This is a genomic window from Haloarcula nitratireducens, assembly GCF_019599505.1.
In genome coordinates this window covers 113687-168589 of sequence record NZ_RKLT01000004.1, presented here as the reverse complement: position 1 = coordinate 168589, position 54903 = coordinate 113687, and the positions used below count along the sequence as shown (strand labels likewise).

Here is a 54903-nt window from a genome sequence, read left to right as displayed (position 1 = left end):
TCCGTCGAACCGCCGCGAGCGGTTCGGCGTCGGCGTCGGCACCCTCTGCTGTCTGGTCGGCATCGCCGTCTTCCAGTACGCCTATCCGGGCCGCTGGACGACCGGCGCGGAGACGCTGGCCTTCGAGACGGCGATGGCGTACTTCGTCGGCGCGTCGCTGTCCTTCTGGTTCGTCTTCACCGCGATGGCGAGTTTCCGCACCCGGAACAACCCGCAGGGAACGGTCCGACTGGAACTCACCCACGAGGGCGAGTCGAAGACGGTGCGGGTCTCACCGCAGGAGTACCGCCGCTACGCGGAGGCGGTGCGAAGCGACGGCGGCGAGACCGCGGAAGTCATTCGGGAGATCGAGGAGCGAGCGGAGGAGTAGCGAGGGACTGAGCGAAGCGAAGTCCCTCGACGAAACGAACGGTGACCGTAGGGAGCCGTGAGTAGCGAGGGATGCGTGTAGTCGTTCGAAAGACCGGCGGTCTTTCGTGACGAGCGTAGGACTCGCAGAGTCCCACGAACCTGTGAACGGACGGGAGAGACGCTAGAGAACAGATGACGAGAGAGCAACGCTCTCTCGAACCACGCGGCCCTCGAACGCGAACGGCGGAGCCGTGAGCGAAGCGACTCGTGAGTAACGGGGACTTTCCAGCTGTCTGTCACCGTGCCGTCCCGAACGATCACTTCCGCTAGCCGCGTGCCATTTTTAACCGCGACCGCTAAACGGACGCTAATGGCAAATTCGAACGCGAAGGGGGACCGCCGCGAGCGGGAACTCGTCAACGCCTTGGACGAGGCGGGATTCGCGGTGATGCGAGCGCCGGCCAGCGGCAGCGCGACCGAACGCGAACTGCCCGACGTGCTGACCGGCGACGGCGAGACGTTCTACGCGATCGAGGCGAAATCCAGCGCCGGCGACCCGATCTATCTGACCGGCGAGGAGATCGAGGCGCTGCTGTTCTTCGCGCGAAACTTCGGCGCGAAACCCCGCGTCGGCGTCCGCTTCGACCGCGAGGAGTGGTACTTCTTCCATCCGGGCGACCTCTACACGACCGACGGCGGCAACTACCGCGTCAAGAAGGAGACGGCCATCGCCGACGGGACGGACTTCGCGGAGTTCGTCGGCGACACGCGGAAGGTCACCTTAGACGAGGTGGCCGACGACGGGCCGGACCAGGCGGTGCTCGATATCCTCTCGGCGTTCGAGCGCGGCGATTTGGAGAAAGACGAAGCGGCCCACATGTTAGAGTAGCGAGGGGCGACGACCGAACGATAGTGGGGGAGCCGGCCCTCGAAGCGCGAGTGGAGAGGAACGACCTGCGAGCAGTAGCGAGAGTCTGAGCAGCGCGAAGTCTTTCGCCTACCCGACCAGCTCCGCCTCGGTGTGATTGAGTCGGGAGTACGGGAACGCGTAGCGGCGCGGGTTCTCGTTCCGCGCGGCGTCGCCGAGGTACGTCACCTCGACCACGACGTCGTCGGTGGGGTAGCCGTCGTTGGTGTCGTGTTCGGCGACGGTCTTTCCGGTGGCTTCGATGACGTACTCGTCCGCTCGCTCGGTCAGCACGTCGGCGACGACGAGGCTGTCGCCGGTCTCGCGGTCGACGACGATGTCGCCCGGCGCGACGCGACAGTTGCCACAGAGATGCGGCGGTTCGACCGCCTCGGGGACGAACGTCACCTCCTCGCAGACGTCACAGCGGGCGCGTTGGCGGCCCGGCGGCGCGAGTCTGCGGGCGGTAATCTCGATGGCGACCCGGCGGAGGTGTTTACACCGCTCGCCGCGAATCTCGTAGTCGGGACAGGTACAGGAGTGCTCGCGCAAGTCGACGACGTACGTGTGGCCGCTCTCGGTCGTGACCGCGTAGGTCCCGTCTCGTCGCTTCCGGACGGCCATCCGTTCGGTCCAGGCGCGGACGGCGCGCGAGGACAGCGTACTGGGGTCCGGTGCGAGTGCGGTCGGCTCCGAATCGGATGTTGGCTTGAGTAGCGTCATAGCTGTCGGACACGGCTGTTTTTCTCGGTGTGTCCAGTCGAAACGTAGGGCCTCTACGGACGTAAATCTCTCGCCCGGGCGAGCGGCAGAACGCCTCTCTCCGGGCCGCTTCGACACTCTTTTGGCCGGGCCGGAGGTAGCGCGCCACATGGAACTCGATCGGGAGGCAGTTATGCAGATCGTCATCTCCAGCGCCGCGCTGGTCGTCTTCGTCGCCGCCGCCGTCTTCGTCTCCACGAACTACGCGAGCAACGGGGGGCTGACCGACCAGGGTGGCGTCGCTATCGTCGGGGCTATCGGGCTGTTCATCGTCGTGATGCTCGCCGCCGGCGTCTGGATGGAACGACAGCGGTTCTAAGCGTCGGCCTCGTCCTCGCCGTTCTCCTCTCGCCAGTCCACCAGTTCGTCGTCGTCGGCGTCGTCCAGCTTCTTCTCGTAGTAGGCCATCGGGTGCGAGATGCGCTTACAGAGGTCGTCCATGTTGACGCAGTCGCCGTAGGACTTCATGGTCGAACAGGCCGGCGTCGAGTACTCCGTCGGGCTGGTGTCGCCGCGGATGTGGTCGACCTGATAGCGGGTCGCCTCCTCGCCGAATCCGGGGTTGACCTGAAAGAGGTCGACGATCTCGTCGGTCGTCATCCCGATGCTGGTGAGGAAGGCGGCGATGGCGAACCGTGAGTGGTGCTCGAGGTGCTCACCTTTCTGGACCTGATCGAGCAACGCTTGCATACAGGGCGGGAACATCTCGGGGACGACGGTGTCGATCTCGCGGGTCAGGTCGAGGTCGGCGAGCACCTCGCGGAGCCGTTCGACCTCCTCGTCGAGTTCGTCGGCGATGACGTCGGGCACGTCGAAGGGCAACCCGTCCTCGACGCGGTGGCGGATGGCCTGTTTCAACAGGACGTGGAGGTCGGCGGCGGCGACGCGAACCCGGCCGTCGGCGAGCGGCCGGTTGACCAGTCGCCACTCGTCGCCCCGCTGGTCGGCCGCCAAGTCGAGGTAGGTCCCCACGTCCACCCAGTAGCCGTCCTCTGCCTCGTAGACCGACGCCGCGAGGTCGAACTCCGCGAGGAGGTCGCGCAGCTCGACGCGCTCGCTCCGCGTGGACTTGAACTCCGTCGTCTGTTCGAACTCCTCGGCGAACCGCCCGTGGGCCGTCTCGGCCTCCGCGCGAGCGTACTTGCGGGTACAGACGTGCTGGTCGACCAGCGAGACGAGGACCCGCGCCACCGGATAGGACAGCAGTTCGACGCGGGTCCGGCGGTGCGGCTCGCCGACGGTGCCGTCCGTGATGGCACGTTCGACCCGCTCCAGCGCCCGCTGCGTGACGGTATCGTCGGTGGCGACGACCTCGCTCAGATCGACCGCAGCGGCCTCGACGGCCTCGCGTGCCCCTTCGAGGAACGGGTAGCGTGCGTGGAGCGGCTGCATGGACTGGCGTTTCGGACGTGGGCGAATAAATTTGCCGTCCCGGGTCGGACCAATCCAGATGAATTATCACTTCGCGTCTATGTAGGGTCGGACGTGCCAGAGACCGACCGCTCCGTGGATCTGACCGAGGGGGCGCTCCTGCGTCCGCTGTTGGCCCTCTCCCTGCCGCTCGTGGGCACGCAACTCCTCCAGGTCGCGTACAACCTCGTCGATACGTTCGTCGTCGGCCAGCTGGGCGGCGAGGCGGTCGCGGCGCTGACCTACTCGCTCCCCTTCATCTTCGTGACCATCTCGCTCGGGAGCGGGCTGACCATCGCCGGCACGGTTCTCGTCTCTCAGCACCGCGGCGCGGGCAACGAGGAGCGAGTGCGGACCGTCGCCGGACAGACCATAGCGGTCACGGCCGCCGTCTCGGGCTTTCTCTCTGCGGTCGGGTTTCTCGTCGCCCCGATTTTGCTGCCCTACGTCGGAACGACGCCGGGGTCGGCCATTCACGCGATGGCCGTCGACTACACCCGCATCGTCTTCGCCGGGACGGCGTTCATGTTCGGCGCGTTCGCGTTTCAGGCCATCCTGCGGGGCTGGGGCGACACGAAGACGCCGATGTACCTGATGCTCGGCAGCGTCCTCGCAAACGCCGTGCTCGACCCCTTCTTCGTGCTCGGGTTCGACGATAACGTCGTCTTTGAAATGGCCGGGCTGACGGGTCTCGAAGCGACGCTGTACGACCTGACGGGCTTCGCCGGCATGGGCGTCGAGGGGGCGGCCATCGCCACCGTCATCGCCCGCGGCGGGGCGGCGATCGCGGGCTTCTGGCTCCTCTTCTCGGGTCGGTTGGGCATCGCTCTCTCGCTTTCGGATCTTCGGCCGGACCGCGAGACGGTCCGGAAGATACTCGACGTGGGCGGTCCCGCCGGGCTCGAACGGTCGGCGGATTCGCTGGCCTACACCGGGATGACCGTCCTCGTGGCGATGGTCGGCACCAACGCCGTCGCGGCCTACGGCGTCGGCAACCGCATCAACACGCTGGTCTACCTCCCCGCGGTCGGTCTCGCACAGGGCGTCGAGACGGCGGTGGGACAGAACCTCGGCGCGGACCAGACGGCCCGCGCCCGGCGGTCCGTCCTCCTGGCGGCCGGTCTCGGCGGCGGTCTCTTCCTGCTCGCCAGCGCCGGGGCCTACGCCTTCGCCGCGGCCATCGTCGCCTCGTTCTTCGACGCGGGCCGGACCGACCCCGAGATCCTGTCGATGGGGGCCGACTACTTCCGCATCATCGGCCCGACGTACGTGTTCATGGGGCTGTTCCACCTCTTCAACGCCGCCTTCCGGGGGGCCGGCAGCACGCGCACCGCGCTGGCGTTCTCGATCACCTCTCAGTGGCTCTTTCGCATCCCACCCACGCTCGTCTTCATCACCGTCCTCGGTATGGGCGCTGCCGGCGTCTGGTGGGGAGTCGCCGTCTCCCACGTCGCCGCCGCCGCCATCGTCGCCGCGTGGTTCGTCTTCGGGAACTGGGACGACTCCGTCGTCGAGGACGACGCGGACGAGGCCGACGATCGCGAGTCGACCGTCTCCGCCGGCTAAAACGCTCGTGTGCGAGAGCGTACCGTACTCACGCAACGGCTATACTGACTGACCGACCAGTCAGTATCATGTTCGGTCTCTTCTCGCCCCGGCGGTGGTGCCGGTGACGGCGACGAGCGAGCAGGCGGAGCGGTTCACGCGGGGCAGTCTCCTCCGTCCCCTGTTGGCGCTTGCCGCGCCGCTAGTGGCGACGCAGCTCCTCCAGACGCTCTACAACCTCGCCGACACCTTCTGGGTCGGCCGCCTCGGTCGCGACGCCGTGAGCGCGCTCTCGTTCTCGTGGCCCATCGTCTTCCTGCTGGTGAGCGTCGGCGGCGGCATCGCCGCGGCCGGAACCATCCTCATCTCCCAGCACACCGGCGCGGAGAACGACGCGCAGGTGAGCCACGTCGCCGGGCAGACGTTCGTCTTCGTCACCGCGCTCTCCGTGGTCATCTCCGTCGTCGGCTACCTGGTGACGCCGCACCTGCTCGCGCTCATCGGCTCCCAGCCCGGCACGGCCATCCACGAGATGGCGGTCACGTACACCCGCTACGTCTTCCTGGGCCTGTACTTCCTCTTCGGTTTCTTCATCTTCCACGCCCTGCTCCGCGGCTGGGGCGACACCAAGACGCCGATGTACCTGATGGTCGGCAGCGTCGCGCTCAACGTCGTCTTAGACCCCATCCTCATCCTCGGCTTCGCGGACAACCCGCTACTGGTGTGGCTCGGTCTCGAAGAACTGGGTGCCAGCGCGCTCGCCGCGACGGGATTCACGGGCTTGGGCGTCGAGGGCGCGGCCATCGCGACGGTGTTCTCCAGGGGCCTCGCCGCCGGCGTCGGCTTCTGGCTCCTCTTCACCGGCCGCGTCGGCATCGAGCTGTCGCTCGCTGACCTCCGGCCCGACCCCGAGACGATGCGGAAACTCGTCAGCGTCGGCGGCCCGCTCAGTGTCGAACAGAGCACGCAGGCGCTGTCGGTCACCGTCATGACTGCACTGGTCGCCCTCGTGAGCGCCGACGCCGTCGCCGCCTACGGCATCGGCAGCCGCTTCACCTCGCTCGTCTGGCTCCCGATGATCGGCATGGGGATGGCCGTCGAGACGGTGGTCGGCCAGAACCTCGGAGCCGGGGAGCGAGAGCGCGCCCGACGGACGGTCCTGCTCGCCAGCGCCATTCTGGTGGTGACGTTCGTCGTCGCCGGGGCGCTCGCCGTCCACTTCGCCCCCGCCATCGTCGGCGTGTTCATCACCGGCGAGCGAGCGGGGAGCGTCGTCGACCACGGCGCGACGTTCGTCCGCATCGTCGCCCCGACGTGGGCCGTCATGGCGGTCTTCCACATGATCAACGGCGCGTTCCACGGTGCCGGCTCGACCCGCCTCTCGATGGCCCTCGGACTGGTGACGATGTGGGGCTTCCGCGCCGCCGCCGCGGCGTTCCTCGTCGTCGTCCTCGGCATGGGCGCGACGGGCGCGTGGTACGGCATCGCGGCCTCCAACGTCGCCGCTACCGTCGCCGCCGTCGCCTTCTTCCTCCACGGTGGCTGGCTCGGCGGCGTCGTCGAGGACGACGGCGACGCCGACGCGACCGAGGTCGCGACGCCGGCCGACTGAGGAGGATCTCGTGATACCGCAGGCCGGTTCTCTTACACTGTTGTCTACGAATCGCCCGATACGGAGAAAGCATTTACCAGTCGGTAGAAACGACGACGTATGCATCTCTCTCGACGGTCCGCTCTCCAACTAGCCGGTGTCGCACTCAGTGGCGGTTTCGCTGGGTGCACGTCACCGACTTCAGGCGTACCCGCGACGCGGTCACCGGAACCCACGGCCCAGCAACAGCCAGAATTGAAACTTACAGGCGAGGTTCTGCGCCAATCGTCGGCCGACGCACCGGCAAGGGTGGCGGCGACGCTTACGAATAGCGGGAATAGCACAATCAGTCTCGGATTCGGTCCAACACTCCTCTTCAGTGACACAGTCCCCGAAGAAAACGTAGTCCGAACGGACACGCTCGTTCTCGACCCGGAATCTCGCGGGGTATTACGCGGTGACCCTGTACGAACGTCAGCAGGGTGCTGGCGCTATCCTGAGGACGGGCGAGACGGGATTCAGAGTTCGCTGGAGTATCGGGAACTCACTCCCGGAGCCCAACTCTCCGGAAAGTATGACATTTACACGGCCGCCGAGGCCGAGTCGTGTCTACCTGCAGGGACGTATCGACATCAAGATATCGTCGAAACGCCCGAACCAGTCCGGTTGGCGACGCTGACGCTTCGGCTGGATATCGACGAACAACAACACGTCTCCGTGTCCGGAGAAGTATCGAATTTCAGAAACGAGGCGTCCACGTCGTAGACCACAGCCGACGGAAACCGCCGCTTCTCGACCGACGAAACTATCCGTTCGACTCATCGAAGTCACTCACTCCGTTCGGAGTGACTCTCCTGCTCGCGGCTCCCTGCGGTCGCCGCGTCGCTTTCGGAGGTTCTTCGCTCCGCTCAGAACCTCCCTACGTCCCGTGCTGCCACGAATCCATATACTCGGCCTGTTCGTCCGTCAGCCCGTCGAAATCGACGCCCTCGGCGGCCAACTTCACTTCGGCGACTTCCTTGTCCAACCTATCAGGTACGTCGTGGACGCCGGCGTCGTAGGCGTCGCCGTTCTCGACCAGTTCGCGGACGACGACGGCCTGAATCCCGAAGCTCTGGTCCATCACTTCGACCGGGTGGCCCAGCGCGATGGGCGTCGCCAGATTCACCAGTCGACCCTCGGCGAGCACGTTCAGGCGGCGACCGTCGGGCATCTCGTAGGCCTGCACGCCGTCGCGGGCCTCGTAGGTGTCGGCGGCCATCTCCGAGAGGGCCTCTAAGTTGATCTCCACGTCGAAGTGACCGGCGTTCGCCAGCAGAACGCCGTCCTGCATGTTCTCGAAGTGGTCTTCGACGATGACGTCCCGGTTCCCGGTGGTCGTGATGAACACGTCGCCCTCTTCGGCCGCTTCGGCCATCGGCATGACGTCGTACCCCTCCATGTGCGCTTCGAGCGCGCGGCGGGGTTCGACCTCGGTGACGACCACGTCGGCGTTCTGCCCGCTGGCCTTCTTCGCGACGCCCTTCCCGCAGTGGCCGTAGCCGGCGACGACGACGGTCTTGCCGGCCCACGAGAGGTTCGTCGTCATGGCGATGGAGGCCAGCGAGGACTCGCCGGTGCCGTGGACGTTGTCGAAGAGGCGCTTCATCGGCGTGTCGTTGACCGCGAACACCGGATAGTCGAGTTCGCCGTCCGCATCCATCGCGCGCAGGCGGTGGACGCCGGTGGTGGTCTCCTCGGCCCCGCCGGCGATGGTGTCGATGAGATCGGGGTAGTCCTCGTGAATCGCCGCGACGAGGTCCATCCCGTCGTCGACCGTAATCGTGGGTTCGTGGTCGATGACGGCCTCGATAGCGGCGTAGTACTCCTCGTCGTCGACGCCGCGTTCGGCGTAGGAGGTGACGCCATCCACCGCGTCCAGCGCCGCGCTCACGTCGTCGTGCGTCGAGAGCGGGTTACACCCGGTGATAGCGACTTCCGCGCCGCCCTGGGCCAGCAGTTCGGCGAGCACCGCCGTCTTCGCCTCGACGTGCATCGCCATACCGATCCGCTCGCCGGCGAAGGGCTGGTCGGTCTCGAACTCCTCGCGCAGCGACGCGCAGATGGGCATGTGCTGGGCCGCCCAGTCCATCTTCCGCCGGCCCGACTCGCGGGCCGCCTCCACGTCGTCGAGTCGCTCAGAAATAGGGGCTGTCATGCCCGGGAAGACGGCCAGTGTTCCTAAAACGATACCGAAGCGGGTTCAGCGACCGTCGCCGTTCCCGTTCGCGTGGGCCGGCGGGCCGCTGTCGTCGTCGTTCGAGCCGCCGTCAGCGTCCTCGCCGTCGGTCTCTTCCTCGGTCGCTTCTTCGTCAGCGTCCGCTTCCTCGCTCGCTTCCGCCTCGGTTTCCTCGGTCTCGTTCTCCTCGCCTTCGCTCGCGTTCGTCTGCTCACCGCGCTGTCCGCGCTCTTCGGGGGCGTTCGCGCGCTCCGACGGGCCACGCTCGCCTCTCCGTTCGGCGGCGGTCTCGTTCCCGTCGCTCGCGTTCTCGCCCTCAGCGCTCGCGCGTTCGGGACCCGCGTCTTCGGGCGGGCCGGCGTGGTCAGGAGCGTTGCCGGGGTTGTTCTGGGTCACGAACTCGGCGACCTCCGGGCCGATGTTGGTCGAACCGTGCTGGAGCAGGTACCGGACGAACGACGAGACGCGAGCGCCGAAGCTCCCGGTCGTCTCCTCGGCGTCGGCGGTCAGCTCGGCCGTCGTCGTCGCCGTCTCGTTGCCGACGGTCGCGGTCACTTCGACGGTGACGTTCTCCTCGGGGGCGGACAGCTCGACCGTGCCGTTCTCGCCGGTCGCGTAGTCGCCGGTGCCCGCGTACGTGCCGTTGTCGAGCGCCTCGACGCTCACCGACGCGTTCTCGACGGCGGTGTCGTCGTCCGTGACGGTCACCGTCGCTTCTTGGTTCCCTGCCTGACTGACCCCGACGGCCAGCGTTCCATCGTCCGTCGTCCCGGCGGCCGCGGTGGCGACGCCGGGTCCGACGGCGAACAGGACCATGCCGATCGCAGCGGTCAGTGCGAGTAGTTTGGTGCGCATCTCGTCAGTAGCGAGACGGTATCTGGCAATAAACCCGTACTCTCGTTCACTCCGTTCAGCCGGGTTTCCATCGGTGATATCGACGGCGCTAACCGGCCGAGAGAGTTTAAAATCTATTCTGGACGTTTATCTTTCAATTCGACGCGCGGTCGACGACCGCGTCCGCGTGCGCCTGTGCCCGCTCCCGAACCGCCTCTTCGTCGAAGACCGTCACGTCTCGGTCGCGCATCAGTACCTCGCCGTCACAGACGGTGTGGCGAACGTCGCTCCCGGTGGCGGCGTAGGCCAGATGCGAGACGAGGTCGTGGGCCGGCGTCAGATGGGGCGAATCCAGCGAGAGCACCGCGAGGTCGGCGTTCGCACCGGGTTCGATGCGGCCGCTGTCGATGCCGAGCAGCTCGGCCCCGTTCTCGGTCGCCATCTCCACGACCGTCTCGGCGGCGACGGCGCTGGCGTCGTCGGCGGCGAGTTTCCCGATCATCGCGGCGTCGCGCATCTCGTCGAACATGTCGAGATCGTTGTTCGAGGCCGCGCCGTCGGTCCCGATGCCGACGGTGACGCCCGCGTCGAGGAGCCGCTGGACCGGAGCCATCCCGCTGGCGAGTTTCATGTTCGAGGCCGGGCAGTGAGCGACGCCGGTCCCCGTTTCGGCCAACAGGTCGATCTCAGTCTCGTCGACGTGCACGCAGTGGGCGAGGAACGAGTCTTCTGCGAGCAGGCCCACGTCGTCGGCGTATTCGAGCGGTCGCAGCCCGTGTTCATCGACGATGGGCGTGACCTCGTCGGTGGTCTCGTTGGCGTGGAGGTGGACGGGCAACTCCGCGGCGTTCGCCTCGGGGACGTACTCGCGGAGGTACCGCTCGCCGACGGTGGTCAGGCTGTGGGGCTGGAACGTCGTGCTGATGCGGCCGTCGGCCGCGCCGTCGAGGTCACGGGCGGTCTCCAGGCTCTGTCGAACGTCGTCGCGTGCGCCCTCCTCGTCCTTGCCGACGGTGACGGCGGTGTGGCCCAGAGCGGCCCGAACGCCCGCCTGTTCGACGGCCGCCGCTATCTCCTCGACGTGGAAGTACATGTCCGACAGCGCCGTCGTCCCCGACTTCACCATCTCGACGAGGCCGAGTTCCGCGCCGACCCGCACGTCCTCGGGAGTCAGTTCGCCCTCGACGGGCCAGATGTCCTCCTGTAACCACGCATCAAGTGGTTTGTCGTCGGCGTAGCCTCGAAGCAGGGTCATCGCGACGTGCGTGTGGGCGTTGACCAGGCCGGGCACCACGAGGCCGTCGCCCGCGTCGAGCTCGTCGTCGCCAGCGAGTTCGCCGGGGGATTCGACGGCCAGTATCTCGCCGTCGTCCTGATCGACGAGGACGTCGGCGCGTTCGACTGTCATATCGGGGCGGAGGACCTGCCCGCCGGTGACGAGGAGTTCGGTCATGGCGCGGGGTTAGACGCCCCCGCTCTTAGTTCGCCGGGTCCCGAACCGCGAGGGGAAAGACAGTTGACCCGCGCCGTCGCAGGGGGCGTATGCGCATCGCCGTCCCCAACAAGGGCCGCCTGCACGACCCGGCGGAGGACTTACTCGAACGGGCCGGTCTCCACATCGTCGACGGAGCCGACCGACAGCTGTACGCCGACACCGTCGACCCGGAGGTGACCGTCCTCTACGCCCGCGCGGCGGACATCCCCGAATACGTCTCCGACGGGGCCGCCGACGTCGGTATCACCGGTCTCGACCAGGTTCGAGAGGCCGACCCCGGAAACTTGGAGGAACTGCTCGACCTCGAATTCGGGAGCTGTCGCCTCGTCCTCGCCGCGCCCGAAGACGGCGACATCGAGACCGTCTACGACTTGGACGGCGGGACCGTCGCCACGGAGTTCCCCAACATCGCCCGGAACTACTTCGCCGAACTCGACGTCGAAGTGGACATCGCGGAGGTCTCGGGCGCGACCGAACTCACGCCGCACGTCGACATCGCCGACGGCATCATCGACATCACCTCGACGGGGACCACCCTGCGGATGAACCGACTGGCTATCGTCGACGAGGTACTGAAATCCTCCGTGCGCCTGTTCGCCCGCGAGGACGTGGCCGACGACGAGAAGGTCCAGCAGGTCAAGATGGCCCTTCACTCCGTCCTCTCGGCGGAGGGGAAGCGGTATCTCATGATGAACGTTCCCGACGAAGCCTTAGACGACGTGAAAGACGTGCTGCCGGGGATGGGTGGCCCGACGGTGATGGACATCGCCGGCTCGGACGACGTGGCGGTCCACGCCGTCGTCGACGACAGCGACGTCTTCGAGACCATCAACGACCTCAAGGGGGTCGGCGCGAGCGACGTGCTCGTGACCGAGATCGAGCGGTTGGTCGAGTGACGTAGCGGTTTTCCCGCCTTCTCCGCTCAGTACACGTCCACGGTCCCGTCCTTCCGCGGCTCGGTCGCACCCGAGAGGACGCCGTCGTTCCACCGCGCGATCTGCGCGCCGCCGAACTGGAGCGGCACGTCCACGCGCACGTCGTGACCGCGGCGGACGAGTTTCGACTGCGCGTCGCCGTCGAAGCGGGCCTCGACGGCCAGCGTCCCGTCCTCGCGGTAGCGCCAGCGCGGTTCGTCCAGCGCCGCCTGCAGGGGCATCTCGCGGTCCAGCAGGTTCGAGAGCACCTGCACGTGGCCCTGCGGTTGCATGTACCCGCCCATGACGCCGAAGGCCGCCCAGTCGTCCTCGCCGAACCGCGCGAGGCCGGGAATCAGCGTGTGGAACGGCCGCTTGCCGGGTTCGATGCGGTTCGGATGGTCGGCGTCCAGCGAGAACGACGCGCCGCGGTTCTGGAGGGTGAGACCGGTATCGTCGGCGACCAGCCCGCTCCCGAAGCCCATGAACAGGGAGTTGATGAAGGAGACGACGTTGCCCTCGCCGTCGGCGACGGTCAACAGGACGGTGTCGGCGTCCTCCGCCGGCGAGTCGAGCATCCCCACGTCGGGGCTCTCGATGGCCGCCTCGTCCACGGCTCCGGCGCGCTCTTCGGCCCACCGTTTCGACTGGAGCGGCGGGATCTCCTCGTAGTCGGGGTCAGTGATGTATCGGTGGCCGTCGGTGAACGCGAGTTTCATCGACTCGGCGAGCAGGTGGGTGCGCTCGACTGAACTCTCCGCTTCGGGGACGCCCACCGCGTCGGCGATATTCAGGGCTTCCAGCGCGATGAGGCCCTGGTTGTTCGGCGGAAGTTCGTACACCGACGTACCGCCGTAGGTCGTCGAGACCGGGTCGGGGAACTCCACCTCGAAGGCTTCGAGGTCCGACCGTTCCAGCAGGCCGCCGGCGTCCTGCACCGTCTCGACGATCTGCTCGGCGATCTCGCCCTCGTAGAACGGGTCCGCGCCCTCGGCGGCCAGCGTCTCGAGGGTCTCGCCGAACTCCGGCAGCCGCATCCGCTCGCCGACCTCGGGCGCTCGCTCGCCGTCGACGAGGTACTGCTCGCGGGCGGCGTCGTTGCGTAGCTCCGGCTCACAGAGCGCCCACGCCGACGCGATGACCTCGCTCACCGGGAACCCCTCGGTGGCGTGGTGGATCGCGTCCTCGAGCGCGTCGGCGAGCGAGAGCCGGCCGAAGCGCTCGACGGTGGCCTCCCATCCGCGCGGCGCGCCGGGCACCGTCACCGCCAGCGGCCCGCGCTCGGGCATCTCGGCGTCCGCCGGATTTCCGCCCTCTTGCTCGGTGACGGCCTCCCGCGTCCGCTCTAGCGTCGCCGCCTCGGGCGCGCCGCCGCAGGCCCGCATCGCGCCCACGTCGCCCTCGGCGGTGCGGTAGAGCGCGAAGGCGTCCCCGCCCAGGCCCGTGCTCATCGGCTCGACGACGTTGAGCGTCGCCGCCGTCGCCACCGCCGCGTCGAAGGCGTTGCCGCCCGCTCGAAGCGCGTCGATGCCCGCCTCGGCGGCGAGCGGTTGGCTCGTGGCGACGACGCCGCGCGTCCCGTAGGCCGTCGACCGACGGGACGCGAACCGGTCCAGATTCGGCTGGCTGTCCATGCGCGGATACGGGGGGCTGGCGCGGAAAACTGTTTGGCCGATACGCTTCGTTCCAGCGAGAAATGCAGCCGCTACTCACACTCCAGCAACCCGCCGTTTTGCGGGTTCGTCTCCTCGGTCGGTCGATCAGTCCGACGGACGACCATGCCGTCGACGTAGTAGAGCGCCGACGACCGGCCGTCGGCGCATACCATCGTCGGATCGGGCCGCGGTGTCTCGGCGGTCGGTTGGTCACTCGCCACGCAGTACCCGAAGTCCATCGTAATTCGGACCGCGTAGCCGCCCGCGTGCCGTGTCACGTCGACCTCCCCGGGCGACGTTATCGTATCCTTCGCACCCGCTGGAAACGTCATGTCCCGGATATACGCCCGCTCGTACCGCTCCACGAACGACTTCGCGGTCGTAGCCGTCAGATTCTCGGGCCGTTCGATGTCGTATCCCCGTGACGTCGGACAGCCGTCCGGTTTCGAGGCGGTGCCGCGACAGCCGGCCACCCCGCTGGCGGTTGCTGCGGTGATCGAGGCGAGGAAAGGGCGGCGCTTCACGATTTTATCGTCAGAATGACTATATAAATGTCTTCTCCCCGCGATTCTGCCCTCGTTTCGGGGGTTCTCCTACTCGTCCAGCCACCAGAGCGTCGCCGCGAAGACGAGCCCGAGCGCGGGGAAGACGGCCAGTCCGAGGAAGGTGCCGTCCGCGCCGACCGTCGACAGGAGGTAGCCGGCGATCGCCGCGCCGGCGGCCCCGACGCCGAAGTTCGTCAGGTAGGTGTAGCCATACGAGAGCCCTCGGTCGCCCGGCGGGCTGTACTCGGCGATGGACGCCTGATACACCGGTTGGAGGGTGAACAGGACGAAACCGAGGGCGGCGCTGACGGCCAGCAGCGGCCCCAGTCCGGCCTCCGCGGCGGGGACGAACACGACGGCGATGGCGGCGAGACCGGCGAATATCGCGGTCAGGCCGACCGGGATGGAGATGCGGTCGGTGAGCTTCCCGCCGACGTACTGGCCGGCGATGCCGACCGACAGCAGGCCGACGTAGAAGTAGTACGCCAGGTCGAACTCCGCGGCCAGCGCGCTATCGGGTTCGAACACGCCGAGTAGTTCGCCGACCGGCGGGAGGAACTCCCCGAGCACCTCGGGGAGGAAGGTCAGCGTCCCTCGATAGAACAGGCCGTTCATCATCACGACGAGCATGACGATGGTGAACCCGACGGTGAACAGCGCCCGCGTGTCCGCGAAGAACCCGCCGAGCGAGGACGGCGGTTCGCTCGATTCACCCCCATCGGCGCTGACGGCGGCCATCTCGTCGAACTCAGCCGTTCGGGCGTACGCGACGGCGACGACCGCGGGCAGGACGAGCAGGCCGGCGACGATTCGCCAGTCGAAGGCCAGCAGGAGGAGCGCGGTCAGGAGCGGGCCGGCGGCGATGCCGGCGTTGCCGGCCATCCCGTGGTAGGCGAAGCCGGTGCCCCGCTCCTCGACGCCGGTGGAGATGAGCGCCAGCCCCGCGGGGTGGTAGACGCTGGCCGAGAGACCCCACAGGCCGAGAGCGACCGCGATGGTGAGGACGCCCGGCGCGACGCTCAACAGGAGGAAGGACGCCCCCATCCCGACCAGCCCCGCGGTGACGAGGCTGTTCGCGCCGTAGCGGTCGGCGAGGACCCCGCCGGGGAGCGCCCCCGCGCCGAACAGGCCGTAGCCGATAGCGGTGATAGTGCCCAACAGCGCCGTCGTCACCGGCAGCGTCTCCAGCCAGACGACGACGAAGATGGGGATCGAGAGTTCGTACGTGTGGACGAGGGCGTGCGAGACGCCGGTGAACGTGACGATGGAGCGGTCGTTTCCCTGCATCTTAGATCAGTCCGAAGATGTTGTTGAGCGCGAACCCGAGCACCGCCGCGAAGGCGAAGTGTAAGACGACCAGCGGGGCCGTCGACCGGGTCGAGAGCCGATAGACGAAACTGATGGCGATGCCGTCGGCCAGCATCGTGGCGACTATCACCACGAGGACGCCCAGGCTCGGCGAGACGATGCCCGTCTCGACGCCGTAGGACTGGAGCAACAGCGAGACGATAGCGGGGACGATCGCCGCCTTCGCGGCCAACTGAGACGGCGTCTCGCCGATGAAGAAGGTCGCCGCCAGGTGGAGCGTGACGGCGTAGAACGCCCACGTCAGCAACAGGGTGACGACGATGGCGAGGAGTCCGCCACCGGTCAGACTCGGCGTGCCGGCCTGAAGCATACCTGCGGTTCGGAACCGTGGCGCTTGTGCGTTGTGTTCTGCTGGCTGGACGGCGCGGACCGGCCGACCGCAGTTCAGTCGAGCAGGCCGAGCTCCTCGAGCCGGGAGACGATCTTGTCGACGGCCTCCTCGGCGTCCTCGGGCTTCTTCCCGCCGGTGATGACGAGTTTCCCGGAGCCGAACAGCAGGGCGACGACGTCGGGTTCGTCGAGGCGGTAGACGAGGCCGGGGAACTGCTCGGGCTCGTACTCGATGTTCTCCAGCCCGAGGCCGATCGCGATCGCGTTGAGGTTGAGGTTCCGCCCGAGGTCCGCGCTCGTGACGATGTTCTGGACGACGATCTCGGGGTCGTCGTCCACCTGGATGTTCAGGTCGCGGAGCTTATCGAAGACGATGCGCAGACTCTGGTGGACGTCGTCGGTGGACTTCGCGCCGGTACAGACGATCTTCCCGGAACGGAAGATGAGCGCCGCGGACTTCGGTTCCTGCGTGCGGTAGACGAGTCCGGGGAACTGCTCGGGGTCGTAGTCGGCACCCTCGAGGTCCATCGCCACGCTCTGAAGGTCGAGCTCCTGGCCGATTCCGGTCGAGGCGACGACGTTTTCGATGTTGATGGTTTCCTTGGGGTCAACCATGTCTCGACTTAAAGCACGTATTTAAGGTTTATAAAGGTTCATGGCATCGGCTGCCAGTCAGCGCGCCGAAACGATTGGCTGCCTATCAGATTCGTCCTAAAACGGGGGGCGTGGGCGTCGGCGACCGGCACGCTCATACCCGCGCGCCCACACCGCTCGGGCGTGTACGTCCTCGAACTCGGCGGACAGGACGACGATTTCGCGGCGTGCGAGGCCGCGAGCGCGGCCAGCGACGTGTCGGTGCTCGCGCCCGGCCTCGCCACCGCCCGCGGCGTCACGGAGCGGGCGCGCTATCTCGCCTACACTCGCCGGGCCTGCGAACTGGTGGGGACCGCGGACCCGACGGTCGAGAGCGCCCGCGCGCTGTTGGACGCCGCGACTATCGACCGCGAGGGGACGGTCGCGGTGCGGGCCGTCGACGTGCGGGCGAGTACCGGGGTCGACACCCAACAGGCAGAGCGAACGCTCGGCGGCGTCCTCACCGACCGCGGCTTCGCCGTCGACCTCGACGCGCCCGAGCACGCGCTGTACGCCTACTTCGCGGACCCGACGGGCGACGACGAAGATGGTTCCGGCGAGGCCTGCTGTGCGCTCGGCTGGCTCGAAACCGAGTCGGTGCGGGACTTCGGCGACCGCCAGCCCACGGACCGGCCGTTCTTCCAGCCCGGGAGCATGGACCCGCTGGAGGCCCGCGCGCTGGTCAACGTCGCCGGGGCGCGACCCGGTGCGACCGTCGTCGACCCGATGTGCGGGACCGGCGGGCTCCTCTTGGAGGCCGGGCTGGTCGGCGCGCGCGCGGTCGGCGGCGACGCACAGGAAAAGATGGTTCGCGGGACGCGGGAGAACCTCGAGTACGCCCTCGACGGCGACGGTCATCCCGATCGGACAGCGTATCCCGAGAGCGGCCGCTGGGACCTCTTCCGGTCGGACGCGGCCCGCCTACCACTCGCCGACGGCCGTGCGGACGCCGTCGTCTTCGACGCGCCCTACGGCAGGCAGTCGCGCATCGAGGGCGAACTCCGCCCCCTCGTTTCCGGTGCGCTAGGCGAGGCTCGACGCGTCGCGCCGCGCTGCGTGCTCGTCGCCGACCGGACGTGGAGCGACGCCGCCCGCGGGGCGGGCTGGACCGTCGCCGAGCGGTTCGAACGCCGCGTCCATCGCTCGCTCGTCCGACACGTCCACGTCTTAAAGTGACCGAACGTCCAGATAATTTGGACGCGTGTGCGCATATTTTGCGCCAGTAGCAATCTATATGGTCACGAGTGTGCTAAACACTCTCAAATATGCCTCGATGGTCAGACCCGGCGCCACGGAGCGAGGAACAGCTCTTCGAATGTCTCGGCTGCGGGACCCGCGTCTCGCGTGCTCGCTCGCCGCCGCGATGCGAGGACTGCGGCGGGGAGATGAAGAACCTGAGCGTCCCCCGGCCGGAGTAACTACCGAACCGCCGCGAGCGCCGCGTCCGCGTCGCCGTCCATCCGCGAGAGCAGCGACCGGACCCGCTCGCGCGTCGCGTCGTCGGGCGCGACGAGTACCATCCCCTCGTCCGGTTGGCCGTAGACGACGGCCCCGCTCTCGGGGACGGCGAGCACCGCCGGGAGCGCCGCGAGGTCCTCTTCGCCCTCGACGTCGAGTAGCGTCGTCGCCTCGCCGTCGAGGGCCTCGCGCATGGCCTCGAGCAGCGCGCGGGTGAGCGTCCCCGCCGGGTTCTCGACGGTGACTCGCCGGTCGAACCCGGAGATAGCGGCCGTCACCTCGCTGTCGACGGCCGACCGCTTGGTGCGTTCGTCGACCAGCGCGAGCCGCGGGACCGTCCCCGCCTCCAGTAAGTGATACGTGACGATGTCGCCGACGGCGACCAGTGGCGTCCCCGCGTCGGCCAGCAGGGCGTCGGCGTCCGTGTAGAGGCGGCCCATCGGCTCTTTGAGCTCGCTCCGCAGCGACGGCGGCAGTTCGAGGAGAACGTCGGACACGTTATCTGACTTTCAGCGCGTACGTGCCGGCCTCGGTCACTTCCATCTCGCGGGCGATCTCGGACTTCTCCGGATGGGCGATGACGACGTAGCCCGCCCAGTCCTCGGTGAGGGCGGTCCCGCCGCAGGCCTCGCACTGGCTCTCGATGCCGGCGCTCTGGACGCGGTGACAGTCGCGGCAGACGAGTCGGTCAGCCATCAGCTCTCACCGGCTTCCGCCGTGCTCTGGCGCTTCTCGCGCTCCTCTTGGAGCCACCCGTGCTTGCCGAGCCCGACCTGTTTGGCCGTGAGACCGATCTTCGAGTCCCGCGGGTTGCGCTCGTCGATGCTCTTGGTGACGATGCGGGCGCGGACGGCGTCGCCGACGCCGAGCGTGCGGTTGGATTCCCGGGAGGCGAGCTGCTGGTTCTCCTCGTCGTAGGCCAGATACTCGTCGGAGATCTGCGAGACGTGGAGCAGGCCGTCGACCGGGCCGATGCCGACGAAGGCACCGAAGTTGACCACCTCGACGACCTCGCCGTCGACGACCTCCTGCATCTGCGGATCGAAGGTCAGGGCGTCGAACTCCACCTCGTAGTAGACGCCGGGCTTGTTCGGCAGGACGGCCCCGTCGCCGATGTCGTGGATCTCGACGACGCTCACGACGCTCCCGACGTCCTCGTCCATGCGGCCCTCTAGCTTCTCCTGCAGGAGTGTTTTGACCATCTTCGACCCGACGTCTGCCAGATGGCGCGGCGGCACCTCGACCGTATCGCGTAGGCGTACCCGTTTGTACATGTTATGGTTGAGTGATACCCAGTTTGTTCCGGCCCCTTAAACTAATTACTGGAACGCCCGCGTCGAGCAGGCGGCGTTTGAGGGGCTTGTCGTTCGTTACAGCGTGCGTCGCGTCGTTGCCGGTCGCCAGTTCGAGGACGGCGTCGTCCGCGTAGTCGGCGTCGGTTTCCCGGACCGAACAGCGGTCGAGCAGGTCCCGTCCGACCGACGCGGCCGTCGCCTCCGTCCCGGCCCCGTCTGCCAGTTTCGCCAGTTCCTCGCGGACGGCTTCGGGGACGACGTAGTCGCCGGCGTCGACCGCGAGGACTCTGTCCAGTTCCTCGAACAGTCGGACGTCGCATTCGACAGGCATCATGAGCGCGTTCGTGTCCAAGACGATCATCCGCGCAGCGTGCCGACGCCGATGAGCCGCCATCGAGCGCCGACGCGGCGGTTGATCGCGATCTTCGCGCCGTCCTCGGCGCAGACCGGCCGCTTGAGCGCGAGTTCGCACTCGCCGTCGCGGGCGCTGGTGACCGAGCCGACGGTGGTGGCGGTGCCGATGGTCAACATCAGCGGTTCGCCGGTCGAGATCTCCTCGACCTCGCCGCCGTCGTCGCCGACGATCCGTTCCAGCAGGTCGACGTCCATCGTGAACTGCTCGCGGGTCGGCGGGAGGCTGCCGGGCGGGCCGGCGACCTGTCCGGCCAGCGCGTCGCCCTTCGTGATCGAGGGGTCGAGCCCGGTCCCGACGCCGAGTAGGCCGCCGGGAGTGACTTCGTCCACGAAGTCGCCGCCGGCCTGTAGCGAGCGGACGTCGGTGGTGACGGGCCGCCACTCGGTCTTACCGCCCTCTTCGATCTCCCGGCCCGGTCGGAGCTCGATCTCGTCCTCGACTTCGAGTTTCCCCTCGACGAGCGACCCGCCCAGCACGCCGCCGAGTAAGTCCTCCCACGTGGTGCCGGGGCGGTTGATGTCGAACGAGCGCGCGACCATCATGCGGGCGTCGGCGTCCGGGTCCCGCTCGGGCGTGGGAATCTCGCGCTCGATGGCGTCGATGAGCAGGTCGATGTTGGCCTCCTGCTGGGCGCTGATGGGGACGACGGGGGCGTCCTCGGCGACGGTGCCGGAAACGAACTCCTGGATCTGCTCGTAGTTCTGCTTCGCCCGCTCCTCGTCGACGAGGTCGACCTTGTTCTGGGCGATGACGATGTTGTCGATGCCGATGATGTCGAGCGCGCTGAGGTGCTCCTCGGTCTGGGCCTGCGGGACGGGTTCGGTGGCCGAGACGACCAGCACCGCGCCGTCCATGATGGCCGCGCCCGAGAGCATCGTCGCCATCAGCGTCTCGTGGCCGGGGGCGTCGACGAACGACACCGTTCGGAGATGGTCGGTGTCCACGTCGTGTTCCTCGCAGCGTTCGGAGACGGTGAACGCCTCCGGCTCCTCCTCTTCCGGACAGCGGCGGAAGGTGGCGTCGGCGTAGCCGAGACGGATAGAGATACCGCGCTTCATCTCCTCGGAGTGTTGGTCGGTCCATTCGCCGGACAACGCCTGGACGAGCGTGGTCTTGCCGTGGTCGACGTGACCGACGAGTCCGATGTTCACCTCCGGTTGTTTGTTCGATGTCATTTCGAAAGTAATCTTGGTGGAGATTCGCCGCGTGCGACTGATAAACCTACTGTTTCGGCCCGTCGGCGCTCCGCGGCCGCGCCGCGTTTCCGGCGCTATGGCCCGGTCCGTCGCCGCGTACGACCGAATACGCGTCGCTCTGGCCGACGGCGGCTACTAGAGGGCCTGCGCCCTGATGAGCGCGGCGAGCGCCGCGTACTGATCGGTGTCGGTTCGCTTGCGCATGTACGCCGCCCCGACCTCGTCGGCAGACACGGCGACCTCGTGGTCTCTCACGGCGGTGTAGAGCACGAACCCGGCGTCGCCGTCGGCCCGTTCGACGAGGGTGATCCCGTCCAGTCTCGGCAGCTGGTAGTCGGTCACCACGCAGTCGAACTCGTCGACTCTGTCGAGCGCTTCCGTCGGGGCCGTCGTGTACGTCACCTCCAGCCCCTCGTCTACGTGTTCGAGGTACTCCGAGACGAGCGCCGCCACCGTCGGCTCGTCGTCGACGAGGAGCACGCGGCACCGCCCCTCCCTCTCTATCGTCCCGTCCCGCTCCCCGTTGGTGTCCGAATGCACCATCCCCATACAGTGGAAGCAACATCGTTCGGCAGTATAAATCGTGCGCAGTTCTCTCGCTCGCTGAAAAGACCGCAAACAAGTACGGTTCGCAGACAGGTCTACGGGCCGGTGAAGGCTTTCCTACGAATCGCGGCCCGCGAGCAGAACTCAACCGCGCAGGAGGTTCATCACCTCGTCTGTGACGGCCTCTTCCACTGCGACGAGGAACCGCTCGCCGGGTTCGAGTACTGTCTCCGGGCCGCCGATTCGGTCTCCGTCGGCGTCGACGATGATGAGGCTGCCCTGTGGCAGTCTGATCTCGGCGAGGGACTTCCCGGCGGCGGGGGCGTCTTCGGCGATCTCGACCTCCAGAATCTCGACTCTCCCGCCGACCTCTTCGATGCTTCGGACGCCCCCGCCGACGACTTCGTTGACCGTGGCTCGCGCGGTGAGACTCGCCGTCGAGACGACGCCGTCGACGTACTGCGGATAGAGTTCGTCGGGGTCGCCGTCGATTCTCATGACCGTGTGAAGGTCGGCCATCCGCTGGGCGGCCATGCAGACGGCGAAGTTGGTCGCCTCGTCGTCGGTCACGGCGGCGATGGCGTCACAGCGGTCGGGTTGGGCCTGTCGCAACACGGCCGGTCGGGCGGCGTCGCCTTCGATGATGCTGGCGACGTACTCGGCGGCGACCCGTTCGCTCCGGTCGGGGTCGCGTTCGATGAGGACCACGTCGTGGCCCCGGTCGTCCAACAGTTCGGCAGTTCTGAGGCCGACGGTGCCGCCGCCGGCGACGATGACGCGCAGTGATTCTGTCATGTGTCAGTCCTCCGTGGTGACAGTGACTTCCGGCTCGCTGATCTCTGTCTCGGGTTCGCCGGTCGGAACGGCGGGTTCGCCGCGCCGCCGGGAGAGCAGCAGGTAGACGACCGCGCCGACGATTAACCACCCGATTGCGAGCGCCCAAGTCGTCAGGTCGATGAACGCCCCCAGCAGGAGGTTGAGGACGATGCCGAGTATCGGCGTCGCAGGGTAGAACGGGACCTCGAACGGCCGGCGCAGGTCGGGTTGCTGCCGGCGCAGTCGAATCACGCTCAGGTTCACGATGACAAACCCCAGAAGCGAGAAGAGACTGGCGAGGTTGCCCACGACGCGAATCGGGACGACGGCCACCGCGACGAGCATGACAACGGCCGATGCGGCGATGGCGATCAGTGGCGTGCCAAACCGGTGGTGGAGGCGACCGAGCGCGACCGGCAGTTGCGCCTCCCGGCCCATGGCGAAGGCCACTCGGCTGGAGCCGATGACGACGGCATTGAGCGCACTGATAGTCGAGAACACCGCGCCGAAGGCGATGAGCGCCGCGCCGCTGCCCAGCGGTTCGAACCGCGGCATGAACCCCTCTGCGGCCTGTGCGATGGCCGTCTCGCCCGCGCCGGCCAGTCCCTCCGCCCCTAGCGTTCCCAGCGCGACGAACACCACCAGCAGATAGACGACGACGGTGGTCGCCACCGACAGCAAGATGGCCCGCGGGATGTTCTTCTCGGGGTCTTCGACCTCTTCGGTGACGGTGGCGATGAGGTCGTACCCCTGGAAGGCGATGAAGGTTAAGCCCATCGCCGGCAGTATCGTGAGCGGGTTCCCGCGCTTGAAGAACGGGTCGAACTCCCCCAGGTCGACGAACTGCAGGCCGAAGGCGACGAACACCAGTAGGATGAGGATCTTCACGAGCGTGATAATCGTCTCTGCACTCCCGCTCGCGGCCGTCGAGACGGCGTTCAGCGTCACGAAGACGACGACCACGGAGCCCGCCCAGAACAGCACGCCGCCGGGGAGCGAGACGCCGAAGATGTGGCCGAACTCCAGAAAGTTCGATGCGAACCCCAGGGCGTAGAGCGCCCCGGCGATCATGTACGTGAACCAGCGCGTCCACCCCATGACGAAGGCGACGGGCGCGGAGAACACCTCGCGGACGTAGGCGTAGCCGCCGCCGTTGCGCGGAATCGCGGACGCGAGTTCCGCGTACGACAGTGCCGTGAAGGTGGTGACGCCGCCGTTGAGCGCGAAGACGAGGATGGCCGCCGCTCCCGCCGTCTCGACGGCCAGTCCCGTCAGCACGAAGATTCCCGCGCCGATCATCGCTCCGATGCCGACCATCGTCGCGTCCAGCAGCGTGAGCGTCGCGGCGGGCGAGCGTTCGCCAGCGTGACTCATCTCGGCCCCTCCCGCCGGCGTGTGAGCGCGTCGAGGCGTGTCATACGAAGACACTTATCACGCTATTCACAGGCCGGCGATTTATACTTTCGACGGGAGCGCGCCCCTTTTGTCCGCGCCGCCCCTGCCTGTGGCCGTGCGAGAGTTCGGCTTCGAACTGGCGCTGTGCGCCGCCCTCGAACGCGAGGGCCACCTCGTGAGCCGACAGCTCGGCGGCGGCGTCCGCGGCCGCCGGGTCCTCGATACCGTTCTCGTCCACCCGAGCGACGAGTTCGAGCGCCGCGCGGCCATCACGCCCGAGCGCATTCCCGCGGCGGCCATCGAGGCCGACGTGGGACCGGGGCGAGCCCGCTACTGGAAAGACGCCTTCGACAGTCACGCGGAGTGGACCGAGGAGGCCGTCGAACTCGCGGTCGAGCGGGGCTTCTTCGAGCGCGAGCGCCGCGGCGGCCGCACGTACGTCCGCCAGACTGCGCGCTACCCCGACTGGGTCGCGGGCGTCACGGCCATCGAGAACAAACCGGATCTGGACCGGCCCGGCGACCTCCGGACGCAGTTGCGTACCGACGTCTCGCTGGCGCTCGTCGACCGGGTCGTGTTGGCGACGGCCGACTACGTCACCCGCGCCCACCTCAACCGCATTCCCGAGGAAGTCGGCGTCTGGCGGTTCGACCCCGAGACGGGCGACCGCGAAGTCGTCCGAGAGGCGACCGATCTCCCGGTCGACGAGGCGGGCGTCGAACTCGTAGAACGAAAGCCGCTGCGAGCGGACGTGCGCGTCGTTTCGGCCGCGGAGAAGGCCCGCGCTCGCCGCCGGCTCGCCGAACGCGCCTACGGCAAGGGCTGGCGGAGCTTCGACTATCCGCCGTGTGCCAACTGCTCGCCCGACGCCGACGGTCTCCCGCACTGTACGTGGAAGGGCCGCCCGGTTCGGGCGAGCGAGGAGTGCGGTCCCGACTGCGAGGGCCACGCGGAAGCCGACGCGCCGACCGTCGACGGCGAGGCGCTCCGGGCCGAGCGCACGCCGTGGGATCCCGACCCGGACGGCAGACGGCGACGGCAGTCCGGACTCGACCGGTTCGGCTGATCAAATCCGACCGCGGTTCACGCGGATCTGGTGGTTGACGGCCAGCGCGATGGCGAAGGCGACGACGGCGTTCGACCGCCAGGCGACCGTCCCCATCGCGACGAGGTCGCCGCTGGCCGAGACGAGGAAGGCGGCCAGCCCGCCTATCACCGGATACGCCCACGGACGGTCCACGGTCGGTACTCTCCCCGCGGCCACTTACCGAGCGCGGTCGGCGTCGGTTCCCGTCTCGTCGCCGTTCGAACCGTTCTCCCGGTCGCCGCCGTTATCGCCGGCCGCGCGCTCCGCGTACGATTCGCAGTCGTCGTCGGTCACCTCGGGGACCTCGGCGGCGACGCGCTCGGCGTGGCCGGTTCGGCCGCGGTAGTTGGCCGCCGCCGCGATGGCGACGCCGACCGTGAGGCCGACGACGAGCACCCAGTCGACGGAGTCGGCGAAGAGCCACGGCCCCGCGACGGCGAGCCCGCCGCCGACCAGCGCCGACCCGATCACCTCCGCGATACCGCGCCCGTCCATACCAGTCAGTGGGCGTTTCTGACACATAGGTGTACGGAGGGTTTCACCGGCCGTGTTCGGCTCTACGTCGAACGCGTGGTAGCGGTTCCTCGCTGCTGACGGAGAGAACGCGACGGAACCCACCGCTGACGCGGCGGGGGCTCACGTCTCCGGGGGCACGACGAACAGCGAGACGAACATGAGAGCACAACCCAGGAGACTGCCGGTGATGACTCCCAGCGTGATGGGGATGAGGCCGATCCAGCCGGCTATCGCGCCGCCGACGAGCGGTAGCGGTATCGAAGCGAGGAGTCTGTCGTACGTGAGCATAGTCGAAAGCGGATACGGATGTGCCGGGGTGGGAGTGGGGATGTGGCTACGTCACGACGCGTCGTCGTCGGTCTCCGAGGGACCGTCGATCGGCGTCCCGCCGTCCGCGATCCCCTTCGCGGCCGCTCGATCCATCGCGCTCTCTCTGGCCTCTCGGGCGAGCCGCTCCTGGAACCCGTGGTACTTGGCGACGCCGGTCGCGTCGGCCTGCGAGATGTCGCCGACGGACTCGGTGTCGAACGAGGCGGCGTCGGCGGAGTAGACGGCGTACTCGCTCTCGCGGCCCACCGGTCGGGCCTGTCCGCCTTCGAATCGCATCGTGACGGTGCCGGTCACGCGCTGGTTCGTCCGGTCGATGAACCCCTCCAGCGCCTCCATCAGCGGCGCGTCGACGAGCCCCTCGTAGGCGTACTCGGCCCACTGGTCGTCGACCTGCCGCTTGAACGACCGCTCGGCCTTCGTCAGGACGAGGTCTTCGAGGGCCTCGTGCGCGTTCAGCAGCACCGTCGCCGCGGGGTGCTCGTAGTTCTCGCGGACTTTGAGCCCGAGCATCCGGTCTTCCATCACGTCCGTCCGACCGACGCCGTACGGGCCGGCGAGGTCGTTGAGTCGCTCGACGAGTTCGACCGGGTCGAGCGACTCGCCGTTCAAGGCGGTCGGGTAGCCGTCCTCGAACGTCACTTCGACGCGCTCGGTCTCCTCACCGGGGGCACTGGTCCACTCGTAGATCTCTTCGCCGGGAACGTGGTCCGGCTCCTCGAGTTCGCTGCCCTCGACCGAGCGGGTCCAGAGGTTCGTGTCGATGCTGTAGCGGCCCTCGTCGCCGCCCTCGACGGGGAGCCCGCGCTCCTCGGCGTACTCCTGTTCCCAGTCGCGGGTGAGCCCGAGTTCGCGGACCGGGGCGACGACGTCGAGGTCGGACTTGCGCCAGACCGCCTCGAACCGGAGCTGGTCGTTGCCCTTCCCAGTCGAGCCGTGAGCGAGGGCGCTACAGCCCTGCTCCTTGGCGGTTTCGAGTATCTGTGCGGCGATGACCGGCCGCGCCAGCGCCGTGCCGAGCGGGTAGCCCTGGTAGGTCGCGTTCGCGCGGACGGCGTCGAAGCAGAGGTCCGCGAAGGCGTCCTCGGCGCTGACGACGTGCTGTTCGAGACCGAGGGCCTCGGCCGTCTCCTCGGCCTCCTCGAACTCCTCGTCGGGCTGGCCGACGTCGACGGTGATGCCGACGACCTCCTCGAAGTCGTACTCCTCTTTCAACAGCGGGACACAGACCGTCGTATCGAGCCCGCCGGAGAAGGCGAGCGCGACGCGGTCCCCGGTGGTGCTTGACATGACGGTTCAGTCCCCGAAGTGCTGACCGGCGAGGAGTTCGCTCTTCTCGTACTCCGCCCGAGTGTCCGTCCCGCTGATCTGTGCGACTTCCTCGGGGACCGAGACGACCGTGTACCCGACGTCGCGCCCGATGGCGACGGTGTCGACGTCCGGGATGATGGTCGACTCGACGTTGGGGTGGTCCCCGTACACCTCGTCGATCAGCTCCTTTCGCTCCTTGGCCGTGAGCGGGTTCTTCTCGCTCAGTTCGGTGTCGCGGATGCCGATGACGACGTCCTTGCCGTTGTCCGCGGCCGAGTCGATGATGGTCCGGTGGCCGTCGTGCAGCGGCTGCCAGCGACCGACGAAGAGGTGGCTCGGGTCGAACTTGATGTCCAGTTCCGTGTTGATCTTCTTCAGCGTCTCCTCCTCGGAGTGGGTCGCCGTCCGGACTTCGAGGTCGGCCTCGCCGGGCTCGGGGTCCTCGAAGGGGTCGTCGACGCCGGTGAACCCTTCTATCTCGCCGTCGCGGGCCTGCTGGTACATCCCTTTCACGTCCCGCTCCTCACAGACCTCGACCGGGGCCTGGACGTGGACGAACGAGACGTCGTCGACCTTCTCGTAGATGAGCTCTCGCTGGGACCGATACGGCGTGATGAACGACGCGATGACGTCGAAGCCCTGTTCGTTCAGGGCCTGTGCGACGCCCGCGGCGCGCCGGAGGTTCTCCGTCCGGTCCTCTTTCGAGAAGCCGAGGTCCGTGTTCAGCGTCTCGCGGAGGTAGTCGCCGTCCAGGTGGACCGTGTCCGGGCCGACGAGTCCCTCGGCGAGGGTGGACTTCCCGGAACAGGGGAGACCGAAGAGCCAGGTGGTCTCGGCGGACATCAGTTGACCCTCCCGGTGAGGCAGGCGAGGCCGCCCGCTCCTTTCCGGATCTCGTCGACGGCAGTCGTTTCGACGTCGTACTGTTCGGCTAGCTTCGACTCGGTAGTCGATGTGTCGTTAGGCATGAGTATGGTCTCGTCTGCTGCGATCGTGAAGTTCATCGCTTGTTTCCGGGTGACCTCCTCGGTCTCGTCGAACCGGAGGACACCGTCGTAACACTCTGCGACCGTCTCCGGGTCGTCGAGATGCGCGGGGCGGATCGCCGCCCGGCCGTCGGGCAGCGGGCGGAGCGCGCCCATCAGGTGCTGCACGTCGTCGCTCATCCCGACGATGGTCGTCTCCGCGTCGACGAACGACGCGAGTCGTTCCGCCGCCGTCTCCGTGCTGCGTTGGCCGACGCCGACGACAAGCCCCGACGGCGAGGGAATCGCGCTGCTGATCTCGAAGTGCTCGCCGGACGGGAACGGCACGACCGGGTCGTAGCCGCGGTCGTGGGCGACGGCGAAGCGCTCGGGTTCCTCGGGCTTGCGGACCTCCGAGGCCATCCGCGAGAGGAGGAGGTCGCCGTCGAACCCGAGGTAGGCGTCCGCGCTGTAGACGGCGTTGGGATGCTGCGACTCCTCGACGACCGTCTCCACGCCGTGGTCGGCGAGGCGGTCCGCGTAGGCGCGGACCTGTTCGTTGAACGCCTCGGCGTCGGGCGATTCGAGGAACTGGTAGTCGTCCGGGTCGTCGCCGGGCTCCTCGGCGAGCGTACAGAGGAACGCCGTCTCGAGCCGTCCGCGGTAGTCGCCGCTCGCCGGCGCGTCGCGGCCGTCGTACGCCGAGCCGTGGTACGCGGCGGCCTCGGTCAGATCCACTCTGACTCCTCCGTGTAGCCGAGGCGCTCGACGACGTCGTCGAACGGCTCGTCCGCACGGTCGAGCGCGCCGCGGACCAGTTCCTCCCGATTCCGCCAGCGAGCGCGTTCGGGCTCCTTGGTCGTCATCACCTGATTGAGGTCCTCGGCGTTCTCCCGGAGTAACTCGGACTCGCCGAGGCCGGCGAAGTCGACGATCTCCTCGACCGTGGACTCGGTGTCGGTGATGAGGTCCTCGAACCTGACCCGGTGGACGTCGTCGAAGGCGTCGCGGCCCTCGAGGATGTGGCCCTGCGCCTGCGTCCACTGCCGCAGACAGGTGTCGATGAGCCGGCCGTCGCCGGACCAGCCCGGCGGCAGGTCGTAGTTCCAGAGCTCCCCGTCGTAGTCCTCGAGGTCGAGGTCGCCGACGTCGTAGGTCTGGAACCCTCTGTTCAGCCGCCAGCCGTCGTAGAGGCCGTTTATCGACGCCGCGGGGTTCCGCGTCAGGTGGACCACGTCGACGTCGGTGTCGGGGAACAACTGCTCGCGGATCCACGGGAGCCGGTAGGCGTCGACGCTGGTCTTCAGCACCAGCGTCCGGCCGAAGTCCTCCTCTGTCAACCCGCGCTTGTGGTCGTGGGAGGTGATGAAGGGGCGCTCCTCGATGGCCTCGTCGTTGAGCCGCTCGTCCGTGTCTTCCTCGGCGAACTCGTCGAAGTTCTTCGGCGAGACGCCGTGGGCTTCGAGCACTTCGTCGAGCGATGCCCCGTCCAGCATCGACTCCCGCATCTCACCGTAGGGGAGGTCCCGCTCGGGGAACTGCAGCGGCAGCCGGACGAGCGCGTCGTCTATCCGGTGGGTCCGGTCGCCATCGGCCGTCGTCGCGCCCACGTCGGCGAGGAGGTCGGTCAGCAGAGCCTCCCGATCGAAGTCGTCGAAGTCGGTGGGAACGCGGTCGGAGTCGAACTCGGGATAACAGACGCCGTTGAAGGTGTACCACTTCCCGTGCTCGCCGTCCGGACTACACGTCCCCTCGTGGTGACGGAGGGTGTCGAACAGGAGGCTGCTCCCGCCCCTCGACGCGGAGGCGATGAGCAGGACGCTGTCGAAGTCGTCGGCGCGGTGCTCCGACAGTATCGCCCGTTTCTCCGCCGCTACGACCTCTTCTCGAACCGTCTCGCTCTTCTCGTGGGCCTGCCGTCGGGCGCTGCTCAGCGGCTTTTCCAGACTCATCTGTTACGCTCCACTACTGTCCCTCTCTCGTCTGTCCGCCCGTGACGCCAGCGGTCGCGTCGACGCAGTTGTAGCAGCGTTCATGGTGATCCGTTCGCCGACTGTCCGCCCCGGACGACCGCACCGCGCAAACTCCGGCCGCCGTCGGGGGGTTGCCGACAGAAATGTACACGGTCCCTAACGGGAAGGGCGCATAGCTTTCGAGCGCTGGCAAAGCAGCGGGGCTCTCGCCGGGAGACTGCGGGGACTCTTCGGCCGCCGCCGGCTCAGTCCCACCAGTCGAGTCCGGCGTATATCGTCGGTGGATATATAGCGTTCATATTTCGACGAACTATGCGGGAAATAAGTTGCTAAATATCGAATCGAACGCTGAGTAATCTACCTTTGTGACACCGCTGAGATACGTTCAGAAATAGGCAGTTACAGCGCGGGTTGTGAGCGCGCGATTCGCGTGCTGAACCGTGAAACGGATGATACCAGACTGCTGATTGATTTCCGCACCGAAACTAGGGGTGTGTGATGATTCGGGTGATTAAAAGTAAGCCCACCTTGCAAAGACAACCGCAGTTACCGCGAGTCCAACTCAGCCTGCTATCGGCTGACCGGTGATGCATCTCGACGATAGCGGTCGCGACCGAGAACTGTCGACCCGACGTCGCTACAGCGAGAACCGCTCGCCGTCGACGGCGATGTCGTCGGCGAAGGCCCGCTCGGGCGGGACGTAGTGGGCCGTGTGCAGGATGCGGTAGTCGTCGGCGGCGACGTCGTCGGCGAAGTCGCGGGCACCGGGCAGGGTCATGTGTTTCGTCCCGAACGTCCGGGGGACGCCCTCGGCGTCGTGGTGCGCGCCGCCCTTCGGATGGAACTCGCAAGCGCCGGGATGGACGATGCCCTCGACGAGCGCGAGGTCCGCGCCGGTCAGCACCTCGCGCGAGCGGTCGGGAATCTCGTAGCAGGTGTCGCCCGAGATCGAGAGGACAGCGCCGGTCGCCGGTTCCTCGACGCGGAGGCCGTAACAGACCAGCGGCGGGTGCTCGACCGGGACGAGCGTCACCTCGAACCCGGCAACGGAGAAGGGCTCGTACGGCGATTTGGGGTGGACCGAGACAGTGTCGAGGTAGTCGTACTGGTCCCGGACGGTCTCGGCGACGCTCTCGCCGGTCTGGGAGTCGGTCTCGTCGGCGGCGTGGACCGGCAGGTGGTCGAGCAGGCGGTAGGCGTTGCCCAGTCCGTCTAGGTGGTCGAAGTGGACGTGCGTGATTACGGCGGCGTCCGGCAGAGCGACGTCCTCGCGGCGGAACTGGGTACGGAAGTCGGGGCTCGCGTCTATCAGAAGCGCCTCGCCGGTCTCGTCGTTGCGAAGGTGGACCGAGAAGCGCGAGCGTTCGACGCCGTCGCTCGGGTCGACGCCTCGCTCGCGCAACTGCTCGCGCAGTTCCGCGTCGGGGTCCCGTGCGCGCTCGCAGGTGTCACAGTCACAGCCGACCGTCGGCGTCCCCGTCGTGTCACCGGTCCCCAGCAGCGTGACCTCCATGCTGTCCGGGTGTCCGCGCCCGACGGGCTAAAGCCCGTGGGTTGCGTTTTCACCGCCGGTTCTCACCGCTCGCAGGCTCGCTGTCCCGCCCGGTCACTCCTCGGCGAGGTCGTCGAGGTCGATACCGTTTCTGGCGGCCGTCTCCCGGAGGACCTCGTGGGCGCGCTCCTCCGCGACGTCCTCGACCAGACAGTCGATGAACCCCGAGAGCAGCGACGGCTGGATGCGCAAGTCGACGTACTCGACGCGGCCGTCGGCGACGACCACGTCGATGTCCCATTCGCCGGCGTCGGGGTCGGTCATACGGACGTCTACCCACTCGCTTCCGTCGTCGGGGTCTGTGAACGCGTCGGTCGTCATACGATTGAGAGACGACGGCAGGGAGCATAAGCGTCCGCCCCGGTAGAAACCCGCGGTCAGTGGTCGTGTTCGTGGTCGTGTGCGTGATCGTGTCCGCCGTCGGAGGCGGCGTCAGCGCCGTCGCCGTCGCCCGAGAAGTCGCCGCCGGCGACGAGCGCGTCGTGGTCCCCGTCTATCATGTCCATGTTCTTCAGGTTGTCACGCTCCTCGAACTCGGCGATAGCGTCCTCTAAGTCCTGCTGGGTGAGCGTCGTCCGCTCCTCGGTCAGCGCTTCGAGCACCGCCTCCCGGAGCACCATCCGGAGGTCGCTGCCGGTCAGCCCTTCGGTGAGGTCGGCCAGCGTCGCCGGGTCGAAGTCGACGATGTCCATCTCGCGGGTGACGATGCGGAGGATGTCCGCTCGCATGCCGTGGTCCGGTTTCGGGAAGTTGACGATCTCGTCGAAGCGCCGCCACGCCGCCGCGTCGAGCTGGTCGGGGTGGTTGGTTGCGCCGATGAGCAACACTTCGTGCTGGATGAGCGAGATCTCGTCGATGCTCTTGAGCAGGGTGTTGACGGCGCGCTTGATGGCGGCGTGTTCGTCCGACGACCGGGTCTTCGCGACGAAGTCGAACTCGTCCATGAAGAGGATACACGGCGAGAGCCGTTTGGCGACCTCGAAGACCTTCTCGACGTTCTTCGCCGTCTCGCCGAGGTACTGGCTCGTGATCATCGACAGCTTCACCTCGACGAACGGGAGGTCGAGGTCGTGGGCGAGCGCCCGCGCGACGCTGGTCTTGCCGGTCCCCGGCGGGCCGACGAACAGCAGTTTCCCGATCTCGCGCAGGCCGATCTGGGCGAGGTAGTCGCGGTGTTCGATGGCCTTGACGATCTTCTGGATCTCGCCCTCCTGGTCGGGGGTCAGCACGAGGTCGTCGAGGGTGGTCTCCACCTCGGCGGGCGCGCGCACGTCCACGAGGTCCAGCATCTCCTCGTCGTCCTCGTCGTCACTGTCGAAGGCCTCCTCGAGCCTCGCGTCGATGAACGCGCGGTCGGCCCGCGAGGGGCGATTGTGAGCGCGGGCGGTCTCGTAGTCCACGCCGTCGTAGCGGTCCTCGTAGGCCGCCGCCAGCACGGGATTCGCCCGTATCTGCTCGGCGTCGGCCCGCTCGAGGAACCACTCCTCGGCCAGTTCTCGGTCGGTAAAGGAGATGGTGCCCGAGAAGTCGTCGCGGTCGGTGAACATCAGGCCGGAGACGGCGGCCCACGGCCGCTCGACGCCGGTGGCTTCGCGGGCGGTCGTGTTGGTCGCGGACAGCGGTCGCTCGATGTCGCCCTCGCTCCAGAAGACCGTTCGATAGGTCGGCGGCAGGTCGTCCGGGTCGAGGTCCCGTCGCTCGCTGTATACGTCGGTCGTCAACAGGAACTCGACGACGTCCAGTTCCGGGTTGCTCATTCCCACTCACGTTGCCACGCGACGGGGATAAGTGACTCGAACCTCCGCCGCCCCGGTGAACGCTTATGTATCTCTGCCGAGAATTTTTAACCATATGACAGTTGAGTCGATGCGAGAGTACGGACTGGAACACATGGCGGACGACGAGATGCGGAACTTCCTCTCGAATCAGCGCATGGGCGTCATCGGCCTCCCGGCGACCGACGCTCCGTACCTAGTGCCGATATCCTTCGGCTACGACGGCGAGTCGTCGCTGTACTTCACGTTCGTCGGCGGGCCGGACAGCAGGAAGCGGACGCTGATGGACGCGGCCGAGACGGTCCGGTTTCTCACGTACTCCGCTCAGTCGGTGTTCAACTGGCAGAGTCTCATGCTCACCGGGGCCGTCTCTCGCGTCCCCGAAGCCGAGTGGGACAGGCTCGCGGACGTCCTCCAGGGCGTGTGGCGGCCCGAGGTGTTCGAGGCGGCGATAGCGGCAGAGGAAGTGGTCGTCTACCGACTCGACGTAGACGAGTGGGCGGGCATCAAGCACACGGGACTGCCGCCGGGATTCGGCGTGGGCGGAACGGGCGAGTGACAACGGTGGTGTCGACCGGGTCGGCCGCCGCGATCCGAGACAACTCCCGCCCCGCGGTCCGGAGTTTGTGAGCTTTTAACACGACCCCTCTCCTTGTGCCGTCCATGGCAACACCGGTTATCGTGGACGCGGTCCGCACACCGCAGGGGAAAGAAGACGGCGCGCTCGCAGGGGTCCGCAGCGAGGACCTCTCGATTCCGCTCGTCAACCAACTGCTCGCCAGCACGGGTATCGAGAGCGACGACGTGGACGACCTGCTGTGGGGCTGCGCCCAGCAACGCGGCGAACAGGGCAACAACGTCGCGCGAGTCATCTCTCTCCTGTCGGACCTCGGCGAGAGCGTCCCGGCCTCGACGATCAACCGCTGGTGTGCCTCCTCGGCGGAGGCGCTGATGCGGGCTGCGGACGCCGTCGCGGCGGGCCAGCGCGACGTGCTCATCGCGGGCGGCGTCGAGTCGATGTCCCGCGTCGCCATGGGCGAGAACACCCACAACGTCCACCCGCGTCTCGCGGAGGAGTACAACATCGGCGAGCTCCAGATGGGAATGACCGCCGAGAAGGTGGCCGAGGAACACGACATCTCGCGCGAAGCGCAGGACGAGTACGCTCTGCGGAGCCACCAGCGGGCCGCCGACGCCACCGACTCGGGCCGCTTCGACGACGAACTCGTCTCCATCGAGACGGAGGAGGGCCGCGTCGAGGAAGACGAGGGCATCCGCCGCGACACCGACATGGAGACGCTATCGGGCCTGCCGACGGTGTTCAAGTCCGACGGGTCGGTCACGCCGGGCAACGCCTCGCAGGTGTCGGACGGCGCGGCCGGCCTCATGGTTACCTCCCGTGAGTTCGCCGACGAACGCGATCTCGATATCCTCGCCGAGATCGGCGCACACGAAGTCGCCGGCGTCGACCCAACGGTGATGGGTATCGGCCCAGTCCCCGCCGTCCGCCGGCTCGCCGAGCGGACCGGCCGCGACACCGACGACTACGACCTCGTCGAGCTGAACGAGGCCTTCGCCTCCCAGTGTCTGTACTGCCGAGACGAACTCGGCTTCGACGACGACATCTACAACGTCAACGGCGGCGCGATCGCCATCGGTCACCCGCTGGGCGCCTCCGGCGCGCGCCTCCCGGTGACGCTCGTCCACGAGATGAACCGCCGGGACGCCGAACTCGGCCTGGCGACGGAGTGCGTCGGATTCGGCCAGGGTGCGGCGATAGAGTTCCACCGGCCGTAGCGATACCGCCGCTGTACTGGCCACGAGTGAAACGAGTGGCCAGCCTTTTTCGCCCACGTTTTTGCGCGGGGGTTGAGCCGAGCGCGACGCGCTCGGCGAACCCCCGTGAAAAAAGGTGGTGGTGGACCGCCGGGACGCCGAACTCGGCCTGGCGACGGAGTGCGTCGGATTCGGCCAGAGTGCGGCGATAGAGTTCCACCGGCCCGAGTGAGGGCGTAACAGCTGTTTACTGGCCGCGAACGTCGCGGTAATGCATCGCGTACCGGTCGGACTCGCCGCTGAGAACCGGAGTAGGACTCACCGACTTCTCACGCCCCATGCGGTTATGTAGCGTATAACAAGGCGTATCCACTGATTAGCGAGGAGTATGAGCAGCGAACGGCGACTGGACGAGGGCGGGGCGTCACCACCGCTACCACAGGACGAGTTCGCGGAGACGTCGCTGGTCGCCGAGTTGGAACCGTCCGCGGACGGTGGGAAACGGGCGCTGTTGTACCCGGCGGAGGAAACCGGTCCCGAAGTCGCCACGCGGTGGCTGTCGGTGCCGGCCGATTCGCTCGTCGATCTGGAGTCGGTTCGGTAACCCCTTCTTTCGATAACGGACCCGTAACAATACCGTCGCTGGGTTATCTCCCCGGCATGGGAACGGACCACTGGTCGCCGACCGGCGGCACGCCGTCGCCCGACCCCGACGAGGGGGTGTTGCCGGCGGTGGTGCGGACGCGCTCCGACGGGGCCGAACGGTACATCTGTTACGCCGACGACGTGGACCCGGCGGAGGTCGACAGCCAGTGGTTCTCCGTCGACGCCGACGTTCCGGTCTCGCTGACGCTGTGGCGCTAGGCGTTCCGACCGGTGAGTGCGACGACCACGTCGTCGTCGGGAGCGAGGACGCCGCGGTCGCGGTACGCAGAGAGCCCCGCCGTCGCGGTCGCACAGGTCGGTTCGACGTGGAACCCGCTCGCCGAGAGCCGGTCGTGGGCCGCCCGCGTCGCCGCTTCGCCCACGGCGATCGCGTCCCCGTCGGTCGCGTCGATGGCCGCCCGTATCTGGTCGCCGCGCGCGGGATTTCGAATCTGGATGCCGTCGGCGAGGTCGTTCACTTCGTCCGCCGCTCCTTCTCCTCCTGTTTCCGCGCCTTCCCCGCCGTGTCGAGCGTCGGCGATGGGACTCGCGCCGGCGGCCTGCGCGCCCAGTAGCCTCGGCGGGTCGTCTATCCAGCCCGCCGCTTCGAGCGCGCGGAATCCCCGGTACGCGCCCAGAAACAGCGTGCCGTGGCCCAGCGGCGTGACGAGGGCGTCCGGCGCGGTCCAGCCCCGCTGGGCGGCGAGTTCGTAGGCCACCGTCGCCGTCCCCGCGAAGAATGCCGGGTTCCACGCGTGGCTGGCGTACCAGCCCTCGCCCGCCTCGACGGCGTCGATACAGGCGTCGGTCACCGCCTGCCGGTCGCCCTCGACGGCCACCACGTCCGCACCGGTCCGCTCGATGCGTCGGCGCTTCTCGGCCTTGGCGTCGGCGGGGACGTAGATCTCGGCGTCGACGCCCGCCCGCGCGGCGTAACTCGCCACCGCTAACCCGGCGTTGCCCGAAGAGTCCTCGAGTATCCGGCCGGCTCCCACGGACAGCGCCTCCGCGACCACCGTCGCCGCGCCGCGGTCCTTGAAACTCCCCGTCGGATGCAGGAACTCCAGTTTGAAGGTCGCGTCCCGCTCGGGCGCGTCGACCAGCGGCGTCCACCCCTCACCCAACGTGATCTGCGTCTCCATCGGCAGAAACGCCTCGAACGCCCACAGGCCGTCGTCGCGGTCGAAGTCGGGCGGTTCGCCGTTGGGAAGCGGTCGCTCGGCGTAGTCCAGCGCGTGCCCGCACTCGCATCGCCACGGCCGGTCGCGGGGATACTCCCGACCGCAGGCCTCGCATTCTCGCATACGTCGAGTGTGAGCGGCCGACTACCAGAAGGTGGTGGCTGCGGGCGGGCAGGGGCGGAGTTCGGGTCGGGAGTCGCCTCCGGGCGACGACCCACCGCCAGAGCTCCGCTCTGACGAGCTTTCGTTCGTTCCGCTCACGAAAACGGGGACGGGCAGGCTTGCCGGAGGAGCACCCGGCGGCGGAGTCGCCGGTTCACGCGAATCGCGCCGCGGAGTCGCGCCTTTTTCGCCACCGAAAGACTTGCTTCGTGGTGCCAGGACTGGGAGTTGAGCAGATGGGAGACGTTCCGGGCGTGCGGCCTCACTTCGTTCGGCCGTTCCGGGGCTGCGACTACCGTGCTCAACTCCCAGTCATCAGCGTTTCACGACCGCTGGCTCGTTCGTCGCTGTCGCTCCTCACTCGAAGTCAGTCGCAGAAAGCGTTCACGGGTCGTACCTCCCCGTTCAGGCGTTCGACGGCCCTCACTTCGTTCGCGCCGTCCACGCCAGGACTGGGATTTGAACCCAGAATCCCGAAAGGGAACACGCTTTCCAGGCGTGCGCCTTACCGTTCGGCCATCCTGGCTCGCAAGCGATTGTGCGGGGTCGGTCGGTTAAGGGCTTTCGTTTCCGGGCAGGCTACCGCCGGCTCCGTACGTGAGCGCGGCCGCGCCCGCGGCGACGACGAGGGCGACGCCGAACTTCACGGGCGTCGAGATGGGGACGCTGGCGAACAGCTGATAGCCCTGAACGAGGACGAGGTAGGCGAGGCCGCCGACGACGCCCCACAGCAGGCTCGATTTGAGTTTCGGATCCATTAGACTGTGGCGACCGCCTCGATCTCGACGGCCGCGCCCTTCGGGAGCGCGTCGACGCCGACCGCGGAGCGAGCGGGCGGGTCCTCGTCGAAGAACGTCCGATAGGTGTCGTTCATCTCGTCGAAGTCGTCGATGTCGTCGAGGTAGACGGTCACCTTCAGCACGTCGGCCATCTCGGCACCGGCTTCCGCCAGGACGGCTTCGAGGTTCTCGAGCGCCTGCTGGGTCTGTTCGGCGACCGGCGCGTCGGCGAGCAGTTCGCCGTCTGGCGTGAGCGGGATCTGGCCGGCGGTGAAGACGAGGTCCTCTGTCGCCGTCGCCTGACTGTACGCGCCGACGGCGGCGGGCGCGTCGTCGGTGTGGACAGTGCGCTTCATACCCGAACGCCGCTCGCCTCCCGTATAAACCCGGCTCTATACGAGCACCTCGACCTCGTAACCGCGCTCCCGGAGCGCCGCGAGGAGTTCCTCGACGTGATCGGGGCCGCGCGTCTCTAAGTCCAGTTCCACCTCGGCGTCGTTCATCGCCACGTCGCGGTTGGTCCGATCGTGTTCGATGCCGTAGATGTTGGTCTGCTGCGCCGAGAGCACCCCCACGAGCTCCTCCAGCGCGCCGGGGCGGTCCTTCAGCACCGTCCGCAGTTTGACGTAGCGGCCCGTCTCGACGAGGCCGCGCATGACGACGTTCGTGAGCGTGTTCAGGTCGATGTTCCCGCCGCACAGCGCCGGGACGATCGTCTCCTCGTCGGCGTAGTCGAACTTCTCCTCGGTGACCGCCGCCAGCGCGACGGCCCCGGCCCCCTCCGCGAGCGTCTTCGAACGTTCGAGCAGGGTCGTCAGTGCGACCGCGATTTCCGGGTCCGAGACGGTCACGACCTCGTCGACGCGTTCTTCGATGACCTCGAAGGTCCGCTCGCCGACGGTTCGCGTGGCGATGCCGTCGGCGATGGTCTCGACGCCCTCGCGCTCGATGCGGTGTCCTTTTTCGAGGGACTCGGCGACGCTCGACGCGCCTTCGGCCTGGACGCCGACGACGCGGATTCCCTCGTCTTTGCCCTTCAGCGCCGTGGCGATGCCGCTGATGAGGCCGCCGCCGCCGATGGGGACGACGACGGTCTCGACGCTGGGCAGGTCCTCGTAGATTTCGAGGCCGATGGTCCCCTGCCCGGCCATCACGTAGTCGTCGTCGAAGGCGTGGACGTACGTTCGGCCCTCCTCGCGTTCGATCTCGTGGGCCTTCTCGGCGGCCTCGTCGTAGTCCTCGCCGTGGAGGACGACCCGCCCCCCGTAGCTTCGCGTGGCTTTCACCTTCGAGATGGGCGCGTGTTCGGGCATCACGATGGTGGAGTCGACGCCGATGCGCGTCGCGGCGAGGGCGACGCCCTGCGCGTGGTTGCCCGCGCTGGCCGTGACGACGCCGTTCTCGCGCTCCTCGGGCGAGAGCGTGGCGATGCGGTTGGTCGCCCCGCGAATCTTGAACGAGCCGGTGCGCTGGAACAGTTCGAGCTTCAGGTGGATGTCCGCCCCGGTCATCGCCGAGAAGGTGTGCGAGTAGTCGAGCGGCGTGTGCCGGGCCGTCTCGGCGACCCGGTCGCGGGCCGCGAGTACGTCCTCGAACGAGAGCATGGCCCGGCCTACTCGCCGCGGCGTGTTATAGCCGGGGGCGGCGACGCCGCTGGTCGGTGACGGCCGAAAACTCGGGGGAGAGCGTGTGACTGCAGACGAACGGAGCGACCGGAAGGACTTAAAGCTCGCCGAACCGGGGCGGAAGTGTAATCGCAGGACGAGAGCGCCGCGAAATCGCCGTCAGCCGCGCGGCAGACGCGCGTCGTCTCGCCTACCGATACCGTGGTAGCGAGTATCAGCCTTCGTCCCCGACAGAACTGTTTTACAGGCCCTCCGTGAGGTATCGGATAGATGGACACCTGGCAGCGGCGCACGCTGTTGTACGTCATCGGCCTCGCCGGGGTTATTCTCGCGTTCACGTTCGGCTACGACTACGGCATGGGGGCGTTCGAGAACGAACCGCGGGAGTTCCTCCACGCGCTACAGGTCGTCGTCGAGACGTTCACTACGACCGGCTACGGGTCGGACGCCCCGTGGGATAGCAACGCGATGCGGCTGTTCGTCATCGTGATGGACGTCACCGGCGTCGTCCTCATCTTCCTCGCGCTTCCCGTCCTGATGTTCCCGCTGTTCGAGGAGGCGATGAAGACGAAAGCGCCGACCACCGTCGAGCGCGACCTCTCCGATCACGTCGTCATCTGTCACTTCACGCCGCGCGGCGAGACGCTCGTCGCCGAACTGGAGTCGTGGGACGTCGACTACGTCGTCGTCGAACCCGACCGCGACCGGGCCAACGACCTGTACGAGGAGGGGTACCACGCGATCCACGCCGACCCCCAGTCCGTCGAGGGATTAGAGAAGGCGAAACTCGCCGATGCGCGGGCGCTCGTCGCCGACGCCTCCGACCAGGTCAACACCAGCATCGTCCTCACCGCCCGCGAGGTGGACGAACGCGTCCGCACCGTCAGCGTCGTCGAGGAGCCCGACCGCGCGAAGTACCACGACCTCGCGGGGGCCGACGCCGTCCTCTCGCCGCGGGGCCTGCTGGGCGAGAGCCTCGCCAGCAAGGTCACGACCGGCGTCTCGGCGACGCTGGGCGAGGACTTCGAACTCGGCGAGGACTTCGACATCGCGGAACTTCCCATCCACCGCGGGAGCGACCTCGTCGGCCTGACGCTGGCCGAGAGCGGCATCCGCGAGGAGACCGGCGTCAACGTCATCGGCGCGTGGTTCCACGGCGAGTTCGTCAGCCCGCCCTCGCCCGACGCCGAACTCACCGGCAGTACGGTCCTGCTGGCGTCGGGGACCGCCGCACAGCTCGAAGCGCTCAAGTCGAAGACCCTCTCCAGCGTCCGGGGCTTCCGCCGCGGCGAGACCGTCGTCGTCGGCTACGGCGAGGTCGGCGAGACCATCGCCGGCGGCCTCGACGAAGCGAACGTTCCGTACACGGTCATCGACAGGGCCGAGAAGTCCGGCGTCGACGTGATCGGCGACGCCACCGAGCCCGAGGACCTCGAAGCGGCCGGCGTCGCCGACGCTCGAACGGTCATCCTCGCGCTCTCGGACGACACCGACACGGAGTTCGCCACGCTGGTCATCCGCGACCTGAACCCCGACGTGGAGATCATCGCCCGCGCCGAGGAGACCGAGAACGTCCAGAAGATGTACCGCGCCGGCGCGGACTACGTCCTCTCGCTGGCGACGGTCAGCGGTCGGATGCTCGCCTCCACGATTCTGGAAGACGAGGACGTCATCTCGATGGACCAGCAGGTCGAGATCGTCCGCACCGACGCCGGCAGCCTCGCCGGCCGGACGCTCGGCGAGGCCGACGTGCGTTCGAAGACGGGCTGTACGGTCGTCGCCGTCGAACGGGATGGAACGGTCTTGACCGACCTCGGTCCCGACGTGGAAGTGCGCTACGGCGACAAACTCGTCATCGCCGGGACCGACGCCGGCGTCGACCGGTTTACCGAGCTGTTCGAGTAGCGACCACTCGCGGCGCATCTCGTAGCTGCCGACCGTCGCGCCGACCGCCGCAGCGACTGCGACGAAGGGGGAAACGGTCTACTGCTGACTTACCGCTCTTCGAGGGGGACGAACTCCGTCTCCTCGGGGTTCGGGCCGGTGTAGCGGGCGCGGGGCCGGATCAGCCGGTTGTCCTCGATGTACTCGACGACGTGGGCGACCCAGCCGCCGACGCGGGACATGGCGAAGATGGGCGTGAAGATGTCGATGGGGATGCCCATCTGGTAATACGTCGAGGCCGAGTAGAAGTCGACGTTGGGGGCCAGCCCCTTCTCCTCTTGCATGTACTCCTCGATGGTCGTTGACATCTCGTACCACTTCACCGACCCCGCCGCCTCGCCGAGTTCCTTCGAGCGCTCGCCGAGGATCTTCGCGCGCGGGTCCTTGACGTCGTAGACGCGGTGGCCGAACCCGGAGACGCGCCGGCCGCCGTCCAGGGCGTTCTTGACCCATTCGAGCGGGTCGCGCTCGGCGTCGTCGACCTCCTTGAGCATCTCCATGACGTCCTGGTTCGCGCCGCCGTGGAGCGGCCCCTTCAGAGTGCCGATCGCGGAGGTGACGGAACTGTGGAGGTCCGAGAGCGTCGAGGCCGTGACCATCGCGGAGAACGTCGAGGCGTTGAGGCCGTGGTCGGCGTGGAGGACGAGCGCCTGGTCGAAGACGTCCGCCGCCACGTCGTCGGGTTCCTCGCCGTTGAGCATGTAGAGGAAGTTCGCGGCGTGGCCGAGGTCCTCGCGCGGTTCGACGGGGTCCTCGCCGTCGCGGATACGAGTGAAGGCGGCGACGAGCGTCGGGATCTTCGCGGTGATGCGTCGCCCGGTGGCGAGGTTGACCTCCTCGTCGGTCGGGTCTGCGTCCTCCGACGCGGGGTCGTACGCCGAGAGCATCGACACCGCGGTCCGGAGCGCGGCCATCGGATTCTCGTCGCTCTCGGCCATCGCGCGGACGGTGGCGATGACGTCGTCGTCGACCTCGCGTTCGCTCGCCATCTCTGATTCGAACTCCTCCAGTTCCGAAGCGTTCGGCAGGTGGCCGTACCAGAGCAGATACAGCACCTCTTCGTAGCTGGCACCGATAGCGAGGTCCTCGATGGTGTATCCCCGATAGACGAGTTTGCCCGCGTCACCGTCGATGACACTCAGCGAAGATTCGGCGACGAGGACACCCTCTAACCCTTTCTTGAGGTCTTCGGACATACCCCAATGGTTCCCGACCTGCCGGGAAAAGCATTTTCTTTCCGGGCGTCTGTGTCCGGCCGTTGCCGGGGCGTAACTGGACGTTCAGTCACAAATACCGCCGTCTGCGGGACGGTCGCCGCGATATCTGCCTCGAATCGACTATCCGTCCGTTCACTACCGACTCCGTTCCGTGGGAACGATAGCCACGGGACGGCGAACCCTTTTGAGAGGCGGTGCCAAAGCGGGAGACATGGAGCCGACGGGGACCGTCGAGTACGAGCCGGTGAGCGTGAAGGCGGTGCTGGCGGAGATGAAAGACACCGCGGAATTGCTCATCGACCTCTCGTATTCGGCGGTGCTGCTCGGCAGCGACGACGTCGCCGCCGAGGTACTAGAGCTGGAGGCGAAGATGGACGTCCTGCAGATGCGCGCCCGGATGAGCCTGCTGATGGCCTGTCGCTCGACGGACGACGCCGAGGCGCTCGCGCCCGTCCTCGGCATGGTCGGGGCCGCGGAGAAGATCAGCGACGCCGCCGGCGACATCGCGAAGGTCGTCTTAGAGGACATCGGGCTGCCGGAGGCGATGCGGGCGACGCTCCCCGAGGCGATGGAGACGCTGGTCCGGGCGACGATAACGCCGGACTCGCAGTTGGCGGGGAAGACGCTGGGCGACCTGAACCTCGAAACCGAGACCGGCGTCCGCGCGCTCGCGATCCGGCGACGGGGTAACTGGCTGCTCAACCCCGACCGGGAGACGCGTCTCGAAGCCGACGACGTGGTCCTCTTTCGCGGTCCCGACGACGGCATCAGCGAGGTGTACGTCGACGCCACCGGCACGACGTACGAACCGCCGGAACCGCCCGAAGGCGAGGGAAAGGACCTCGAACGCGCGGTGGACTCTATCGTCCTGATGAAGGACATGGGCGAACTCGCCGTCGACCTCGCCTACGGCGCGGTGCTGTTCGACAGCGACGAGGTCGCGGAGGAGGTCGTCGAACTCGAAGCGGAGGTCGACGCGCTCCAGTCCCGCTTCGAGGCGTGGACGCTGCGCGCGGCCGCGGACATGGACGACCCCGTCTCGCTCCGGGGCCTCGTCCACCTCGCTCGCTCGACGGAGGTCATCTCCGACGCCGCCCTCGAGATCAGCGAGGGCGTCCTCCGCGGTCTCTCGGCGCACCCGGTCGTCGCGGAGGCCGTCCGCGAGTCCGACGAGATACTCGTCCGCGCGACCGTCGCCGAGTCGAGCGCCCTCGCCGGGACGACCATCGGCGACGCCGCGGTCAAGACCGAGACCGGGATGCGCATCATCGCCGTCCGGCGGGCCGAGAGCGAGAGCGACCGAACCGGCCGCGAGGGCGGCGCGTGGGTCGTCTCGCCCGGGCCGGAGACGCCGCTCCGGGTCGGTGACGTTCTCCTCGCGAAGGGGACTCGCTCCGGGGCCGAGCGGTTCGCCGAACTCGCCGAGGGCTAACTCCGGGCGAGTCGGACCGCCGAGACGGCGGTGAAGACGGCCGTCAACAGGCCGCCCAGCGAGACGAGTAAGACGAACGCCAGCGCGGCGTAGAGGAACGTCGGTCGCCCGGTGCCGGGCAGGACGAACAGGGCGACGACGGCCGCCGTCACCAGCGTCGCCACGCCGAACCCGAGTTTCGCGTTCCGGGGGACGTCGAGCGCCGCGGCCATCGCCGCCGCCTCGCTCTGTTGCTCGCGCTCTGACACGCGAGACGGTTGGGGGCGCTCGCTCAAGATACCGTCGGTCTGACGGCAGGGACGGCCGGGAAACCGAACCCGTAAAGGCGAACGACCCGAACACGGTGCGTAATGGTAAGTTTCGGTACGGCGAGTGCCGCCCCCGGAGAGATAGATACGGGGCGGTTGGAGGTCGGCGAATCCCGCGACGGCAGTCCGGTCGGACTCCCGGTCGCCGTCGTCAACGGAGCCGGCGACGGGAAGACGCTCTACGTGCAGGCGGCCAGCGACGGCGACGAACTCAACGGCGTCGGCGTCGTCCAGCAGGTGCTCCCGCGGCTGGACCCCGCCGAGCTCTCGGGGACGATTCTGGTCTGTGGCATCGTCAACTACCACGCCTTCCAGGTCGCCGAACACCGCAACCCCATCGACGACACGAAGATGAACCGAGCCTACCCCGGCGACGCCACCGGTACGTCGAGCGAGCGCATCGCCGCCGCGACCTACGACGCGGCAGTCGGTGCCGACCTCGTCTTGGACCTCCACCAGGGCTCGACGTCGCGGATGCTCGACGAATGTCGGGTCCGCTGTGGCACCCGCCACCGCCTCCACGAGGAGTGTCTCGAGCTGGCGAAGGTCTTCGGCTGCGGCTACATCCTCGACCAGAAGGGACCGGACGGCCAACTGGCCCGCGCCGCCCCCGACGAGGGCGTCCCGACCGTCGACCCCGAGCTCGGCGGCTGCGTCGGCTGGGACGAGGAGTCCATTCAGACCGGCGTCGAGGGCGTGTTCAACGTCCTCACCCACTACGGTTTCCTGAACGGCACGCTGAGCGAACGGCCCCAGACCCGCGCCACCGGCTTCGAGCAGTACGGCTCGCCCAACGGCGGGCTCGTCGACTTCGAGGTCGACCTCGGGGACCGCGTCTCCCGCGGGCAGACCCTCTTCGAAGTGACCGACGTGTTCGGCCAGTCCAAGGCCGAAGTCACCGCCGACTCGCCTGGGATCTTCTGGCGCTCGCGCCGCCTCCCCCAGGTCGCCACCGGCGAGTACGTCTGCTCGGTCGGGACGAATCTGGATACTTACTAAACCGCCTTTTTCGACGGGGGTGGTTCGCCGAGCGCGGCGCGCTCTTCCGTAGACATCGCGCTCGCCACCGGTGAGCGCTCGACCCCCCGTCTGCTCACGGGCGCTGCGAGGCGGTTTCACCGCTTCGGCTTCGCGGCGCGTAGCGCCGCGCAACGCCCGTTCGCACGGTCCGAGGCCCCCGTTCCTCGCTACCAAAAACGTGAGCGAAAAAGGCGCGACTCCGCGAAGCGATTCGCGTGAACCGGCGGCTCCGCCGCCGGATGCTCTACTGTAGGCCTGCCCTCCCCCCGGGTCGCTCGGGTGCGACAGTCGTCGCACCCCTCGCTCCCGGCCACCGCAACCGTTCTCGCGACGCACCGCGACCGCTGGCGAAACCTGTCCGAAGGGGAACGCACTTAGTCGGCGTTCGCCTAGCGTTCGTATGAACGTGAAGCAGACGACCGCGGACGTGGTCGTCGTCGACTACGGGTTGGGGAACCTCCGGAGCGTCACGCGCGGGCTCGAACGCGCGGGCGCGAACGTCTCAGTCACGGAAGATGCCGCGGAGTTCGACGCGGCCGACGGCATCGTCCTCCCCGGCGTGGGGGCCTTCTCCGAGGGGATGGACAACGCCGGGCCGTTCCGCGACCCCCTCTTAGAACAGGCCGAGGCCGGCAAGCCGCTCTTCGGCATCTGCCTCGGGATGCAGATGCTCCTGACCACGAGCGAGGAGGCCGACCACGCCGGTCAGGGCGACGCCGAGGGGCTGAACCTCGTCCCCGGGAAGAACGTCCGCTTCTCGCGCGACCAGACGGTGCCCCACATGGGCTGGAACGAACTCGACGTGCAGCGCGACCACCCGCTCGTCGAGGGCGTCGACGGCCAGTACGCCTACTTCGTCCACTCGTACTACGCCGTCCCCGACGACGAGGAGAGCGTCGTCGCCACCACCGACTACGGCGTCGACTTCGCCTCCGTCGTCGCCAACGAGGCCGGCAACGTCTTCGGCACCCAGTTCCACCCCGAGAAATCCGGCGAGACGGGCCTGCGGATCCTCCGGAACTACGTCGATTACTGCGTCGACCAGCGGTAGTGGCGGTGCGGATGCGGTGGCCGGGAGCGAGGGGTGCGACGACTGTCGCACCCGACCGACCCGCCGTCAGAGCACGCTCTGACGAGCCTTCGTTCGCTCCGCTCACGAAGACGGGGGAGGGCAGGCCTACAGTAGAGCATCCGGCGGCGGAGCCGCCGGTTCACGCGAATCGCTTCGCGATTCGTGCCTTTTTCGCCCACGTTTTTGGGCGGGGGTCGAGCGCTCGCCATCGGCGAGCGCGACGCCCCCGCCGAAAAAGGTGGTTGGCAAGCGTTATGGGTCGTTGTCGCGTATCTCTATCCGGCAGAGGGAGGCCGGCTCCCGTGCCGCGAGGCATGAGGAAAGTCCCCCCACCTGTCGGACGGGTGACCGGGCACAAGCCCGGGGCGGGAGACCGTCGGCGCTGGAACAGCAACGACACGTCACTGCGGGACCGATGAGGTGCGCGACGCCCGAGCGATGGCGGATACCAGAAGCGAGGGCAAGCTAACCCACCGAGGGTCACCGAGGGGCACCGTCCGGTGTCCCTCGCCCGCAGTGGACCGATGGAACGGCGAATCCTCACCGGTGCAAGGCCGCGTCGACAGGTAGTCCGACGCCGCGCGCGAGCGCTGGACGCGGCCGCTGAGCCGAATGCCGGCCCGAACAGAAGGGGGCTTACTCCCCTCAGCCGCTTACGCCTCTCGATCGCTCACAGTCATAACTGTCAAATACACACAGTGCCACCCGAAGGTAATGGACCGTCGGGCGGTTATCGTGACGATGCTGCTGCTGTCGATCGGATTGGCCGGGTGTAGCGCCGTCTCAGACGCCGTCGACGTGCCGACGGTGACCGAACAGCGCCATCCCTTCGCCGAAGAGACGGTGACCGTCGCCGTCTCCGGCACCGACCGCGAGCGTGCCCTCGCCGCGGCGGGGCTGACCTACTGGGAAGAGAACGCCTCCCGATACGCCGGCTTCAACGTCAGTTTCCGGGTACTCGACCCCGGCGAGACGCCCGACGGTGACGCGCCCGACGTGCGGATGCGGTTCGTCGAGAGCGTCACGGACTGCGGCGACGCGAACTACTCGGCGGGGTGCGCGCCGCGGCTCAACGCCTCGACCGCGGTCGACCGGCCGGCCGAGGTGTCGATCCAGCGCGGCCTCGCCGACGAGTCGACGCGGCTGGTCGTCCAACACGAGGCGGGACACCTGCTGGGACTGTCACACGCCGACCCGCCACAGCGCGTGATGCGCCACGAGCGGACGCTGGCGACGCTGCCGCGGCCGAACGCCAGCGAGCGCGCAGTGCCGTGGGACGACCGCGCACTGACCGTCGCCGTCCTGAACGGGACCGTCCCGGCCGACGAGCGCGCGGCCTACCGCGAGGAGGTCGCCTACGCGCTGGCGTACGTCCGCGAGGGGGCGAACGGCACCGTCACCGAGACCGTCACCGTCGAGCGCGTGAGCGACCCCGCGGCGGCCGATATCGTCGTCAGGCCGACCGACTCGGCGGCCTGCCGGACCGACGCCGGATCGTGTGCGCTGATCGAGGGGACCGATCCGGACCGCGACGGGGCGATCGAGACGTACACGCGCGTCGAGATCCTGCTGGTGGACGTCGACACTGACGCGACGAGCTGGCACGTCGCCCGCCAACTGCTCGACGCGCTCGGGGCCAGCCGAGACGGATTCCCGGCCCCGCTCGTCGACGCCACCTACGAGGAGCGGCGCGGCGAGTGGCAGAGTGAAACCTGACCGCCGAGAACTGCACGCGGGTGCCGCTTCGATGGTTACAAGCGGCCGCCGGGCGGAGGCGGGAGTATGACCGCCGCCGACCTCACCGACGCCGTCCGGGACGACCAGCAGACCGAACTCTCCAGGCTCGGCTCCTCGAAGACGCTGTACGCAGACACGCGCGGCGAGATGGAACCCGACGCCGTCCGCGCGGCCGCGGCCGCCCGCGAAGCGGCCGCTCGCGACACCTTCGAGTCGTGGGCCGACGACAGCGACGGCAACGCGGCGGACCTCTTCGCCGCAGCGGCCGACGACGCCGCCGAGCGACTGGACGGGCTCGACGCCGACCCGGCCGACCGCGAGTTCACCATGCACGAGGTGCTCGACGCCTTTCAGGATACTATCGAACGGCTGGGCGGCTTACTGGGCTGGACGCTCGTCGACCAGAAGGTGAAGGGGCAACTCACCGGCTTCTTCACGGGACAGGCCGACCCGCAGACCGCGAGCACGTTCCGCAGCGCCGGGAACGACGTGGAGGTACTCCGCGAGGAGGTGGACGACCTCCTCGACGAGACCTGCGAGGACGAGCACGACTGGGACACCGCCGAGGCGGCCGCCGTCGAGGTCGTCTCGGCCGCCTACGAGGACTACTTCGAGACGCTCGAAGACCTCGGCGTCAACCCCAAGCCGGTCTGTTGAGCGCCGCGCTCGCCGCCGTACTCGGCCCGTTGCTGTAGCCCTTTGACTGTTGGGCGCTCGGGTACGTCGCCGACCACACGGCCCCCTCCTTTTCCCCCGACCCCGCTTTGGGTCCGTGATGCCAGTCAACGACGAAGTTCGCACGTCGGAGTCGGTTCGCGATCGGTCCAGCGTCGACGGAAAGACGGCCGTCGTCACGGGCGCGTCCAGCGGTATCGGGCGGGCCATCGCCGAGACGTTCGCCGCGGACGGCGCGGACGTGGTGATCTGTTCGCGAACCCGGGACGACGTCGAAGCGGTCGCCGAGGAACTGAACGGAGCGGGCGTCGACGGGTCGGTGCTCCCGGTCGAGTGCGACGTGACCGACCGAGACGACGTGGAGGCCCTCGCCGAGGCGACCGCCGAGGAGTTCGACGGCGCTGACGTCCTCGTGAACAACGCCGGCGGGGCCGGCCCGGGCGGCACGCTCGACGAGGTCGACGAGGACGACTGGAACGGCGTCATCCAGGTGAACCTCACCGGGGTCTACAACGCGACGCACGCCTTCGCCGACCAGCTCAGGGACGGCGGCGGCGAGGTCGTCAACACGTCCAGCATGGCGGGCCGCTACGGCGTCCCCGAGATGGGGCCCTACAGCGCCGCCAAAGCGGGCGTCAGCGCGCTCACGCGCACGCTCGCCGCAGAGTGGGCCGACGACGACGTCCGCGTGAACGCGGTCGAACCCGGGTTCATCGCGACGCCGCCGGTCCGGGAGATGTTCGGCCTCGACGAGATACCCGACCGCGACGGGGCCGGCCGACGGGTCGGCTCGCCCCACGAGGTCGCGGACACGGTGCGCTTCCTCGCCAGCGACGCCGCCTCGTTCGTCACCGGACAGACCATCGCGCCGACCGGCCCGCCCAACACCTTCCAGCCGCCCGAGAACTGAGACGGGGCGGCGACTCAGGGCGCTGGCTGCGCGGGCGCGCTCGACTCGTTCTCTCGGATATTCTCCGTTCGCACAGTCCGAGGGCCCTCTGGTCCCTCGCTATTGCTCCGCGGTTCCTTCCGGTCACCGCTCCGCCGAGGGTCCTCCCTCCGGTCGGACCCTCGCTAGCCTCAAGTCTATCCAGCCCCTTCCTCGCACAATGAGTGACGCCGGAGGTCCCCTCTCGATCGACCGTCCCGACGCCGACAGCGAGTTCCGCGTAGACGCTCCGTTCGACCCCGCTGGCGACCAGCCAGAGGCCATCAAGCAGCTGGCCGACGGCTACCGGCAGGGGATGGACGAACAGACCCTACTGGGCGTGACCGGCTCCGGGAAGACCAACACCGTCTCGTGGGTCATCGAGGAGATACAGAAGCCGACGCTCGTCATCGCGCACAACAAGACGCTCGCGGCGCAGCTCTACGAGGAGTTCCGCAACCTCTTCCCGGACAACGCCGTCGAGTACTTCGTTTCCTACTACGACTACTACCAGCCGGAGGCCTACGTCGAGCAGACGGACACGTTCATCGACAAGGACGCCTCCATCAACGACGAGATCGACCGGCTGCGCCACTCCGCGACCCGGTCGCTGCTCACGCGGGACGACGTCATCGTCGTCGCCTCGGTCTCGGCCATCTACGGCCTCGGCGACCCGCGCAACTACATCGACATGTCGATGTCGCTGGAGGTCGGCCAGGAGATAGAGCGCGACGAGTTGCTCGGGCGGTTGGTGGACCTGAACTACGAGCGCAACGACGTGGACTTCACGCAGGGTACCTTCCGCGTGCGCGGGGACACGCTCGAAATCTACCCGATGTACGGCCGCTACGCCCTGCGCGTGGAGTTCTGGGGCGACGAGATCGACCGAATGCTGAAGGTCGACCCGCTGGAGGGCGAGGTGGTCCGCGAGGAGCCGGCGGCGCTGGTCCACCCGGCGGAACACTACTCGATCCCCGAACGGCGACTCCAGCGGGCCATCGACGAGATCGAGGAGCAACTCGAACGGCGTATCAGCTACTTCGAGCGCAAGGGCGACGCCGTCGCCGCCCAGCGGATCGAGGAGCGCACGCGGTTCGACTTGGAGATGATGCAGGAGACGGGCTACTGTTCGGGCATCGAGAACTACTCGATCCACCTCTCTGACCGCGAGAGCGGCGAAGCGCCCTACACGCTGCTGGATTACTTCCCCGAGGACTTCCTGACCGTCGTCGACGAGTCCCACCAGACGCTACCCCAGATCCGCGGGCAGTTCGCGGGCGACAAATCGCGCAAGGAGAGCTTAATCGAGAACGGCTTCCGCCTGCCGACGGCGTTCGACAACCGCCCGCTCACCTTCGAGGAATTCGAGGAAAAGACCGACAAGACGCTGTACGTCTCGGCGACGCCGGGCGACTACGAGCGCGAGGAGAGCGCGCGGGTCGTCGAGCAGATCGTCCGCCCCACCCACCTCGTGGACCCGGCCATCGAGACGGCCGACGCCACCGGGCAGGTCGAGGACCTGCTCTCGCGCATCGACGACCGGGTAGACCGCGACGAACGGGTCCTCGTCACCACGCTCACCAAGCGGATGGCCGAGGACCTCACGGAGTATCTCGAGGAGTCGGGCGTCGACGTGGCGTACATGCACGACGAGACCGACACGCTCGAACGGCACGAACTCATCCGCTCGCTTCGACTGGGCGAGATAGACGTCCTCGTGGGTATCAACCTTCTACGTGAGGGATTAGACATTCCGGAGGTGTCGCTCGTGGCGATTCTCGACGCCGACCAGGAGGGGTTCCTCCGCTCGGAGACGACGCTCGTCCAGACGATGGGTCGCGCGGCGCGAAACGTCAACGGCGAGGTCGTCCTCTACGCCGACGACACCAGCGACGCGATGCAGTCGGCCATCGAGGAGACGAAGCGCCGCCGGGAGATCCAACGCGAGTACAACGAGGAACACGGCTTCGAGCCGACGACCATCGAGAAGGAAGTCGGCGAGACGAACCTCCCCGGGAGCGAAACCGACACCAGCGACGTGGCCGGCGACGGACCGGCCGACGAGGACGAAGCGGCACGCCGCGTCGAGCAGTTAGAGGAACGGATGGAGGAGGCCGCGAGCAACTTGGAGTTCGAACTGGCCGCCGACATCCGCGACCGCATCCGCGAACTTCGCGAGGAGTTCGGACTCGCGGGCGGCGACGAGGACGACGGCGGCGTCCCCGCGCCCGGCCCGGACTTCTGACGGTCCGCGGTCCGGATCCGTAGCCCGACACTTATTTTCTGGGCGGGCGTCGTCCCGATATGACCGTCTACGAGACCGACGTACCGGGCGTGGGCAAGAAGTTCGAGGTCGAACTCGGCGGGGACGAGCGACTCGTCATCATTCTCCACCACGACGGCAAGCGCGAGGTGTTTCGAAAGGACGACCCCGATGCGGACGCCGAGCGCCTCTTCTCGCTGTCGGGTCAGCAGGCCCGCGAGATCGGGGCCATCCTCCAGGGCGCGTACTTTCAACCGGTCGACATGGACTCGGTGGACGTTCCCCTCGGAGACGCCATCATTGAGTGGATCGACGTCGCCGACGAGTCGCCGCTGGCGGGCCAGACCCTCGCCGACGCGAAAGTTCGCCAGCGAACGGGTGCCTCCGTCATCGCGATCCAGCGCGACTCCGAGACGCTCCCGAATCCCGGTCCCGAGGAGACCGTCGCCGCGGGCGACATCCTCGTGACGCTCGGAACCCGAGACGAGCAGGTCGCCGTCGAAGAGCTCGTCGCCGACGACGATGGCTGACCTGCTACTGGAAGTCGGCGTCGCCGTCGCCGGGGTCGCCGTCGCCGGTGCGCTGGCCAACAGGGTCGGTCTGTCCGTCATCCCCGCCTACATCCTCGTCGGCGTCCTGCTCGGGCCGAACGCGCCCACGTCTATCCTCGGCGTCCCAGTTACCCTCGTGAGTGATAGCGAGGTGATCGCCGTCCTGGCCGAACTCGGTGTCGTCTTCCTCCTGTTCTTTCTCGGGCTGGAGTTCAGCGTCGAGCAGTTGCTCCGGGACCGCAAAGCGATAACGTCGGTCGGTCTCCTCGACTTCGCTCTCAACTTCGGCGTCGGCCTCGCCATCGGTTTCGCCTTCGGATGGACGCTCATCGAGACGCTGTTTCTGGCGGGGATCGTCTACATCTCTTCGAGCGCCGTCGTCACGAAGTCGCTCATCGAGACGGGCTGGATCGCCAACGACGAGTCCGGCCCCATCCTCGGGACGCTCGTCTTCGAGGACATCCTCATCGCCGTCTACCTCGCGCTGCTGGCCGCGGTCACGAGCGGCGGCGGCCTCCGAGCGGCCGCCGTCTCGGTCGGCGTCGCCTTCCTCTTCCTCGGTGCGCTGGCCGGCGTGGCGTGGTACGGCTCCGCGTGGTTCGAGCGGCTCTTCCGGACCGGTTCGGACGAGTCGTTCGTCCTCCGCGTCGTCGGTCTGACGACGCTCGTCGCGGGCGCGGCGCTCGCGCTCGGCGTCAGCGAGGCCGTCGCCGCCTTCTTCCTCGGCACCGGGCTCAGCCAGACCACCCACGTCGAACGCATCGAACACATCGTCTCGCCCGCCCGCGACCTCTTCGCCGCCGTGTTCTTCTTCGCCATCGGCCTCTCGACGGACGTCACCCTCTTGGCGAGCGTCGCCGGACTGCTCGCGGTGGCCATCGTCGTTACCACGGCCAGCAAACTCGTCAGCGGGACGCTCTCCGGACGTATCTACGGACTCGACGCCCGGCGCTCCGCTCGCGTCGGACTGGGGTTAGTCCCGCGGGGTGAGTTCTCTCTCGTCCTCGTCGCGCTCGCGGCCGACGTCGGAACGGGTCGGCTCGGGTCGGTCCTGCCCGCCTTCGCCGTCGGATACGTCCTCGTGATGAGCGTCGTCGGCTCGGTGCTGGTCCAGCGTGCAGACGGCCTCACCGACGCCGTCCTCTCGCTGACGAGCGACGCTGACGCGAGGTGATTGTAGCCGATAGTCTCCGCTCACGCTGTCGACGGTCTGCAGGCCCCTCTTCGAACGACTCATCGAGAACGAGCCGATCTCGGCCGGCGTGCGGTGAGCGGCGGGGCGACGCTATGCTATTTCGTATAGCGAATAGTAATTCATCAAATCCTAACCACCGGACATAGATTCGGCCGCGAAAGAGCGCGTGAGCGACCGAAACCGCCGAGAGCGTCGAAACGTTTCAGTGACTGGCGACCGACTCCCCGTCATGGCTTCTGAGAGCGCCGTCACGGTCGAGGGCACGGAGATCCACTATCGAGAGATTGGTGACGGCCACCCTGTCGTCTTGCTCCACGGCGGCATCATCGACGCCGCACACGTCTCCTGGCCGCCGGTCGAGAACCGATTGGCTCCGGAGTACCACGTCGTCGCCCCCGACCTGTTGGGCTACGGCGAGAGCGAACTGGCCGATCGGTTGTACTCGATCCCCGGTCACGCCGAGGTGATCGCCGGATTCCTCGACCAGTTGGATCTCGGTCCGGTGACGCTCGTGGGCCTCTCGCTGGGCGGCGGCGTCGCCATCCAGCTCGCGCTCGACCGCCCGGACCTCGTCGAGACGCTCGTTCCCATCGACCCGTTCGGTCTCGGCCGTGAGCTGCCCAACGGCCTGCTCTCCTACGGCCTCGCGCGCGTCCAGATGTGCAACAAACTCGCTATCGCGGCGTTTCGCCGGAGCAGACGGCTCACCCGCGCGAGTCTCGACGGTATCGTCTACGATCTGGACTCGCTGTCCGAGTCCGCCGTCGACGCCGTCTATCGGGAAGTCCAGCGCCCCACTGCCGGCGCGGCCTTCCGACGGTTCCGCGAGGCGGAGGTAACTCGTGAGGGCTATCGAACGACGTTCACCGGCCGGTTCGACGACCTCTCGGTACCGACGCGGCTGCTTCACGGCGCACACGACGAGCTGTTCCCGGTGGCGTGGGCCGAACGGGCCGCCGACCGGATCCCCGACGCCGAACTCCGCGTCCTCGACGACTGCGCTCACTGGGCACCCCGCGAAGACCCGGACGTGGTAGCAGCTCACGTCGAAGACGCCGTCGACGGTTTCTAACGCCCACGGGGCACTTCGCTGGATTGCGGCTCGACGCGGGGTTCTCCTTCACGGTATATCTCATATCGCTATAGGAAATGCAGGGTTCGGTGTTAAGTTCAGGTGTCAGCACGCACCGCCGTCGCCGCCTACACCG

Annotated in this window: 58 protein-coding genes, 1 tRNA gene and 1 other RNA gene (1 of these 60 running past the window's edge); 25 read left to right on the top strand and 35 right to left on the bottom strand. The window is 67.8% G+C overall.

What is annotated here, in order from left to right; genetic code table 11:
• Together EGH23_RS13220 and hjc are read left to right on the top strand one after the other, a co-directional pair.
• Positions 1-370 carry the 3' portion of a cell division protein CdpA domain-containing protein gene (locus tag EGH23_RS13220; RefSeq protein WP_220580461.1) on the top strand. It extends 242 nt beyond the left edge of the window, so only the last 370 of its 612 coding nucleotides appear in the window; its start codon lies off the left edge, out of view; its stop codon occupies positions 368-370.
• A 351-nt stretch (positions 371-721) separates the two neighbouring features.
• Positions 722-1240 carry a Holliday junction resolvase Hjc gene (gene hjc, locus EGH23_RS13215; protein ID WP_220580460.1) on the top strand — a complete coding sequence of 173 codons (519 nt, stop codon included), beginning with the start codon at positions 722-724 and terminating at the stop codon, positions 1238-1240.
• Between the two features lie 108 nt (positions 1241-1348).
• On the opposite strand, the gene EGH23_RS13210 is transcribed toward hjc, so the two are convergent.
• The gene (locus EGH23_RS13210; RefSeq protein WP_220580459.1) at positions 1349-1981 is read right to left on the bottom strand and encodes an SWIM zinc finger family protein; all 633 of its coding nucleotides are present in this window, start codon (positions 1979-1981) and stop codon (positions 1349-1351) included.
• 148 nt (positions 1982-2129) lie between these two features.
• On the opposite strand from EGH23_RS13210, the gene EGH23_RS13205 reads away from it, so the two are divergent.
• The gene (locus EGH23_RS13205; RefSeq protein WP_220580458.1) at positions 2130-2339 is read left to right on the top strand and encodes a DUF7472 family protein; all 210 of its coding nucleotides are present in this window, start codon (positions 2130-2132) and stop codon (positions 2337-2339) included.
• Here EGH23_RS13205 and priL read toward each other — a convergent pair.
• On the bottom strand, positions 2336-3412 hold the full coding sequence (gene priL / locus EGH23_RS13200) for a DNA primase regulatory subunit PriL (RefSeq protein ID WP_220580457.1): 1077 nt from the start codon (positions 3410-3412) through the stop codon (positions 2336-2338). The two genes, EGH23_RS13205 and priL, sit on opposite strands and share 4 nt — an antisense overlap.
• Positions 3413-3505: 93 nt before the next feature.
• Between priL and EGH23_RS13195 the strand changes: the two genes are divergently transcribed.
• Positions 3506-4996, top strand: coding sequence for an MATE family efflux transporter (locus EGH23_RS13195; RefSeq protein WP_220580456.1), 1491 nt, complete (start codon positions 3506-3508; stop codon positions 4994-4996).
• A 94-nt stretch (positions 4997-5090) separates the two neighbouring features.
• The gene (locus tag EGH23_RS13190; RefSeq protein WP_328765969.1) at positions 5091-6587 is read left to right on the top strand and encodes an MATE family efflux transporter; all 1497 of its coding nucleotides are present in this window, start codon (positions 5091-5093) and stop codon (positions 6585-6587) included.
• A gap of 898 nt (positions 6588-7485) precedes the next feature.
• Here EGH23_RS13190 and EGH23_RS13185 read toward each other — a convergent pair.
• From EGH23_RS13185 to EGH23_RS13175, 3 genes are all read right to left on the bottom strand, one after another.
• Positions 7486-8763, bottom strand: a complete 1278-nt coding sequence (locus EGH23_RS13185; RefSeq protein ID WP_220580455.1) for an adenosylhomocysteinase — start codon at positions 8761-8763, stop codon at positions 7486-7488.
• A gap of 45 nt (positions 8764-8808) precedes the next feature.
• A complete protein-coding gene (locus tag EGH23_RS13180; RefSeq protein ID WP_220580454.1) occupies positions 8809-9639 on the bottom strand; it encodes a hypothetical protein in 831 nt (276 codons plus the stop codon).
• A 133-nt stretch (positions 9640-9772) separates the two neighbouring features.
• Positions 9773-11071 (bottom strand): amidohydrolase, encoded by a 1299-nt coding sequence (locus EGH23_RS13175; protein WP_220580453.1) that lies wholly within the window; start codon positions 11069-11071, stop codon positions 9773-9775.
• Positions 11072-11160: 89 nt separating this feature from the next.
• Between EGH23_RS13175 and hisG the strand changes: the two genes are divergently transcribed.
• Positions 11161-12009, top strand: coding sequence for an ATP phosphoribosyltransferase (gene hisG / locus EGH23_RS13170; RefSeq protein ID WP_220580452.1), 849 nt, complete (start codon positions 11161-11163; stop codon positions 12007-12009).
• Positions 12010-12035: 26 nt separating this feature from the next.
• Here the strand turns inward: hisG and EGH23_RS13165 are convergent, their stop codons facing one another.
• The 5 genes from EGH23_RS13165 to EGH23_RS13145 form a co-directional block, all read right to left on the bottom strand.
• Entirely contained in the window at positions 12036-13661 is a 1626-nt protein-coding gene (locus EGH23_RS13165) for a gamma-glutamyltransferase family protein (protein WP_220580451.1), read from the bottom strand.
• 71 nt (positions 13662-13732) lie between these two features.
• Positions 13733-14206, bottom strand: coding sequence for a hypothetical protein (locus EGH23_RS13160; protein ID WP_220580450.1), 474 nt, complete (start codon positions 14204-14206; stop codon positions 13733-13735).
• A 69-nt stretch (positions 14207-14275) separates the two neighbouring features.
• Positions 14276-15514: an MFS transporter gene (locus tag EGH23_RS13155; protein WP_220580449.1), complete on the bottom strand. Its 1239-nt coding sequence runs from the start codon at positions 15512-15514 to the stop codon at positions 14276-14278.
• Between the two features lies 1 nt (position 15515).
• The gene (locus tag EGH23_RS13150; RefSeq protein WP_220580448.1) at positions 15516-15905 is read right to left on the bottom strand and encodes a DUF7473 family protein; all 390 of its coding nucleotides are present in this window, start codon (positions 15903-15905) and stop codon (positions 15516-15518) included.
• A 74-nt stretch (positions 15906-15979) separates the two neighbouring features.
• Entirely contained in the window at positions 15980-16540 is a 561-nt protein-coding gene (locus tag EGH23_RS13145; RefSeq protein ID WP_162318351.1) for a TATA-box-binding protein, read from the bottom strand.
• A 162-nt stretch (positions 16541-16702) separates the two neighbouring features.
• Here EGH23_RS13145 and EGH23_RS13140 point away from each other — a divergent pair, with 162 nt between their 5' ends.
• Together EGH23_RS13140 and EGH23_RS13135 are read left to right on the top strand one after the other, a co-directional pair.
• A complete protein-coding gene (locus tag EGH23_RS13140; RefSeq protein ID WP_220580447.1) occupies positions 16703-17734 on the top strand; it encodes a TIGR01177 family methyltransferase in 1032 nt (343 codons plus the stop codon).
• Between the two features lie 89 nt (positions 17735-17823).
• Positions 17824-17976, top strand: a complete 153-nt coding sequence (locus tag EGH23_RS13135) for a rubrerythrin-like domain-containing protein (RefSeq protein WP_220580446.1) — start codon at positions 17824-17826, stop codon at positions 17974-17976.
• Here the strand turns inward: EGH23_RS13135 and EGH23_RS13130 are convergent, their stop codons facing one another.
• The 8 genes from EGH23_RS13130 to EGH23_RS13095 all read right to left on the bottom strand — a co-directional run bounded on the left by EGH23_RS13130 (position 17977) and on the right by EGH23_RS13095 (position 23658).
• A complete protein-coding gene (locus EGH23_RS13130) occupies positions 17977-18513 on the bottom strand; it encodes a GTP-dependent dephospho-CoA kinase family protein (protein WP_220580445.1) in 537 nt (178 codons plus the stop codon). It abuts the gene before it with no gap.
• Position 18514: 1 nt separating this feature from the next.
• Complete coding sequence (gene spt4, locus EGH23_RS13125; protein ID WP_162318347.1) at positions 18515-18712, bottom strand: transcription elongation factor subunit Spt4; 198 nt, start codon at positions 18710-18712, stop codon at positions 18515-18517.
• Complete coding sequence (locus tag EGH23_RS13120; protein WP_162318346.1) at positions 18712-19290, bottom strand: DNA-directed RNA polymerase; 579 nt, start codon at positions 19288-19290, stop codon at positions 18712-18714. The genes spt4 and EGH23_RS13120 overlap by 1 nt, the downstream gene beginning before the upstream one ends.
• Before the next feature lies 1 nt (position 19291).
• Positions 19292-19672, bottom strand: a complete 381-nt coding sequence (locus EGH23_RS13115) for a type II toxin-antitoxin system VapC family toxin (RefSeq protein ID WP_220580444.1) — start codon at positions 19670-19672, stop codon at positions 19292-19294.
• A complete protein-coding gene (locus tag EGH23_RS13110) occupies positions 19669-20901 on the bottom strand; it encodes a translation initiation factor IF-2 subunit gamma (protein WP_220580443.1) in 1233 nt (410 codons plus the stop codon). Before EGH23_RS13110 ends, EGH23_RS13115 begins: the two co-directional genes overlap by 4 nt.
• A 156-nt stretch (positions 20902-21057) precedes the next feature.
• Entirely contained in the window at positions 21058-21471 is a 414-nt protein-coding gene (locus EGH23_RS13105; protein ID WP_220580442.1) for a response regulator, read from the bottom strand.
• A gap of 141 nt (positions 21472-21612) precedes the next feature.
• A complete protein-coding gene (locus tag EGH23_RS13100; RefSeq protein ID WP_220580441.1) occupies positions 21613-22263 on the bottom strand; it encodes a potassium channel family protein in 651 nt (216 codons plus the stop codon).
• 3 nt (positions 22264-22266) lie between these two features.
• Positions 22267-23658 carry an APC family permease gene (locus tag EGH23_RS13095; protein WP_220580440.1) on the bottom strand — a complete coding sequence of 464 codons (1392 nt, stop codon included), beginning with the start codon at positions 23656-23658 and terminating at the stop codon, positions 22267-22269.
• A gap of 136 nt (positions 23659-23794) precedes the next feature.
• Here EGH23_RS13095 and EGH23_RS13090 point away from each other — a divergent pair, with 136 nt between their 5' ends.
• On the top strand, positions 23795-24745 hold the full coding sequence (locus tag EGH23_RS13090; protein ID WP_220580439.1) for a DUF5787 family protein: 951 nt from the start codon (positions 23795-23797) through the stop codon (positions 24743-24745).
• Here EGH23_RS13090 and EGH23_RS13085 read toward each other — a convergent pair whose 3' ends face one another.
• The 10 genes from EGH23_RS13085 to EGH23_RS13040 form a co-directional block, all read right to left on the bottom strand.
• Positions 24746-24919 carry a hypothetical protein gene (locus EGH23_RS13085; RefSeq protein WP_220580438.1) on the bottom strand — a complete coding sequence of 58 codons (174 nt, stop codon included), beginning with the start codon at positions 24917-24919 and terminating at the stop codon, positions 24746-24748. It abuts the gene before it with no gap.
• Between the two features lie 24 nt (positions 24920-24943).
• Entirely contained in the window at positions 24944-25261 is a 318-nt protein-coding gene (locus EGH23_RS13080) for a hypothetical protein (RefSeq protein ID WP_220580437.1), read from the bottom strand.
• Between the two features lie 141 nt (positions 25262-25402).
• Positions 25403-25570 carry a DUF8015 family protein gene (locus EGH23_RS13075; protein WP_220580436.1) on the bottom strand — a complete coding sequence of 56 codons (168 nt, stop codon included), beginning with the start codon at positions 25568-25570 and terminating at the stop codon, positions 25403-25405.
• Between the two features lie 51 nt (positions 25571-25621).
• Positions 25622-26899 (bottom strand): argininosuccinate synthase, encoded by a 1278-nt coding sequence (locus EGH23_RS13070; RefSeq protein ID WP_220580435.1) that lies wholly within the window; start codon positions 26897-26899, stop codon positions 25622-25624.
• A gap of 6 nt (positions 26900-26905) precedes the next feature.
• Positions 26906-27763: an adenylyl-sulfate kinase gene (gene cysC / locus EGH23_RS13065; protein WP_220580434.1), complete on the bottom strand. Its 858-nt coding sequence runs from the start codon at positions 27761-27763 to the stop codon at positions 26906-26908.
• Positions 27763-28623 (bottom strand): hypothetical protein, encoded by an 861-nt coding sequence (locus EGH23_RS13060; RefSeq protein WP_220580433.1) that lies wholly within the window; start codon positions 28621-28623, stop codon positions 27763-27765. The genes cysC and EGH23_RS13060 overlap by 1 nt, the downstream gene beginning before the upstream one ends.
• Complete coding sequence (locus EGH23_RS13055; RefSeq protein WP_220580432.1) at positions 28614-29837, bottom strand: sulfotransferase; 1224 nt, start codon at positions 29835-29837, stop codon at positions 28614-28616. Before EGH23_RS13055 ends, EGH23_RS13060 begins: the two co-directional genes overlap by 10 nt.
• Before the next feature lie 658 nt (positions 29838-30495).
• The gene (locus tag EGH23_RS13050; RefSeq protein WP_220580431.1) at positions 30496-31371 is read right to left on the bottom strand and encodes an MBL fold metallo-hydrolase; all 876 of its coding nucleotides are present in this window, start codon (positions 31369-31371) and stop codon (positions 30496-30498) included.
• Between the two features lie 93 nt (positions 31372-31464).
• Positions 31465-31731 (bottom strand): hypothetical protein, encoded by a 267-nt coding sequence (locus tag EGH23_RS13045; protein WP_220580430.1) that lies wholly within the window; start codon positions 31729-31731, stop codon positions 31465-31467.
• A 56-nt stretch (positions 31732-31787) separates the two neighbouring features.
• On the bottom strand, positions 31788-33167 hold the full coding sequence (locus EGH23_RS13040) for an ATP-binding protein (RefSeq protein WP_220580429.1): 1380 nt from the start codon (positions 33165-33167) through the stop codon (positions 31788-31790).
• A gap of 94 nt (positions 33168-33261) precedes the next feature.
• Here EGH23_RS13040 and EGH23_RS13035 point away from each other — a divergent pair, with 94 nt between their 5' ends.
• From EGH23_RS13035 to EGH23_RS13020, 4 genes are all read left to right on the top strand, one after another.
• Complete coding sequence (locus EGH23_RS13035) at positions 33262-33744, top strand: pyridoxamine 5'-phosphate oxidase family protein (protein WP_220580428.1); 483 nt, start codon at positions 33262-33264, stop codon at positions 33742-33744.
• 104 nt (positions 33745-33848) lie between these two features.
• Positions 33849-34982, top strand: coding sequence for a thiolase family protein (locus tag EGH23_RS13030; RefSeq protein ID WP_220580427.1), 1134 nt, complete (start codon positions 33849-33851; stop codon positions 34980-34982).
• A gap of 367 nt (positions 34983-35349) precedes the next feature.
• The gene (locus tag EGH23_RS13025; RefSeq protein ID WP_220580426.1) at positions 35350-35565 is read left to right on the top strand and encodes a DUF7511 domain-containing protein; all 216 of its coding nucleotides are present in this window, start codon (positions 35350-35352) and stop codon (positions 35563-35565) included.
• A 56-nt stretch (positions 35566-35621) separates the two neighbouring features.
• Complete coding sequence (locus EGH23_RS13020; protein ID WP_162318326.1) at positions 35622-35825, top strand: hypothetical protein; 204 nt, start codon at positions 35622-35624, stop codon at positions 35823-35825.
• Here the strand turns inward: EGH23_RS13020 and EGH23_RS13015 are convergent.
• The 5 genes from EGH23_RS13015 to ilvA all read right to left on the bottom strand — a co-directional run bounded on the left by EGH23_RS13015 (position 35822) and on the right by ilvA (position 39332).
• Positions 35822-36910, bottom strand: coding sequence for a pyridoxal-phosphate dependent enzyme (locus EGH23_RS13015; protein WP_220580425.1), 1089 nt, complete (start codon positions 36908-36910; stop codon positions 35822-35824). The two genes, EGH23_RS13020 and EGH23_RS13015, sit on opposite strands and share 4 nt — an antisense overlap.
• Before the next feature lie 483 nt (positions 36911-37393).
• Positions 37394-37475, bottom strand: a tRNA-Ser gene (locus EGH23_RS13010).
• Between the two features lie 28 nt (positions 37476-37503).
• On the bottom strand, positions 37504-37707 hold the full coding sequence (locus EGH23_RS13005; RefSeq protein WP_220580424.1) for a DUF7981 family protein: 204 nt from the start codon (positions 37705-37707) through the stop codon (positions 37504-37506).
• Positions 37707-38084, bottom strand: coding sequence for a Rid family detoxifying hydrolase (locus tag EGH23_RS13000; protein ID WP_220580423.1), 378 nt, complete (start codon positions 38082-38084; stop codon positions 37707-37709). Before EGH23_RS13000 ends, EGH23_RS13005 begins: the two co-directional genes overlap by 1 nt.
• A gap of 36 nt (positions 38085-38120) precedes the next feature.
• The gene (gene ilvA / locus EGH23_RS12995; protein WP_220580422.1) at positions 38121-39332 is read right to left on the bottom strand and encodes a threonine ammonia-lyase; all 1212 of its coding nucleotides are present in this window, start codon (positions 39330-39332) and stop codon (positions 38121-38123) included.
• Between the two features lie 291 nt (positions 39333-39623).
• On the opposite strand from ilvA, the gene EGH23_RS12990 reads away from it, so the two are divergent.
• The gene (locus EGH23_RS12990; RefSeq protein WP_220580421.1) at positions 39624-41258 is read left to right on the top strand and encodes a potassium channel family protein; all 1635 of its coding nucleotides are present in this window, start codon (positions 39624-39626) and stop codon (positions 41256-41258) included.
• Between the two features lie 89 nt (positions 41259-41347).
• Here EGH23_RS12990 and citZ read toward each other — a convergent pair whose 3' ends face one another.
• Positions 41348-42493, bottom strand: a complete 1146-nt coding sequence (citZ, locus tag EGH23_RS12985; RefSeq protein ID WP_220580420.1) for a citrate synthase — start codon at positions 42491-42493, stop codon at positions 41348-41350.
• A 232-nt stretch (positions 42494-42725) separates the two neighbouring features.
• Here citZ and EGH23_RS12980 point away from each other — a divergent pair, with 232 nt between their 5' ends.
• Positions 42726-43946 (top strand): potassium channel family protein, encoded by a 1221-nt coding sequence (locus tag EGH23_RS12980; RefSeq protein ID WP_220580419.1) that lies wholly within the window; start codon positions 42726-42728, stop codon positions 43944-43946.
• On the opposite strand, the gene EGH23_RS12975 is transcribed toward EGH23_RS12980, so the two are convergent.
• On the bottom strand, positions 43943-44194 hold the full coding sequence (locus EGH23_RS12975) for a DUF7536 family protein (protein ID WP_425433222.1): 252 nt from the start codon (positions 44192-44194) through the stop codon (positions 43943-43945). The two genes, EGH23_RS12980 and EGH23_RS12975, sit on opposite strands and share 4 nt — an antisense overlap.
• A 102-nt stretch (positions 44195-44296) precedes the next feature.
• Here EGH23_RS12975 and EGH23_RS12970 point away from each other — a divergent pair, with 102 nt between their 5' ends.
• The 10 genes from EGH23_RS12970 to EGH23_RS12925 all read left to right on the top strand — a co-directional run bounded on the left by EGH23_RS12970 (position 44297) and on the right by EGH23_RS12925 (position 54767).
• Entirely contained in the window at positions 44297-45253 is a 957-nt protein-coding gene (locus EGH23_RS12970; protein ID WP_220580418.1) for a succinylglutamate desuccinylase/aspartoacylase family protein, read from the top strand.
• Between the two features lie 421 nt (positions 45254-45674).
• On the top strand, positions 45675-46325 hold the full coding sequence (hisH, locus tag EGH23_RS12965) for an imidazole glycerol phosphate synthase subunit HisH (RefSeq protein ID WP_220580417.1): 651 nt from the start codon (positions 45675-45677) through the stop codon (positions 46323-46325).
• A 302-nt stretch (positions 46326-46627) separates the two neighbouring features.
• Positions 46628-46997, top strand: an RNA gene (gene rnpB, locus EGH23_RS12960) — RNase P RNA component.
• A gap of 63 nt (positions 46998-47060) precedes the next feature.
• Complete coding sequence (locus tag EGH23_RS12955) at positions 47061-48062, top strand: matrixin (protein ID WP_220580416.1); 1002 nt, start codon at positions 47061-47063, stop codon at positions 48060-48062.
• 66 nt (positions 48063-48128) lie between these two features.
• Positions 48129-48740, top strand: coding sequence for a rubrerythrin family protein (locus EGH23_RS12950; protein WP_220580415.1), 612 nt, complete (start codon positions 48129-48131; stop codon positions 48738-48740).
• 118 nt (positions 48741-48858) lie between these two features.
• The gene (locus EGH23_RS12945; protein WP_220580414.1) at positions 48859-49668 is read left to right on the top strand and encodes an SDR family NAD(P)-dependent oxidoreductase; all 810 of its coding nucleotides are present in this window, start codon (positions 48859-48861) and stop codon (positions 49666-49668) included.
• 199 nt (positions 49669-49867) lie between these two features.
• Positions 49868-51931, top strand: a complete 2064-nt coding sequence (gene uvrB / locus EGH23_RS12940) for an excinuclease ABC subunit UvrB (protein WP_220580413.1) — start codon at positions 49868-49870, stop codon at positions 51929-51931.
• A gap of 59 nt (positions 51932-51990) precedes the next feature.
• The gene (locus EGH23_RS12935; RefSeq protein WP_220580412.1) at positions 51991-52479 is read left to right on the top strand and encodes a cation:proton antiporter regulatory subunit; all 489 of its coding nucleotides are present in this window, start codon (positions 51991-51993) and stop codon (positions 52477-52479) included.
• Positions 52472-53674 carry a cation:proton antiporter gene (locus EGH23_RS12930; protein ID WP_220580411.1) on the top strand — a complete coding sequence of 401 codons (1203 nt, stop codon included), beginning with the start codon at positions 52472-52474 and terminating at the stop codon, positions 53672-53674. The genes EGH23_RS12935 and EGH23_RS12930 overlap by 8 nt, the downstream gene beginning before the upstream one ends.
• Before the next feature lie 250 nt (positions 53675-53924).
• A complete protein-coding gene (locus tag EGH23_RS12925) occupies positions 53925-54767 on the top strand; it encodes an alpha/beta fold hydrolase (RefSeq protein WP_220580410.1) in 843 nt (280 codons plus the stop codon).
• The last annotated feature ends 136 nt before the right edge of the window (positions 54768-54903 follow it).

Bases quoted from the DNA above. Each gene is read 5' to 3' on its own strand.
- EGH23_RS12970 (WP_220580418.1), top strand. From the start codon at position 44,297: ATGGTAAGTTTCGGTACGGCGAGTGCCGCCCCCGGAGAGATAGATACG.
- EGH23_RS13165 (WP_220580451.1), bottom strand. From the start codon at position 13,661: ATGGACAGCCAGCCGAATCTGGACCGGTTCGCGTCCCGTCGGTCGACG.
- EGH23_RS13040 (WP_220580429.1), bottom strand. From the start codon at position 33,167: ATGAGCAACCCGGAACTGGACGTCGTCGAGTTCCTGTTGACGACCGAC.
- ilvA (WP_220580422.1), bottom strand. From the start codon at position 39,332: ATGCTCTCGTTCGAGGACGTACTCGCGGCCCGCGACCGGGTCGCCGAG.
- EGH23_RS13205 (WP_220580458.1), top strand. From the start codon at position 2,130: ATGGAACTCGATCGGGAGGCAGTTATGCAGATCGTCATCTCCAGCGCC.
- EGH23_RS13015 (WP_220580425.1), bottom strand. From the start codon at position 36,910: ATGCGAGAATGCGAGGCCTGCGGTCGGGAGTATCCCCGCGACCGGCCG.
- EGH23_RS12950 (WP_220580415.1), top strand. From the start codon at position 48,129: ATGACCGCCGCCGACCTCACCGACGCCGTCCGGGACGACCAGCAGACC.
- EGH23_RS13020 (WP_162318326.1), top strand. From the start codon at position 35,622: ATGGGAACGGACCACTGGTCGCCGACCGGCGGCACGCCGTCGCCCGAC.
- citZ (WP_220580420.1), bottom strand. From the start codon at position 42,493: ATGTCCGAAGACCTCAAGAAAGGGTTAGAGGGTGTCCTCGTCGCCGAA.
- hisG (WP_220580452.1), top strand. From the start codon at position 11,161: ATGCGCATCGCCGTCCCCAACAAGGGCCGCCTGCACGACCCGGCGGAG.
- EGH23_RS13105 (WP_220580442.1), bottom strand. From the start codon at position 21,471: ATGGGGATGGTGCATTCGGACACCAACGGGGAGCGGGACGGGACGATA.
- EGH23_RS12945 (WP_220580414.1), top strand. From the start codon at position 48,859: ATGCCAGTCAACGACGAAGTTCGCACGTCGGAGTCGGTTCGCGATCGG.
- EGH23_RS13030 (WP_220580427.1), top strand. From the start codon at position 33,849: ATGGCAACACCGGTTATCGTGGACGCGGTCCGCACACCGCAGGGGAAA.
- EGH23_RS13095 (WP_220580440.1), bottom strand. From the start codon at position 23,658: ATGAGTCACGCTGGCGAACGCTCGCCCGCCGCGACGCTCACGCTGCTG.
- EGH23_RS12925 (WP_220580410.1), top strand. From the start codon at position 53,925: ATGGCTTCTGAGAGCGCCGTCACGGTCGAGGGCACGGAGATCCACTAT.
- priL (WP_220580457.1), bottom strand. From the start codon at position 3,412: ATGCAGCCGCTCCACGCACGCTACCCGTTCCTCGAAGGGGCACGCGAG.
- hjc (WP_220580460.1), top strand. From the start codon at position 722: ATGGCAAATTCGAACGCGAAGGGGGACCGCCGCGAGCGGGAACTCGTC.
- hisH (WP_220580417.1), top strand. From the start codon at position 45,675: ATGAACGTGAAGCAGACGACCGCGGACGTGGTCGTCGTCGACTACGGG.
- EGH23_RS13070 (WP_220580435.1), bottom strand. From the start codon at position 26,899: ATGTCAAGCACCACCGGGGACCGCGTCGCGCTCGCCTTCTCCGGCGGG.
- uvrB (WP_220580413.1), top strand. From the start codon at position 49,868: ATGAGTGACGCCGGAGGTCCCCTCTCGATCGACCGTCCCGACGCCGAC.
- EGH23_RS13035 (WP_220580428.1), top strand. From the start codon at position 33,262: ATGACAGTTGAGTCGATGCGAGAGTACGGACTGGAACACATGGCGGAC.
- EGH23_RS13210 (WP_220580459.1), bottom strand. From the start codon at position 1,981: ATGACGCTACTCAAGCCAACATCCGATTCGGAGCCGACCGCACTCGCA.
- EGH23_RS13045 (WP_220580430.1), bottom strand. From the start codon at position 31,731: ATGACGACCGACGCGTTCACAGACCCCGACGACGGAAGCGAGTGGGTA.
- EGH23_RS13115 (WP_220580444.1), bottom strand. From the start codon at position 19,672: ATGATCGTCTTGGACACGAACGCGCTCATGATGCCTGTCGAATGCGAC.
- EGH23_RS13180 (WP_220580454.1), bottom strand. From the start codon at position 9,639: ATGCGCACCAAACTACTCGCACTGACCGCTGCGATCGGCATGGTCCTG.
- EGH23_RS13185 (WP_220580455.1), bottom strand. From the start codon at position 8,763: ATGACAGCCCCTATTTCTGAGCGACTCGACGACGTGGAGGCGGCCCGC.
- EGH23_RS13080 (WP_220580437.1), bottom strand. From the start codon at position 25,261: ATGGACGGGCGCGGTATCGCGGAGGTGATCGGGTCGGCGCTGGTCGGC.
- EGH23_RS13100 (WP_220580441.1), bottom strand. From the start codon at position 22,263: ATGACAGAATCACTGCGCGTCATCGTCGCCGGCGGCGGCACCGTCGGC.
- EGH23_RS13055 (WP_220580432.1), bottom strand. From the start codon at position 29,837: ATGAGTCTGGAAAAGCCGCTGAGCAGCGCCCGACGGCAGGCCCACGAG.
- EGH23_RS13005 (WP_220580424.1), bottom strand. From the start codon at position 37,707: ATGGATCCGAAACTCAAATCGAGCCTGCTGTGGGGCGTCGTCGGCGGC.
- EGH23_RS13110 (WP_220580443.1), bottom strand. From the start codon at position 20,901: ATGACATCGAACAAACAACCGGAGGTGAACATCGGACTCGTCGGTCAC.
- EGH23_RS12930 (WP_220580411.1), top strand. From the start codon at position 52,472: ATGGCTGACCTGCTACTGGAAGTCGGCGTCGCCGTCGCCGGGGTCGCC.
- EGH23_RS13025 (WP_220580426.1), top strand. From the start codon at position 35,350: ATGAGCAGCGAACGGCGACTGGACGAGGGCGGGGCGTCACCACCGCTA.
- EGH23_RS12990 (WP_220580421.1), top strand. From the start codon at position 39,624: ATGGACACCTGGCAGCGGCGCACGCTGTTGTACGTCATCGGCCTCGCC.
- EGH23_RS13050 (WP_220580431.1), bottom strand. From the start codon at position 31,371: ATGGAGGTCACGCTGCTGGGGACCGGTGACACGACGGGGACGCCGACG.
- EGH23_RS13120 (WP_162318346.1), bottom strand. From the start codon at position 19,290: ATGTACAAACGGGTACGCCTACGCGATACGGTCGAGGTGCCGCCGCGC.
- EGH23_RS13150 (WP_220580448.1), bottom strand. From the start codon at position 15,905: ATGCTTCAGGCCGGCACGCCGAGTCTGACCGGTGGCGGACTCCTCGCC.
- EGH23_RS13075 (WP_220580436.1), bottom strand. From the start codon at position 25,570: ATGCTCACGTACGACAGACTCCTCGCTTCGATACCGCTACCGCTCGTC.
- EGH23_RS13145 (WP_162318351.1), bottom strand. From the start codon at position 16,540: ATGGTTGACCCCAAGGAAACCATCAACATCGAAAACGTCGTCGCCTCG.
- EGH23_RS13155 (WP_220580449.1), bottom strand. From the start codon at position 15,514: ATGCAGGGAAACGACCGCTCCATCGTCACGTTCACCGGCGTCTCGCAC.
- EGH23_RS13000 (WP_220580423.1), bottom strand. From the start codon at position 38,084: ATGAAGCGCACTGTCCACACCGACGACGCGCCCGCCGCCGTCGGCGCG.
- spt4 (WP_162318347.1), bottom strand. From the start codon at position 18,712: ATGGCTGACCGACTCGTCTGCCGCGACTGTCACCGCGTCCAGAGCGCC.
- EGH23_RS13135 (WP_220580446.1), top strand. From the start codon at position 17,824: ATGCCTCGATGGTCAGACCCGGCGCCACGGAGCGAGGAACAGCTCTTC.
- EGH23_RS13175 (WP_220580453.1), bottom strand. From the start codon at position 11,071: ATGACCGAACTCCTCGTCACCGGCGGGCAGGTCCTCCGCCCCGATATG.
- EGH23_RS12980 (WP_220580419.1), top strand. From the start codon at position 42,726: ATGGAGCCGACGGGGACCGTCGAGTACGAGCCGGTGAGCGTGAAGGCG.
- cysC (WP_220580434.1), bottom strand. From the start codon at position 27,763: ATGTCCGCCGAGACCACCTGGCTCTTCGGTCTCCCCTGTTCCGGGAAG.
- EGH23_RS12935 (WP_220580412.1), top strand. From the start codon at position 51,991: ATGACCGTCTACGAGACCGACGTACCGGGCGTGGGCAAGAAGTTCGAG.
- EGH23_RS12955 (WP_220580416.1), top strand. From the start codon at position 47,061: ATGGACCGTCGGGCGGTTATCGTGACGATGCTGCTGCTGTCGATCGGA.